At 71.1% G+C, this 51,036-nt stretch carries 43 protein-coding genes and 2 pseudogenes (1 of these 45 running past the window's edge); 30 read left to right on the forward strand and 15 right to left on the reverse strand.

Annotated features, from left to right (window positions below):
* The 3 genes from ACWCPI_RS26155 to ACWCPI_RS26165 all read right to left on the reverse strand — a co-directional run.
* Nucleotides 1–149, reverse strand: the beginning of a protein-coding gene (locus tag ACWCPI_RS26155; RefSeq protein ID WP_451040422.1) for a hypothetical protein. 502 nt of this gene lie to the left of the window's left edge; only the first 149 of its 651 coding nucleotides appear in the window; its start codon is at nt 147–149; its stop codon lies off the left edge, out of view.
* Between the two features lie 314 nt (nt 150–463).
* Nucleotides 464–1,165 (reverse strand): GntR family transcriptional regulator, encoded by a 702-nt coding sequence (locus tag ACWCPI_RS26160; RefSeq protein WP_451040423.1) that lies wholly within the window; start codon nt 1,163–1,165, stop codon nt 464–466.
* Nucleotides 1,166–1,290: 125 nt separating this feature from the next.
* The gene (locus ACWCPI_RS26165) at nt 1,291–2,646 is read right to left on the reverse strand and encodes an aminotransferase class III-fold pyridoxal phosphate-dependent enzyme (protein ID WP_451040424.1); all 1,356 of its coding nucleotides are present in this window, start codon (nt 2,644–2,646) and stop codon (nt 1,291–1,293) included.
* 168 nt (nt 2,647–2,814) lie between these two features.
* Between ACWCPI_RS26165 and ACWCPI_RS26170 the strand changes: the two genes are divergently transcribed.
* From ACWCPI_RS26170 to ACWCPI_RS26180, 3 genes are all read left to right on the forward strand, one after another.
* Entirely contained in the window at nt 2,815–3,438 is a 624-nt protein-coding gene (locus tag ACWCPI_RS26170; protein WP_451040425.1) for a type 1 glutamine amidotransferase family protein, read from the forward strand.
* Entirely contained in the window at nt 3,435–3,893 is a 459-nt protein-coding gene (locus ACWCPI_RS26175) for a MarR family winged helix-turn-helix transcriptional regulator (protein WP_451040426.1), read from the forward strand. Before ACWCPI_RS26170 ends, ACWCPI_RS26175 begins: the two co-directional genes overlap by 4 nt.
* 89 nt (nt 3,894–3,982) lie before the next feature.
* Nucleotides 3,983–5,908 (forward strand): protein kinase domain-containing protein, encoded by a 1,926-nt coding sequence (locus ACWCPI_RS26180; RefSeq protein ID WP_451040427.1) that lies wholly within the window; start codon nt 3,983–3,985, stop codon nt 5,906–5,908.
* 47 nt (nt 5,909–5,955) lie between these two features.
* Here ACWCPI_RS26180 and ACWCPI_RS26185 read toward each other — a convergent pair whose 3' ends face one another.
* On the reverse strand, nt 5,956–6,708 hold the full coding sequence (locus ACWCPI_RS26185) for an SLATT domain-containing protein (protein WP_451040428.1): 753 nt from the start codon (nt 6,706–6,708) through the stop codon (nt 5,956–5,958).
* A 322-nt stretch (nt 6,709–7,030) separates the two neighbouring features.
* Here ACWCPI_RS26185 and ACWCPI_RS26190 point away from each other — a divergent pair, with 322 nt between their 5' ends.
* From ACWCPI_RS26190 to ACWCPI_RS26200, 3 genes are all read left to right on the forward strand, one after another.
* Entirely contained in the window at nt 7,031–7,375 is a 345-nt protein-coding gene (locus tag ACWCPI_RS26190; protein WP_388804123.1) for a YbaB/EbfC family nucleoid-associated protein, read from the forward strand.
* Between the two features lie 92 nt (nt 7,376–7,467).
* Nucleotides 7,468–8,067: a recombination mediator RecR gene (recR, locus tag ACWCPI_RS26195; RefSeq protein ID WP_019753753.1), complete on the forward strand. Its 600-nt coding sequence runs from the start codon at nt 7,468–7,470 to the stop codon at nt 8,065–8,067.
* The gene (locus ACWCPI_RS26200) at nt 8,060–8,719 is read left to right on the forward strand and encodes a DUF5063 domain-containing protein (protein ID WP_451040429.1); all 660 of its coding nucleotides are present in this window, start codon (nt 8,060–8,062) and stop codon (nt 8,717–8,719) included. The genes recR and ACWCPI_RS26200 overlap by 8 nt, the downstream gene beginning before the upstream one ends.
* Nucleotides 8,720–8,770: 51 nt before the next feature.
* On the opposite strand, the gene ACWCPI_RS26205 is transcribed toward ACWCPI_RS26200, so the two are convergent.
* Together ACWCPI_RS26205 and ACWCPI_RS26210 are read right to left on the reverse strand one after the other, a co-directional pair.
* Entirely contained in the window at nt 8,771–9,958 is a 1,188-nt protein-coding gene (locus tag ACWCPI_RS26205) for a cytochrome P450 (protein ID WP_451040430.1), read from the reverse strand.
* Nucleotides 9,948–10,694 carry a tRNA-dependent cyclodipeptide synthase gene (locus ACWCPI_RS26210; protein ID WP_451040431.1) on the reverse strand — a complete coding sequence of 249 codons (747 nt, stop codon included), beginning with the start codon at nt 10,692–10,694 and terminating at the stop codon, nt 9,948–9,950. Before ACWCPI_RS26210 ends, ACWCPI_RS26205 begins: the two co-directional genes overlap by 11 nt.
* Nucleotides 10,695–10,972: 278 nt before the next feature.
* Between ACWCPI_RS26210 and ACWCPI_RS26215 the strand changes: the two genes are divergently transcribed.
* The 4 genes from ACWCPI_RS26215 to ACWCPI_RS26230 all read left to right on the forward strand — a co-directional run bounded on the left by ACWCPI_RS26215 (nt 10,973) and on the right by ACWCPI_RS26230 (nt 15,609).
* Nucleotides 10,973–12,250, forward strand: coding sequence for an aspartate kinase (locus ACWCPI_RS26215; protein ID WP_433044556.1), 1,278 nt, complete (start codon nt 10,973–10,975; stop codon nt 12,248–12,250).
* Nucleotides 12,250–13,314 carry an aspartate-semialdehyde dehydrogenase gene (locus tag ACWCPI_RS26220; RefSeq protein ID WP_451040432.1) on the forward strand — a complete coding sequence of 355 codons (1,065 nt, stop codon included), beginning with the start codon at nt 12,250–12,252 and terminating at the stop codon, nt 13,312–13,314. Before ACWCPI_RS26215 ends, ACWCPI_RS26220 begins: the two co-directional genes overlap by 1 nt.
* 409 nt (nt 13,315–13,723) lie before the next feature.
* A complete protein-coding gene (locus tag ACWCPI_RS26225) occupies nt 13,724–14,398 on the forward strand; it encodes a SigE family RNA polymerase sigma factor (RefSeq protein ID WP_388804151.1) in 675 nt (224 codons plus the stop codon).
* 158 nt (nt 14,399–14,556) lie between these two features.
* Nucleotides 14,557–15,609 (forward strand): hypothetical protein, encoded by a 1,053-nt coding sequence (locus ACWCPI_RS26230; RefSeq protein ID WP_451040433.1) that lies wholly within the window; start codon nt 14,557–14,559, stop codon nt 15,607–15,609.
* Between the two features lie 146 nt (nt 15,610–15,755).
* On the opposite strand, the gene ACWCPI_RS26235 is transcribed toward ACWCPI_RS26230, so the two are convergent.
* A complete protein-coding gene (locus ACWCPI_RS26235; RefSeq protein WP_451040434.1) occupies nt 15,756–16,571 on the reverse strand; it encodes an SURF1 family protein in 816 nt (271 codons plus the stop codon).
* Between the two features lie 177 nt (nt 16,572–16,748).
* Between ACWCPI_RS26235 and ACWCPI_RS26240 the strand changes: the two genes are divergently transcribed.
* Entirely contained in the window at nt 16,749–18,587 is a 1,839-nt protein-coding gene (locus ACWCPI_RS26240; protein WP_451040435.1) for a prolyl oligopeptidase family serine peptidase, read from the forward strand.
* A gap of 64 nt (nt 18,588–18,651) precedes the next feature.
* Here the strand turns inward: ACWCPI_RS26240 and ACWCPI_RS26245 are convergent, their stop codons facing one another.
* Nucleotides 18,652–20,562 carry an NAD-binding protein gene (locus tag ACWCPI_RS26245; RefSeq protein WP_451040436.1) on the reverse strand — a complete coding sequence of 637 codons (1,911 nt, stop codon included), beginning with the start codon at nt 20,560–20,562 and terminating at the stop codon, nt 18,652–18,654.
* Nucleotides 20,563–20,762: 200 nt separating this feature from the next.
* Here ACWCPI_RS26245 and ACWCPI_RS26250 point away from each other — a divergent pair, with 200 nt between their 5' ends.
* The 4 genes from ACWCPI_RS26250 (at nt 20,763) to ACWCPI_RS26265 (ending at nt 24,131) form a co-directional block, all read left to right on the forward strand.
* A complete protein-coding gene (locus ACWCPI_RS26250) occupies nt 20,763–21,782 on the forward strand; it encodes a permease (RefSeq protein WP_451040437.1) in 1,020 nt (339 codons plus the stop codon).
* Nucleotides 21,779–22,501, forward strand: coding sequence for a TIGR03943 family putative permease subunit (locus tag ACWCPI_RS26255; RefSeq protein WP_451040462.1), 723 nt, complete (start codon nt 21,779–21,781; stop codon nt 22,499–22,501). Before ACWCPI_RS26250 ends, ACWCPI_RS26255 begins: the two co-directional genes overlap by 4 nt.
* A 112-nt stretch (nt 22,502–22,613) precedes the next feature.
* The gene (locus ACWCPI_RS26260; RefSeq protein ID WP_451040438.1) at nt 22,614–23,873 is read left to right on the forward strand and encodes an amidohydrolase family protein; all 1,260 of its coding nucleotides are present in this window, start codon (nt 22,614–22,616) and stop codon (nt 23,871–23,873) included.
* Between the two features lie 69 nt (nt 23,874–23,942).
* Entirely contained in the window at nt 23,943–24,131 is a 189-nt protein-coding gene (locus ACWCPI_RS26265; protein ID WP_451040463.1) for a ferredoxin, read from the forward strand.
* Here the strand turns inward: ACWCPI_RS26265 and ACWCPI_RS26270 are convergent.
* The 3 genes from ACWCPI_RS26270 to ACWCPI_RS26280 form a co-directional block, all read right to left on the reverse strand.
* Nucleotides 24,121–24,882, reverse strand: coding sequence for a glycosyltransferase family 2 protein (locus ACWCPI_RS26270; RefSeq protein ID WP_451040439.1), 762 nt, complete (start codon nt 24,880–24,882; stop codon nt 24,121–24,123). The genes ACWCPI_RS26265 and ACWCPI_RS26270 overlap by 11 nt on opposite strands.
* 340 nt (nt 24,883–25,222) lie before the next feature.
* Nucleotides 25,223–29,293, reverse strand: a complete 4,071-nt coding sequence (locus ACWCPI_RS26275) for an nSTAND1 domain-containing NTPase (protein WP_451040440.1) — start codon at nt 29,291–29,293, stop codon at nt 25,223–25,225.
* A 577-nt stretch (nt 29,294–29,870) separates the two neighbouring features.
* The gene (locus ACWCPI_RS26280) at nt 29,871–30,506 is read right to left on the reverse strand and encodes a TetR/AcrR family transcriptional regulator (RefSeq protein WP_451040441.1); all 636 of its coding nucleotides are present in this window, start codon (nt 30,504–30,506) and stop codon (nt 29,871–29,873) included.
* 126 nt (nt 30,507–30,632) lie between these two features.
* Between ACWCPI_RS26280 and ACWCPI_RS26285 the strand changes: the two genes are divergently transcribed.
* Both ACWCPI_RS26285 and ACWCPI_RS26290 read left to right on the forward strand, forming a co-directional pair.
* The gene (locus tag ACWCPI_RS26285) at nt 30,633–31,022 is read left to right on the forward strand and encodes a VOC family protein (protein ID WP_451040442.1); all 390 of its coding nucleotides are present in this window, start codon (nt 30,633–30,635) and stop codon (nt 31,020–31,022) included.
* A gap of 44 nt (nt 31,023–31,066) precedes the next feature.
* Nucleotides 31,067–31,678, forward strand: coding sequence for a dihydrofolate reductase family protein (locus ACWCPI_RS26290; protein ID WP_451040443.1), 612 nt, complete (start codon nt 31,067–31,069; stop codon nt 31,676–31,678).
* Between the two features lie 246 nt (nt 31,679–31,924).
* Here ACWCPI_RS26290 and ACWCPI_RS26295 read toward each other — a convergent pair whose 3' ends face one another.
* Nucleotides 31,925–33,877, reverse strand: coding sequence for an amino acid transporter (locus ACWCPI_RS26295; protein ID WP_451040444.1), 1,953 nt, complete (start codon nt 33,875–33,877; stop codon nt 31,925–31,927).
* A gap of 650 nt (nt 33,878–34,527) precedes the next feature.
* Here ACWCPI_RS26295 and ACWCPI_RS26300 point away from each other — a divergent pair.
* The 13 genes and pseudogenes from ACWCPI_RS26300 to ACWCPI_RS26360 form a co-directional block, all read left to right on the forward strand.
* Nucleotides 34,528–36,360, forward strand: a complete 1,833-nt coding sequence (locus tag ACWCPI_RS26300) for an APC family permease (RefSeq protein WP_451040445.1) — start codon at nt 34,528–34,530, stop codon at nt 36,358–36,360.
* Between the two features lie 39 nt (nt 36,361–36,399).
* Nucleotides 36,400–36,606, forward strand: coding sequence for a hypothetical protein (locus ACWCPI_RS26305; RefSeq protein WP_451040446.1), 207 nt, complete (start codon nt 36,400–36,402; stop codon nt 36,604–36,606).
* Nucleotides 36,603–36,692, forward strand: coding sequence for a K(+)-transporting ATPase subunit F (kdpF, locus tag ACWCPI_RS26310; RefSeq protein WP_009326374.1), 90 nt, complete (start codon nt 36,603–36,605; stop codon nt 36,690–36,692). Before ACWCPI_RS26305 ends, kdpF begins: the two co-directional genes overlap by 4 nt.
* Nucleotides 36,693–36,701: 9 nt before the next feature.
* Nucleotides 36,702–38,363, forward strand: a complete 1,662-nt coding sequence (kdpA, locus tag ACWCPI_RS26315; protein WP_451040447.1) for a potassium-transporting ATPase subunit KdpA — start codon at nt 36,702–36,704, stop codon at nt 38,361–38,363.
* Nucleotides 38,363–40,498: a potassium-transporting ATPase subunit KdpB gene (gene kdpB / locus ACWCPI_RS26320; RefSeq protein WP_451040448.1), complete on the forward strand. Its 2,136-nt coding sequence runs from the start codon at nt 38,363–38,365 to the stop codon at nt 40,496–40,498. Before kdpA ends, kdpB begins: the two co-directional genes overlap by 1 nt.
* Before the next feature lie 5 nt (nt 40,499–40,503).
* Entirely contained in the window at nt 40,504–41,121 is a 618-nt protein-coding gene (kdpC, locus tag ACWCPI_RS26325) for a potassium-transporting ATPase subunit KdpC (protein WP_451040449.1), read from the forward strand.
* Between the two features lie 137 nt (nt 41,122–41,258).
* Entirely contained in the window at nt 41,259–41,942 is a 684-nt protein-coding gene (locus ACWCPI_RS26330) for a response regulator (RefSeq protein ID WP_451040450.1), read from the forward strand.
* Nucleotides 41,943–41,954: 12 nt separating this feature from the next.
* Nucleotides 41,955–44,501, forward strand: a complete 2,547-nt coding sequence (locus tag ACWCPI_RS26335) for a DUF4118 domain-containing protein (protein ID WP_451040451.1) — start codon at nt 41,955–41,957, stop codon at nt 44,499–44,501.
* Between the two features lie 248 nt (nt 44,502–44,749).
* Nucleotides 44,750–45,265 (forward strand): toxin-antitoxin system HicB family antitoxin, encoded by a 516-nt coding sequence (locus tag ACWCPI_RS26340; RefSeq protein ID WP_451040452.1) that lies wholly within the window; start codon nt 44,750–44,752, stop codon nt 45,263–45,265.
* An 81-nt stretch (nt 45,266–45,346) separates the two neighbouring features.
* Nucleotides 45,347–46,195 carry a DUF4097 family beta strand repeat-containing protein gene (locus tag ACWCPI_RS26345; RefSeq protein ID WP_451040453.1) on the forward strand — a complete coding sequence of 283 codons (849 nt, stop codon included), beginning with the start codon at nt 45,347–45,349 and terminating at the stop codon, nt 46,193–46,195.
* Nucleotides 46,196–46,258: 63 nt separating this feature from the next.
* Nucleotides 46,259–47,245, forward strand: coding sequence for an ATP-binding cassette domain-containing protein (locus tag ACWCPI_RS26350; RefSeq protein ID WP_451040464.1), 987 nt, complete (start codon nt 46,259–46,261; stop codon nt 47,243–47,245).
* Nucleotides 47,242–48,033 carry an ABC transporter permease gene (locus tag ACWCPI_RS26355; RefSeq protein ID WP_451040454.1) on the forward strand — a complete coding sequence of 264 codons (792 nt, stop codon included), beginning with the start codon at nt 47,242–47,244 and terminating at the stop codon, nt 48,031–48,033. Before ACWCPI_RS26350 ends, ACWCPI_RS26355 begins: the two co-directional genes overlap by 4 nt.
* Before the next feature lie 258 nt (nt 48,034–48,291).
* A pseudogene (locus tag ACWCPI_RS26360) lies at nt 48,292–48,522 on the forward strand (flavoprotein); the annotation flags it as partial.
* Between the two features lie 21 nt (nt 48,523–48,543).
* Here the strand turns inward: ACWCPI_RS26360 and ACWCPI_RS26365 are convergent.
* From ACWCPI_RS26365 to ACWCPI_RS26375, 3 genes and pseudogenes are all read right to left on the reverse strand, one after another.
* Complete coding sequence (locus ACWCPI_RS26365; RefSeq protein ID WP_451040455.1) at nt 48,544–49,329, reverse strand: hypothetical protein; 786 nt, start codon at nt 49,327–49,329, stop codon at nt 48,544–48,546.
* Between the two features lie 119 nt (nt 49,330–49,448).
* Nucleotides 49,449–50,129: a DUF488 family protein, N3 subclade gene (locus tag ACWCPI_RS26370; protein WP_451040456.1), complete on the reverse strand. Its 681-nt coding sequence runs from the start codon at nt 50,127–50,129 to the stop codon at nt 49,449–49,451.
* 345 nt (nt 50,130–50,474) lie between these two features.
* A pseudogene (locus ACWCPI_RS26375) lies at nt 50,475–50,799 on the reverse strand (recombinase family protein); the annotation flags it as partial.
* Nucleotides 50,800–51,036: the final 237 nt, after the last annotated feature.

The raw sequence follows: 51,036 nt of genomic DNA on the forward strand, positions 1-51,036 counted from the left end.
AGGCCGGGCATGTACTGGTACACCGGCACCGGCGGCAGCCCGGCCTCGGCGAGCACGTTGTTGTATTGCGCGAGTTCCTCGGCGAACGGGTTGTCGGGCGTGTGGCACAACACGTCGACGAGCGGTACCAGCCACAGGTCACAGGCCAAAAGAGGGCTCCTCACACAGCGGTCGCACGGCGTGGCTCAGGCGTAGCACAGTGGTCAGGGAAGGGTAGTCGGTGCGGCTCGGGGGCGGATCCCCTCGCGCGGGCTCGATGTGTGGGTCCTCGCGCGGACTCCACGCGGGTTTCTCATGCGGGTCCCCCTTCGTGCAGGTCCCATACCCAAACTCCGGTGGCCCGCCTACCGGGTCCGCCCGCCGGCTTTTCCGGGCCGTCCCGCGGGGTGCCGTCCTCCGGTCGAGGGACCGGCACCGGCACCGGCAGGTCCGCTCGCCGGTACGCCGGGTGCATCCGCCTGACTCACCCGGACGCCAGCCGCTCGATCAGCGCGAGGGAGTCCGCGTCGTACGCGGCGATGATCGAGCGGGCGGTGGCCAGGTCGCGCCGCATCAGGGCGTCGACCAGTTCGGTGTGCCGGGACCACAGCCGGCCGCGCAGGTCGTCCAGGCCGCGCAGGTGCTGGACCGCGCAGACCCAGGACTGCACGCGCAGCCGGTGCAGGAAGTCGGCGAGGTACGGGTTGCCGAAGAGGGCACCGAGCTCGCGCCAGAAACGCAGGTCGTAGCCGATCAGCACGGTCAGGTCGCCGGCGGTGGCGGCCCGCTGCGCCTCCTCTGCGCGGCGGCGTACGCCGGCGACGGCGGCGTGGACGCGCGGGTCGTCGGGGTCCCGGGTGCCGGCGGGGTCGGCGGACAGGACCTGGAAGATGCCGTCGACGACCAGTCCGCGGGCCTCGAGGATGCCGCGGTAGTCCTCGACGGAGTACTCGTGCACCCGGAACCCGCGGTGCTGGTCGGCCTCCAGCAGGCCCTGCGCGGAGAGGTCCACGAGCGCCTCGCGGACCGGTGTCGCGGAGACGCCGTACTGCTCGGCGATCTCCTTCACGGTGAACTCCCGCCCCGCCTGCAGCCGGCCGGCCAGCACCTCGTCCCGCAGCGCGTCCGCGATCTGCTGCCGCAGGGTGCTCCGCGTCACGGAGCCGTTGCTGCCGGTGCCGGGCATGGTCAGGACGTCTCCCGTCGTGGCGATGAGGTGGCGTGTGCGTACATGTCTACGAGCACGCCACCTTACGCGTTCGGCCTTCGCCGGACTTTTCACGGCGATGGACGCCCGAGCCGCCCCGGCGGCTACTCGGTGTACTCGTCGGCCACGGACAGCGCGGCGTCCAGCACGGCCAGGCCCTCCTTCAGCTCGGCCTCGCCCACGTTGCACGGCGGGACCACGTGCGTGCGGTTCATGTTCACGAACGGCCACACCCCGCCGGCCTTCATGGCGGAGCCGAACGCGGCCATGGGGGCGTTGGCCTCGCCGCTCGCGTTGTACGGCACGAGCGGCTCGCGGGTCTCCCGGTTCTTCACCAGCTCGACGGCCCAGAACATGCCGACGCCGCGCACCTCGCCGACGCTCGGGTGCCGCTCGGCCAGTTCGCGCAGGCCCGGCCCGACCACGTCGGCGCCCAGCCGGGCGGCGTTGTCGACGATGCCCTCCTCGGCCATCACGTTGATCGTGGCGACCGCGGCGGCACAGGCCAGCGGATGGCCCGAGTACGTCAGACCGCCGGGGTAGGGCCGCCTGCCGAACGTCTCGGCGATCGCGGCGGAGATGGCGACGCCGCCGAGCGGCACGTATCCGGAGTTCACGCCCTTGGCGAAGGTCATCAGGTCCGGCGTCACGTCGTACAGGTCCGCGGCGAACCACTCACCGGTGCGTCCGAACCCGGCCATGACCTCGTCCAGGACGAAGACGATCCCGTACTTGTCGCAGATCTCGCGCACACCCGCCAGGTAGCCGGGCGGCGGCAGCATGATCCCGGCCGTTCCGGGGATCGTCTCCAGGATGATCGCGGCGACGGTCGACGGGCCCTCGAAGGCGATCGTCGTCTCCAGGTGTTCGAGCGCCCGCGCGCACTCCTGCTCCTCGGTCTCCGCGTAGAAGCGGGAGCGGTAGGGGAAGGGTGCCCAGAAGTGCACGACACCGGCGGTGGCGCTGTCGGAGGCCCAGCGGCGGGGATCGCCGGTGATGTTGACGGCCTGCTGCGTACCGCCGTGGTACGAGCGGTACGCCGAGAGCACCTTCGGGCGCCCGGTGTGCAGCCGCGCCATCCGCACGGCGTGCTCCACGGCGTCCGCGCCGCCGTTGGTGAAGAAGATCTTGTCCAGGTCGCCCGGCGTCCGCTCGGCGATCAGCCGGGCCGCCTCGGAGCGGGCCTCGACGGCGAAGGCGGGCGCGAAGGTGGACAGGTGTGCGGCCTGCTCCTGTATCGCGGCGACGACCTTCGGGTGCTGGTAGCCGACGTTCGTGTAGACGAGGCCGCTGGTGAAGTCCAGGTAGCGGTTGCCGTCGTGGTCCCAGAAGTACGACCCCTCGGCGCCGGCGACGGCGAGCGGGTCGATGAGCTCCTGCGCGGACCAGGAGTGGAAGACATGCGCACGGTCCGCGGCCTTCACGGCGGCGCCGACCTCGGGATTCGGATGAGGGGTCATGCGGGCGAGCGTACGGAGCGCGGACCCGGCCGCGGTATCGGCGTCCTGTCTGCGGTCGCGGGGTTTTAGCGACAGGGTGTCGACGGCGGCGCCCGGCCCAATTGACAGCAGCCTGTCGAACTGACAGTATGTTGTCATATAGGGACGGCGAAGCCTCCAGGAGGAGTCATGGCCAGCAGCACCGGCACCATCCGTAAGCCCGTGTACCTCGCGGTCTACGAAACCCTGGCCGACTGGGAGCCCGGCCACGCCACCGCGCAGCTGGCCCGCGCCGGCTACGAGATCCGCACGGTCGGCCCGACCCGCGAGCCCGTCACCACCGTCGGCGGCCTGCGCATCCAGCCCGACCTGGCCCTGGCCGAGGTACGGCCGGCCGACGCGTGCCTGCTGATCCTGCCGGGCGCCGACCTGTGGGACGCGGGCGACGAGCTCGCGCCCTTCGCGCGCACGGCCCGCGCCTTCCTGGAGGCCGGAGTGCCGGTGGCCGCGATCTGCGGGGCGACGGCCGGCGTGGCGCGCGAGGGCCTGCTCGACGACCGGGACCACACCAGCGCGGTCTCCTTCTATCTGGCCGCGACCGGATACGGCGGCGGCGCGCGGTACGTGGAGGCCGACGCCGTCACCGACGGCGGGCTCGTCACCGCCGGTCCGACCGAGCCGGTCGCCTTCGCCAGGGAGATCCTGCGGCTTCTGAAGGTCTACGACGACGAGGCCGTCGACGCCTGGTACGGCCTGTTCCACGACTCCGACGCCGAGGCGTACGCGGTGCTGGAGAAGGCGGGCGTCCTGTGAACCGCGAACACCAGGACCTGCTCAGCCGCAGCGCGCTCGGCGTCTTCCGGCTGAACGGCCAGTTCCTCGGGGTCGCCGAGGAACTGGCCCGGCCCTCCGGACTGACCGCGGCGTGGTGGCAGGTCCTGGGCGCGGTGCTGGGCGAGCCCCTCCCCGTCTCCGGTATCGCCCGTGCCATGGGCATCACCCGGCAGAGCGTGCAGCGCATCGCCGACCTGCTGGTGGACAAGGGCCTCGCCGAGTACCGGCCCAACCCCGCCCACCGCCGTGCGAAGCTCCTCGCGCCCACGGACGAGGGCCGCGCGGCGATCTCCCGCATCGACCCCGGCCACGCGGCCTTCGCGGAGCGGCTGGCGAAGGAGTTCGGCGAGGCGGAACTCGCCGATGCCGTCCTGGTTCTGGAACGGTTGTCGGAGGTCCTCGACCAGATCGCCGTTCCTGTTACGGAACCGTAGACCCGGCCCCGTTCACCTCGCCGAAGGCCGCACTATCGTGGGGCCGTCGCGTGGGCGGGGGCTTGCGCAGGCGGGGTTGGGGGCGCGTGATGGAGAAGCTGGGGCCGGGGGATCCACCGCAGATCGGGGCGTACCGGCTGCTGGCGCGGCTGGGCGCGGGCGGCATGGGGGACGTCTATCTCGCCCGCTCCGACCGCGGCCGTACCGTCGCCGTCAAACTCGTCCGGCGGGAGCTGGCCGCGCAGGAGGAGTTCAGGGCCCGCTTCCGGCAGGAGGTGCAGGCCGCACGGCAGGTCGGCGGGTTCTGGACCGCGCCGGTGCTGGACGCGGACACCGAGGCCGAGGTGCCCTGGGTCGCCACCGGGTACGTGGCCGGGCCCAGCCTCCAACGGGTCGTCGGACACGACCACGGGGCGCTGCCCGAGCGGTCGGTGCGGATCCTGGCGGCCGGGCTGGCGCACGCGCTGGGGGACATCCATGCCGCGGGGATGGTGCACCGGGACCTGAAACCCTCGAACGTCCTGGTCACCATCGACGGACCGCGCGTCATCGACTTCGGGATCGCGCGGGCGCTGGAGACGGTCGGCGAGAGCGGGCTCACCCGCACCGGCGCGCTCATCGGCTCGCCCGGGTTCATGGCGCCCGAGCAGGTGCGCGGGGACCGGATCACGCCCGCGTGCGACGTGTTCTGCCTGGGCTCGGTCCTCGCGTACGCCGCGACCGGCAGGCTGCCCTTCGGCTCCGTCGACAGCGGCGCGCACGCCGTGATGTTCCGGATCGCCCAGGAGGAACCCGATCTGGAGGGGATGCCCGAGGGCATCGCCGAGCTGGTCCGCGACTGCCTGCGCAAGGACCCCAGGGCCCGGCCGGCGCTGGACCGCATTCTCGCGCGCACGGGCGCCGAGGACACCGTCGCCGACGGACGCTCCCGGGACCCGTGGCTGCCGAGCGCGCTGGTGGCCCAACTCGGGCGGCACGCGGTGCGGTTGCTGGACGCGGAGGACCCGGTGGGCCCGGCCGGGCCGGGTGGTGGCGGGGAGCCCATGGCGGGCCCGCCGGAGCCGACCCCGGCGGCCTCCCCCGAGCACGCGCCGGCCGCCGGCGGGACGCCGCCGGACCGGCTCCCCACGGTGTCCGCCCCGCAGAGCGGCCCGCCCGCACCCGCGCGGTCAGGGCCCCCGCCGCACCCGGCGTACGGCTCCGCGCAGCAGCACCCGCAGCAGCCGGCGTACGGCTACCCACCGGGGGACGTGAACCGGCCCCAGGGCTCGACGCCGCCTTACGGGCCGAACGAGCCGTTCGGCCCGAACCCGCCCCACGCCCGAGGTCCTTACGCCCAGGGCCCGGGACACGGCCAAGGGCCTTCCCGCCCCGCGGGTCCGCCGTACGGCCCCCTCCCGCCGCACGACGCGCCCCTGCCGTACCTCCTGCCCGCCGCCCCACCCGAACCACCCGCCCGCAGTGGCCGTTCCACGGTGGCGCTCGTCCTCGTCGCCCTGGTCGTCGCGCTCGCGGCCGGCGGCTCGGTGTACGCCCTGATGAGCGGCGGGGGAGAGAAACGAGCCGGTGACGGCCCGTCCCCCGCACCGTCCGCCACGGCCACCACCGGCTCCTCGCCCGCCGCCCCGACGCCGTCCCCGACCCGGTCGGCGCCGGCGGACGGCGTGATCCCCACGGGGTACCTGGGCACCTGGACGGCCTCGATCGACAACGCCTCCGGCGCGAACAAGCGTCGGCTGACGATCCGGCAGGGCGACGTCGGCGACACGGTCCTCAGCCTCGTCGCCGACGGCCCGGCCGGTACCGGCACCTACCACTGCGTGTTCGAGGCGCGTCTGGCCGGACGGCCGGGCGCGCAGGGCCCGTTGCAGATCGGCCCGTCCACCGTGTCCTCCGGTGCCCCGGCGACCGCCTGCTCACCCGGAGCCGCAACCGAGATCACCCTGCTCCCGGACGGCCGTCTGGAACGCGTGAACACGCGCACCGGGGAGAAGCTCACGTACACCCGCCGGTGACACGGGGCGCTTGTGCCGAGGAACGCCCGCGGGCGGGGCCCCCTCGGTCAGCGGGGCTCCGGTGGCCGCTGGCGAGGCATGTTGGGCCGCGTCCCGTTCGACGGCGGCACCGAGAACCGCCCCGTCCCCACACCCGCGTCCTGCCGGGGCCCGCCGGCCAGCGCCGACTGGATCCCCATGGGCGCGGACCCCGTCCGGAACTCCACCATCCAGTCGGCCGTCTCCCCCCGCACCAGCTCCGCCACGTCCTCCGAGAACCGCCGCAACACCCCCAGACACCGCTCAGCCGCCTCGCTCGCCGTGCCCTCGGTCGGCCCCAGGACCTCCCGCACGCTCTCCGTCGCCCAGTCGAACTGCAGTACCTGAAGCCGCCGCTGCACCGCCTGAGCCGTGGCGACGTCCCTTATCCACCCGGACGTCACCCCGAAGAACCGGTCGACCGCGACACACGCCACCGCCAGCAGCAACGCCAGATACCCCCACGGCGCCGCCCCGCTCACCACGCCCGTCACATCCAGCAGGGGCAACGCGGCCCCCACCACCGCCCCCGTCGCGGCCCCGCACCGCAGCGCCCGTGCCCCCCGCCGCTTCCACACCCGATCCGCGAGATACCACGTCGCCGTGTCCAGCGCTCCCCGCTCCACCCACCGGTACAGCTCGTGCAGCCGCACCGCGGGCTCCCCCCAGTCCCCGAGCGGAAACGCCCGCCCTCGAAGATCGCCCGGCCGCAGTCCGGCCGCCCCTTCGCCGCCCCGCCCGTCCCGAGGCGACCTGTCGGGCTGCATCTCCGGCTGACCCACCCGGCACTCCCTACTGATCACGGAGCGTGACCCCACGTACGAGCCGGGTACGACCCCCGCCACGTACACGACGTCACGCCACACCTGAGGCTGACGCGCCGGACCCTTCCTACCGCCCAATGGGTGGCGAAGAGATGCCTTTCGCCTCTTTTCCGCCCGGAAGTGGGGTCTTGGTCAGGTATAGGACTCCAGTTCCTCTCACTCGAAAGAGTGCTGCGGCGACGGCTGCCCGGACCACGTAGGCTCGTGCTGAACGGCAATCCGAGCGGGAAGACCCGTACAGAACCCCGTTGCAGACCCGTACAGAGGCAAGGAGCTGATCGTGATCCCCGGTGGTGGCCAGCCCAACATGCAGCAGCTGCTCCAGCAGGCCCAGAAGATGCAGCAGGACCTGGCGCGGGCGCAGGAGGAACTGGCGCAGACGGAGGTCGAGGGCCAGGCCGGCGGCGGTCTGGTGCAGGCGACCGTGACGGGCTCCGGCGAGCTCAGGGCGCTGCGGATCGACCCGAAGGCGGTGGACCCGGAGGACACCGAGACCCTCGCCGACCTGGTCGTCGCGGCCGTCCAGGCGGCCAACGAGAACGCGCAGAACCTCCAGCAGCAGAAGCTGGGCCCGCTGGCCCAGGGCCTGGGCGGCGGCAGCGGCATCCCCGGTCTGCCCTTCTGACGTTCCGGGCGTTCCCCGCCTTGTCTTTCTAAGAGGGGCCGCCGCCAACTACCGTACGTACCGTAAGGAACCCCAGGAAGGACGGCAGTCCGTTGTACGAAGGCGTGGTCCAGGACCTCATCGACGAGCTGGGGCGGCTGCCCGGCGTCGGTCCCAAGAGCGCGCAGCGGATCGCCTTCCACATCCTCCAGGCGGAACCGACGGACGTACGGCGCCTCGCCCATGCCCTGCTGGAGGTCAAGGCGAAGGTCCGCTTCTGCGCGACGTGCGGGAACGTCGCGCAGGAGGAGCTGTGCAACATCTGCCGGGACACACGTCGTGACCCGGCGGTCATCTGCGTGGTCGAGGAGCCGAAGGACGTCGTCGCGATCGAGCGGACCCGGGAGTTCCGCGGCCGTTACCACGTCCTCGGCGGCGCGATCAGCCCGATCGAGGGTGTCGGGCCGGACGACCTGCGTATCCGGGAACTTCTCGCGCGGTTGGCCGACGGGACGGTCACGGAGCTCATCCTGGCCACGGACCCGAATCTGGAAGGCGAGGCCACGGCCACGTACCTCGCACGCATGATCAAGCCCATGGGCCTGAAGGTCACCCGCCTGGCCAGCGGCCTCCCGGTGGGTGGCGACCTGGAATACGCGGACGAGGTGACCCTCGGCCGCGCCTTCGAGGGGAGACGACTCCTAGATGTCTGACGCCACGCTGCACGCGACCGGCCGGAATCCGGACGACTTCGCGGTCCAGATCGCCGACCAGATCGAGAGTTTCCTGGTCGCCGTGACGGAGGTCGCGAAGGGCGACGAGCCGGGCTCGACCGTCCCCTTCCTGCTCCTGGAGGTCTCCCAACTCCTCCTGGCCGGCGGCCGCCTGGGTGCGCACGAGGACATCGTTCCCGAGGAGCGCTACGAGCCCGACCTGGGCCCGGAGCCGGACGTCGACGAACTGCGCGAGCACCTCGCCCGGCTGCTGGACCCGGTGGACGTCTACTCGGAGGTCTTCGACCCCTACGAGCCCCGCAAGGCCCCGGTCCCGGCCCGTATCTCTGACGACCTGGCCGACGTCATCACCGACCTCCGCCACGGCATGGCCCACTACCGTGCCGGCCGCACCACGGAGGCCCTGTGGTGGTGGCAGTTCTCGTACTTCTCCAACTGGGGGAGCACCGCGTCGGCGACCCTGCGAGCCCTGCACTCGGTCCTGGCCCACGTCCGCCTGGACCAGCCGCTGGAGGAGCTGGACGGCCTCGACACCGACCAGGCGATGGGCGACGACACCCTGGAGTTCGAGGCCGGCCAGGTGATGGAACAGGAGATCGGCGGCCCTCTGGGCCTGCGCTCGGCGCAGTGAACTCGCCTCCTCGGGCGAGCGGTTGGTGGCAGCGGGCCCGGCGGCCCCCGATCACCACATCGTCGGCAGCCGTTCCGGGATCCGTTTCATGAACCCTGTCCGCCACACCAGCTGCTCGATCGGCACCGCGAGCCGCAGCCCCGGCATCCGCTCCAGCAGGACCTCCAGAGCGATCTCGGCGTGCTTGCGGCCGAGGGCTGTGGCGGGGCAGTAGTGGCGGCCGCCGCCGAAGGAGAGGTGGGCGGTGGGGTTCTCCCGGCCGAGGTCCACCGTGTGGGGGTCGGGGAAGGCGTCCGGGTCGAAGTTCGCGCCCTCGACCAGCACCAGGACGAGCTCGCCCGCCCTGACCCGTACGTCTCCCAGCCGCACGTCCTCGGTCGCCAGGCGCGGCAGGCCGTCGCCGATGGACAGGTTGATGCGCAGGAGCTCGTCCACGGCGGCCGGGACCAGGGTGCGCTCGGCCAGCAGACGGGCGTGCAGCTCGGGGTGCTGGATCAGGGACACCAGCGCCATGGTCAGGAAGCCCGAGGTGGAGACGACCCCGGCGCCGAACATCGTCACCCCGACCGTCGCGAGCATCTCGTCGGTGAGGTGGCCGTAGCCGGGATCCTCGCGCAGTGCGGCCAGTTCGGCCATCAGGCCCGTCGTCGACGGGTCGTCGAGCCGTTCGGTCATGTAGGCGATGTCGCGGTCCCAGTTCAGCCGGGCGCCCGCGACCGGGCAGGCCGAGTTCATGAACGCGATGTCCAGGCTGCGCATCAGCCGGGGCGCGTCCGCCGGCGGGATGCCGAGGATGCGGCAGTGCATGCCCGCCGAGTACGGGTCGGCGAAACCGCCGCGCAGGTCGGCCGGGGCGCCCTCGCGGATCAGCCCGTCGACGAGTTCCGCGGCGTACGCCCGCATCCACTCCACCAGGCCGGGGCTCTTCGGGTTCAGCGCCTTGAGGACGGCCGTGCGCAGCCCGGCCCCGGTGATGTTCCCCATGTTGTTGACGACCTCGGGCGGGATCGTCAGCGCGTACTGACGGGGCACCCCGGGGGCCGAGGTCTCCTTCAGGCTGAACCGCGGGTCCTCCAGGACCTGCCTGCACAGTTCGTACGACGACACCAGCCAGGCCTCGTCACCGGCGATCGTGCGGACGCGCCGTACGGGGGTGGCGGTACGCAACTCCTCCACCTCCCGCGGGAGTCGGTCGCCGCGCCAGGAGAACGGGAAGTCGATGAGGCCCTCAGTCGGCATCGGTGGCCCCCTTCGCCGGCGTCACGATGGCGTGGCCCTGGTTGCGGGAGGCGCGCAGGCCGGCGCCGCGGGAGTAGAGGAGCTCGGCCATCGGCAGCAGCTGGTGGTAGCAGTTGAGGGAGGAGGGGACACCGAGGATGGCGGGGGTGTCCAGGAAGAGGGGGGCCTCGGCGCAGACGTAGGCCAGGCAGACCTCGCGCCGGGCGTCGCTCGCGGTCCCCGCCTTGCCGGCCAGGAAGGAGTCCACGAGCTTCTCGCAGGTCGTGCGGAACTCGTCGTCGGTGGCGAGCCGGGCCTGCAGGTGGTCGTGGATCTCGCGGTACGCCGGGTTGCCGCGGAAGTCGGACATGGCGTGCGCGCGCAGCCGGGTCCCGTCGGGGTCGACGGCCCGGACGGCTCCGAGGACCTTGGCCCGTACGCCGCGCAGGTTCTTCACCGCCTTGCGGCGCGCGTCGTCCGGCGGATAGCCGGAGGCCGCGTACATCTCGGCCACGTACAGATCGGTGTGGACGAAGTCCACGCGCTCGAAGTGGGCGAGGCCCCAGCGGGCGAGGTCGTGGACGCGCCGGGCGGAGAAGTAGCTGTTGCCCGGGGAGACGCCGATCACGGCGTGGTCGGCGGCGGTGCGGATGACTTCGCAGTGGGGGGTGAAGGGCCGTATCCCGAAGAGGTCTGCCGCGGAGCCGGCCGTCGTGCCGGCCCGAGTGACGTGCTGAGAACTGATCGCAGTCGTCAAAGGAGGAGAGTCCTTCGCGTCGCTAGTCCCTGGGGAGCCTTGTGCTCCTGGTGTGGCGACGACGACGCAAAGTTAGCCGTCGACTACGGAGAGCGTCAACGGTCTTCCGGTGGCCGACGGGCACCGGTAGTGAGCTGCCCCACTTTCCGGAGTGCTCCGCCCTTCACCGGGCAGGGACCATGCCGGAGCGCCCGAATCTCACCATCTGGGAACCCCAAGGTCATTTTCGGACGCTCGATAGACTGAGCCGACACACACGGACTGAGCGAGGAGCGCACGTGGGCCTTGTCGTGCAGAAGTACGGAGGCTCCTCCGTAGCCGATGCCGAGGGCATCAAGCGCGTCGCCAAGCGGATCGTGGAAGCGAAGAAGAACGGCCACCAGGTGGTCGTCGTCGTTTCCGCGATGGGCGACACGACGGACGAGCTGATCGATCTCGCCGAGCAGGTATCGCCGATGCCTGCGGGGCGTGAGTTCGACATGCTGCTGACCGCCGGGGAGCGTATCTCCATGGCGCTGCTGGCCATGGCGATCAAAAACCTGGGCCACGAGGCCCAGTCCTTCACCGGCAGCCAGGCAGGCGTCATCACCGACTCGGTCCACAACAAAGCCCGGATCATCGACGTCACGCCGGGCCGGATCCGGGAGTCGATCGACCAGGGCAACATCGCCATCGTCGCCGGCTTCCAGGGCGTCAGCCAGGACAAGAAGGACATCACCACGCTGGGCCGTGGCGGTTCCGACACGACCGCGGTGGCGCTCGCGGCGGCGCTGGACGCCGAGGTGTGCGAGATCTACACCGACGTCGACGGTGTGTTCACCGCCGACCCGCGTGTGGTGAAGAAGGCGAAGAAGATCGACTGGATCTCCTTCGAGGACATGCTGGAGCTGGCCGCGTCCGGCTCGAAGGTGCTGCTCCACCGCTGTGTGGAGTACGCCCGCCGCTACAACATCCCGATCCACGTCCGGTCGTCCTTCAGCGGACTTCAGGGCACCTGGGTCAGCAGCGAGCCGATTGAGCAAGGGGACAAGAAGGTGGAGCAGGCCATCATCTCCGGTGTCGCGCACGACACCTCCGAGGCCAAGATCACGGTCGTCGGTGTGCCGGACAAGCCGGGCGAGGCTGCCGCGATCTTCCGCACGATCTCCGACGCCGAGATCAACATCGACATGATCGTGCAGAACGTGTCCGCCGCCTCCACGGGCCTCACGGACATCTCCTTCACCCTGCCCAAGGCCGAGGGCCGCAAGGCCATCGACGCCCTGGAGAAGAACAAGCACGGCATCGGCTTCGACTCGCTGCGCTACGACGACCAGATCGGGAAGATCTCGCTGGTCGGCGCTGGGATGAAGACCAACCCGGGCGTCACCGCCGACTTCTTCACCGCGCTGTCCGACGCCGGTGTGAACATCGAGCTGATCTCGACCTCCGAGATCCGTATCTCGGTCGTCACCCGCGCCGACGACGTCAACGAGGCCGTGCGCGCCGTGCACACCGCCTTCGGGCTCGACTCCGACAGCGACGAGGCTGTCGTGTACGGAGGCACCGGACGCTGATGGGCGGGCTCGGATCCCGTCGGCCGACGCTCGCGGTCGTGGGGGCGACCGGAGCCGTCGGCACGGTCATGCTCCAGATCCTGTCCCAGCGCGCGGACATCTGGGGTGAGATCCGCCTGATCGCCTCCCCGCGCTCGGCCGGCCGCAAGCTGGCCGTGCGCGGCGAGGAGGTCGAGGTGGTGGCGCTCACCGAGGAGGCCTTCGCCGGGGTCGACATCGCGATGTTCGACGTACCGGACGAGGTGGCCGCCCGCTGGGCGCCGGTCGCCGCCGCCGCCGGCGCGGTGGTGGTGGACAACTCGGGCGCCTTCCGGATGGACCCGGAGGTGCCCCTCGTCGTCCCCGAGGTCAATCCGCACACCGTGCGGATGCGCCCGCGCGGGATCGTCGCCAACCCCAACTGCACCACCCTCTCCATGATCGTGGCGCTGGGCGCGCTGCACGCCGAGTTCGGGCTGCGCTCCCTGGTGGTGTCGTCGTACCAGGCGGTGAGCGGGGCCGGGCGGGCCGGCGTGGACACGCTCCGGCAGCAGCTGTCGCTGGTCGCCGGGACGGAACTGGGGACCAGCCCCGGTGACGTGCGGCGGGCCGTCGGCGACAACACCGGGCCGTTCCCGGAGCCGGTCGCGCTGAACGTCGTGCCGTGGGCCGGGTCGCTGCGGGAGGACGGCTGGTCGTCGGAGGAGATGAAGGTGCGGGACGAGTCCCGCAAGATCCTCGGACTGCCGAAGCTTCCTGTCGCCGTGACCTGTGTGCGGGTGCCCGTGCTGACCGGGCACTCGCTGACCGTGCACGCCCGCTTCGAGGGCGAGGTCACGGTCGCCAAGGCGCGCGAGATCCTCGCCACGGCACCGGGGGTCGTGCTGTGCGACGACCCGGGGGCCGGGGAGTTTCCGACGCCCGCCGATGTGGTGGGGACGGATCCGACCTGGGTCGGCCGGGTGCGACGCGCCCTCGACGACCCCACCGCGCTCGAACTCTTCGTGTGCGGCGACAACTTGCGCAAGGGCGCCGCTCTCAACACCGCGCAGATCGCCGAGCTCGTGGCCGCGGAGTTTGCGTAAGACGGCCTTTGCTGCCGGAAAACCAGTGGGCCTCGGCTGAAACGTTTGTAGGATCTGTGTGAAGAGTGTGAGCCGAACGATGGCCCGGACCACTTGATCCAGACCTCGACGGCAGCAGAAGATTTCCTCCCCGCCCTGCAACCGCTTGCAGGGCGGGGAGCGTCTTTGCGGTCGCCCTTGTGGGGCGCGAGGCGCGTTTTCTGGCGTGGGGACGCCATGAGCAGGGCGTGGGGACGCCCGTTCATATGGACATAAGGGAAGAGCGGGTAGGCATGTGGGCGTTTGACGCACTGTCAGCTGTGCTGCCTGGCACGAGAGGGCCGGCCGCGAGAACCACGGCCGCGGGCGCGGACGCAAAAGTGACGTCCGGCACGTACAACCCTCACGGGGGGAAGCGTGTCCAACTGGCGTGGCAGAGGTACTCGACTTCAGCGCGGCGACCCGCGGTACGGCTCTACGGCCGCCCCGCCGGCCCCGTATGCCCGGGGCGCCCGGCGGCATGCCGGTGATCGCGCCCATGCCCGCAGCGCGGCCCGCCCGCATCCCCAGTCAGCGCGACGGCGCCGAGCATGCCGAGAACACCGCGGCCGCCGGTACGACCGTCGACCACCTCACCGAGACCTACCGGGCGCACTACCGCTCGCTGCTGGGACTCGCGGCGCTCCTCCTCGACGACACCGCCTCCTGCGAGGACGTCGTCCAGGAGGCCTTCATCCGCGTCCACTCCGCGCGCAAGCGCGTCCGGGACCCGGAGAAGACGCTGGCGTACCTGCGCCAGACCGTCGTCAATCTGTCCCGCTCCGCGCTGCGCCGCCGGATACTGGGCCTGAAGCTGCTCTCCAAGCCGATGCCCGACATGGCGAGCGCGGAGGAAGGGGCGTACGACCAGCTGGAGCGCGACTCGCTGATCCGGGCCATGAAGGGCCTGCAGCGGCGTCAGCGCGAGGTGCTGGTCCTGCGGTACTTCGCGGACATGACCGAGGCGCAGGTCGCCGAGACGCTCGGCATCTCGCTGGGTTCGGTCAAGGCGTACGGCTCGCGCGGCATCGCGGCGCTGCGGGTCGCCATGGAGGCGCCGGCATGAGCGGGGACCGCCACGAACACGAGGGGCGGCGTCATCTGCACGTCCCCCACGAGCCCTCCGGGGACCCCCCGACGCCGTTCGGGCAGCGGGGGATACGTGAGCCGACCGGTCGGCCGGACAAGCAAGAGCCGAAGCAATCGCACGCTGGGAACGGAACTGTGAACCACGGCCCCGACGACCAGGGCCCAGAAGGGCTCGACTCGGACGAGCTGGCACTGCGACGCCTGCTGCACACGGCGGTCGAGGAGATCGAACCGCGCGACGGCACCCTGGACCATCTGCGGCGGGCGGTGCCCGCGCGACGGGCGCGCAAGCGGCAGGCGCTCGTCGGCGCGGCGGCCGCGGTGCTCTTCGTCGGCACCGCCGTCCCGGCCCTGGTGCACGTGTCCAACGCCACCGGCGCCAGCGTGAACTCGTCGAACGCCGGACACGGTGAGCAGGCACAGGGTGGGGCCGGTCAGGGCAAGGAGACCCAGGGCGGCGAGAGCACCGCCGGCGGCTCCGCGGGCAAGAGCCAGGACAAGGGCAAGGGCAGCGAGAAGGAGAAGGACGAGGACACCGCCGGAACCGGTACGGGTACCGGCCCCGGAAGCTCCGACGACCCCTTGGCGACCAGCACGGCCGGCGTCCCGGTCTGCACCGCCGAGCAGGTCGGCACTTCCGGCGGGACCGCCGATGTCCCCGACTCGTCCGGCGCGGTGTACGGCACCTTCACCTTCAGCAACGTCTCCACCGCCGAATGCACGGTGGGCGGCCCGGGCACGCTCGGCTACGCCACGGCCGGCGCTGCGGACGCCACGAAGATCGGCGCGGTCAGGCATGTCGCCGGCGACCCGGCGGTCAACCTGCCCGACCCGTCCCAGGAACTCCCCTCGCTCGTCCTCAAGCCGGGCGACTCGTACCAGGTGAAGTTCGCCTGGGTCCCCGCGGACACCTGCCCCACGACGGGCGACAACTCCGGCGGCGGCACGGGCGGCCCCGGCGAGCCCACCTCCGACCCGACCCCGACCGAGACCGCCCCCACCGGGACCGAGGGCACCTCGACGGGCGGCGACACCGGCACGTCGACGCAGTTGCTCACCGCGGAGGGCACGGCGGACGGAAGCGTCACGATCTCCAACACGGCGGAGGCGGGCACGACGGCTTCGGTGACGGTGTCCAACGCGTGCGCGGGCACCATCTACTGGACGGGCCTGCTGGCGGGAGCGTAGGCAGCGGCGAGGCGCAGGGCAGCGGGGGCGCTCACGGAAGGTGCGGCGCCCCGCGGGCCGCGCGCTCGCGGGCCGAGGACGGCACACGGCCCTCCCGGGGCCCGAGCGGCCACGAGGGCCGTGTGCCGGGCCCGTCCGCACAGACCCTAGGCGTTCGCCCGCTCCTGCGGCTGGTCCCCGGCCGGCGTGCTCGGACGGTCCTCGTCCGCCACCAGACCCAGTTCCGCGTCCCGGGCGAACTCCAGGTCGCGGCGCAGCAGCCGGAACCACATGAAGATCACGAAGCCCGCGAAGACGAACCACTCGCCGGTGTAGCCGAGGTTCTGGAACGCCTTCAGATCGAGGCCGGTGTCGTTGGCGGCGGTCACCGGCACCGGCTTCATGCCGGAGTCGGCCTTGCCGAGTGTGATCCAGGCGTCGTAGACGTCGTACGACACCAGGTTCACGAGTGACGCCGCGCTGATCGCCGCCGTCTGGCCGGACGGCAGGCCACCGCGGGCCGGAACGCCGTTCTCACCCGGTACCTCGGACGCCTGGAGCGCGCCGGTGACCGTGACCTCGCCGGTGGGCGCGGCGGGGGCCTGCGCCCGCTCGGCGTCACCGGGCAGCCAGCCCCGCACGACCGGCAGTGCCTTGCCCCCGTCGGTGCGCAGCAGCGTCAGCACGTAGAAGCCCCGCCTGCCGTCGAGCTCCCGGTCCGGCACCAGCAGCTGTTCGCCGTACCGGCCGCTCGCGGTGGCCTGCCTGCCCACCGTCGCCTTGTCGACGGGCAGCAGCTCGGCGAGCGGACGGGCCGGCTCCTGCTTGTTCTGCGCGGCCTGCTCACCGGCGTTGCGATGGTCCTCCACGCGCGCCTCGAACCGGCTCAGCTGCCAGGACCCCATGAACACGCAGAAGGGGATGGCGAGCAGCACGAAGACGTTGATCCCCCACCAACGGGGCGTCAGCAGAAACCGGTACACACCCCCCACGGTACGGGGCTCCCGCGCGGGGACCGGCCGCGGGGTCGGTACCGCTCGCGGGGTCCGCGAGCCGGCCGTGCCCCCGCGCGCGGGGAGATGGGGAGGGCGGGGGGCGAGTTATCCACAGGCTGGGGGTCCGGCCAGCGGGTTGTCGGCCGGGCCGGGCACTATGGGGCCATGACTGAGAGCCACGTGTCCGATCCGCGGGATCACCTCAAGCACGACAAGGACATGCCGGACTGGGAGAGGCGCTTCAGGGCACCCCGGGTGTCGCTGCCGGACTGGGCGGAGGACGCCCCCGACCACGCCTTGTTCATCTCGAACGCGACCGGGACCTACGAGCTGTACGCCTGGGACCGTGCGACGGGCGAGCAGCGCCAGGTGACCGACCGGCCGAACGGCACGACGGACGGCGTGCTCTCCCCTGACGGCGCGTGGATCTGGTGGTTCGACGACAAGGACGGCGACGAGTTCGGCGTCTGGCGCCGTCAGCGCTTTGACGGCGGCGAGGACGAGCTCGCGGCGCCGGGCCTGGACCCGTCGTACCCGGCGGGCCTCGCCCTGGGCCGGGACGGCCGCACGGCGGTCGTGGGCCGCTCCACCGACGAGGACGGCACGACGATCCACCTGGTCCGCACCGGCGAGCCCCCGGTGGAGCTGTACCGCCACCGGGAGTCAGCGGGCGTCGGCGACCTCTCGCACGACGGCAGGCTCATCGCCGTCGAGCACACCGAGCACGGCGACGCGATGCACTCGGCCCTGCGCGTGCTTCGGCCCGACGGCTCGACGGTCGCCGAACTCGACGACACCAAGGGAGGCACCGAGGAGCTGGGTCTGGAGGTCCTGGGCTTCGCTCCGGTCGACGGTGACACGCGCCTGCTCATCGGTCACCAGCGGCGCGGCCGCTGGGAGCCGCTGGTGTGGGACGTGGCGACGGGCGAGCAGAACGTTCTCCCGCTGGAGCTGCCCGGCGACGTGAGCGCGGAGTGGTATCCCGACGGCACCGGTCTGCTGATCGTGCACAGCTTCGAGGCGCGCAGCGAGCTGTTCCGGTACGACCTGGCCGCGCGGGAGCTGGAGCGGATCCCGACCCCGGCGGGCTCGGTGTCGGGGGCGACGGCCCGTCCGGACGGCAGCGTGGAGTACCTGTGGTCGTCGGCGGCGGAGCCGTCGGTGGTGCGCTCGACGACGGGACGGGTGGTGCTGGACCCGCCCGGCATGAAGTGCCCCGGCTCCGTGCCGGTGCGGGACGTGTGGGTGCAGGGGCCGGGTGGCCGTGTCCACGCGCTGGTGCAGCGGCCGGAGGGCGTGGAGGGCCCGCTGCCGACGGTGTTCGACATCCACGGCGGCCCGACCTGGCACGACAGCGACGCCTTCGCGGCCGGGCCGGCGGCCTGGGTGGACCACGGGTACGCGGTGGTGCGGGTGAACTACCGCGGCTCCACGGGGTACGGGCGCGCGTGGACGGACGCGCTCAAGCACCGGGTCGGCCTGATCGAGCTGGAGGACATCGCGGCGGTGCGCGAGTGGGCGGTGACGTCCGGGCTGGCCGACCCCGAGCGGCTGATCCTGACCGGCGGTTCGTGGGGCGGTTACCTCACCCTCCTCGGCCTCGGCACCCAGCCGGACGCCTGGACGCTGGGCATCGCTGCGGTCCCGGTCGCCGACTACGTCACGGCCTACCACGACGAGATGGAGTCGCTGAAGGCCCTGGACCGCACGCTGCTGGGCGGCACCCCGCAGGAGGTGCCCGAGCGCTTCGAGGCGTCGTCGCCCCTGACGTACGTCGACCAGGTCAGAGCGCCGGTGTACATCTCGGCGGGGGTGAACGACCCGCGGTGTCCGATCCGGCAGATCGACAACTACGTGCAGCGGCTCCAGGCCCGCGGGGCGGTGCACGAGGTGTACCGGTACGACGCGGGGCACGGATCGCTGGTGGTGGACGAGCGGATCAAGCAGGTCCGGCTGGAACTGGACTTCGCCGCGCGGCACTTGGCGGGCGGGGCGCCGAAGTAGGACGGCTCGTCCGTGCGGTGACGCGCCCCGTGCGCGTCGCCGCACGCGGCGGCCCACGCGGCCGCTACGCCCCCGACCGTTGCCGTGACCGCCTGCCCAGCAGGTCCGCCAGCCCTCGCCGCGTCGCGGCCAGCACCACACGGTCCTCCTTCTGCAGGACGTACGTGTCGGGCAGGTCCCACACCCATCCCGACGCGCGGCCGGCCAGGGCGTCCTCGTACGCCTCCTCCACCGCGGTCTCCTCCCGGCGGTCGTCGCGAGCCGTCCGGTCCAGGGCCAGGACGCGCCAGGAGCCCGGCCGGAAGGCCTCGCCCACGGTCTTGTCCTCCAGTTGCGGATGGCCGGCCACCTCGACCGCCGCGAACAGCAGCACGCGCCGCTCGACGGGGATCGCCCCCAGGATCTGGCGGCCCATCATCGCTCCGGCGAAGGCGGGCGCGGCCAGATGGGTCACGCTGCGGCTGCGGGTCAGGGCGTGGGGGTGCGCGGCGCGCAGGGTCCGGTAGACGGCGGTGGCGAAGTCGTCGTCGTACAGGCGCAGGACCACGCGCAGGTCGGGGCGGACCGAGCGGGCGTACAGGGCGGCTTCGAGGTTCGTCGTGTCCGCGCTGGTCACCGCCAGGAGCGCGTGCGCCCGGTGGATCTTGGCGGACTCCAGCACGCCCTCCTGAGTGACGTCCCCGAGCACCACCGGCACCCGCAGCCGCCGTGCCGTCGCCATCCCGCGTGCCTCGGGGTCGGCCTCGACGCACACCACGGGGATGTGCAGTTCCCGCAGCCGGGTCAGCACCCGGGTGCCGATCTTGCCGAGGCCGAGCAGGACCACATGGCCGCCCAGCCCCCGGGGCGGTTTGCGCAGCGCGGACGCGGAACGGAAGGTGCCGAGGGCCTCCAGCACCGCCGCCAGCAGCACCGGAAGCAGCAGCAGGCCGATCAGCCCGGACAGCAGCTGGAGCACCTGACGGGCCGTGGACTGGTGGAGGGCGGGTTCGTTGATGGCGAAGAGGTCGAGGAGGGTCATGTACGTGGCGTACAGGGGGTGTTCGCCGGTCACCACCGTCAGCGCGACGGCCAGCGCCGCCACACAGCCCACGAGTCCCGCCAGCGACCACCTGAGCCGCCGCGAGAACAGCGAGGCGAACGACGGGACGGCGCCGCGCCCCGACGGCAGTGAGGGCCCCGCGTACGACACCTGCTCCAGGACGACCGTGCCACGGCCCCTCGCCGCTCGCACGGCCTGCGGGTCCGGCAGCAGGATCGGCCCCTGCTCGCCGCTGCCCTCAGAACCGTCCGCTCCGGCCGGATCGTTGCTGGTCGTGGAGAGCAGCGCGAGCGTGGCCAGCCCGGACGCGGGGGACTGCCCGGGGCGCAGGGGCGGACGCTCGACGGCGCGCAGCAGCAGGCCGTCCGTCTGCACGACCTTGGTGGTGCCGACGACGGCGGTCGCGGCCAGCGCGGGGGCCGCCGTGTCGGCGTCGGACAGCACCGTCGTGGAGGCGTCCAGGCCGAGGTCTCCGGTACCCGACGCCAACGCGGCGGCCTGGTCGAGGAGTTCCTCGATGTGCTGGCCCAATCGGCGGTTGTACAGGCGCAGCACGAGCCGCAGCCGGGGGTTGAGGCGGCGGGCGGTGAGGGCGGCGCGGATGTTGGTCTCGTCGTCGTCGTACACGAGGGCGAGTGCCGCGGCGCGTTCCACGCCCGCGTCGGCGAGGGCGGCCTCGGTGGCCTCGGCGGCCTCCACCACCCGGACGCTTCCGGCGGGTTCGCCGCCGCCCGACGCCGCGCCGTTCGCGCGGGCGACCGCCGCGGTCACCACCCCGAGCAACGCCGCCGACGCCGCCCGGGCCCGGCCCACGACCGGCGTGCGTACCGTGCGTTCGGAGGGCGGCACGAGGAGCGTGACCTGTTCGCCGTACACCCCGCGCAGCTCGGCGGCCAGCCGGTGCGCCAGCCCGTCGTCGCCGCACACCACCATGGGCGCGGCGGCGTCAGCGCCTAACCCCTGAGACCCCTGATTCGGAACGCTCCCCACGAGGGGACAGACTGCCTCATGGTGGCGGGTGGTTCCAGAAGGGGCCCCCGCAGCCCGTGCAGCACCTGAACGCCCGCGCCCCTGCGGCCGTACCGGAGGGGAGGGAAACCGCGCCCTTCCGCACCACCGGAGGTACCTGGCCCGTGGCGATCACCAAGAGCGTCCCGCAGCGGACCGACGACCGCGGGAAACCGGCGGGGGCCAAGGACGAGGGCCGGCACCTCAACTCGTCCCTCCTCCTCACCATGCTCATGCTGGTGCTGGTGCTCCTGCAGGGCCCGATCCGCGGCGCGCTGTCCGCGCCGGTCATGCAGAGCTGGACGACGGTCTTCGTCGCGGTGATGGTCCAGGCGCTGCCCTTCCTGGTGCTCGGGGTGCTGCTCTCGGCGGCGATCGCGGTGTTCGTGCCGCCGTCGTTCTTCGCCCGCGCCCTGCCCCACCGCCCCGTCCTCGCCGTACCGGTCGCCGGTGCGGCCGGCGCGGTGCTGCCCGGCTGCGAGTGCGCGTCCGTCCCGGTGGCCGGGGCGCTGGTCCGACGCGGGGTGACCCCGGCGGCGGCGCTGACGTTCCTGCTGTCCGCCCCCGCGATCAATCCGATCGTGCTGACCGCGACGGCCGTAGCCTTCCCGGGCGACCCGGAGATGGTCCTGGCCCGCCTCGTCGCCAGCCTCCTCGTGGCCTGCGTGATGGGCTGGCTGTGGTTGCGCCTGGGCCGTACCGACTGGCTGCGCCCGCCGTCCCGTACGTCCCACGAAGGCCAGAGCAAGGGCGAGGCGTTCTGGGACTCCGTCAGGCATGACGTGATGCACGCGGGCGGCTTCCTGGTCGTCGGCGCGATGGCGGCGGCGACCCTGAAGGCGGTGGCCCCGGAGAGCTGGCTGCGCGCGGCGGCCGACGACCCCGTGCTGTCGGTGCTCGCCCTCGCGGTGCTCGCCGTGGTGCTGTCGATCTGCTCGGAGGCGGACGCGTTCGTGGCGGCGTCGCTGTCGCAGTTCTCGCTCACGGCCCGGCTCACCTTCCTCGTCGTGGGCCCGATGATCGACCTGAAACTGTTCGCGATGCAGGCGGGAACCTTCGGCCGGGCCTTCGCCCTGCGCTTCGCCCCGGCCACCTTCGTGCTGGCCGTGTCCGTGTCCGTGCTCACCGGGTGGGTGATCCTGTGAACCGCCAGGCCCAGTCGGCGGTGCTGTTCCTGCTCGGCGCGTCCCTGCTGCACGCGGGGAGCACCGACCTCTACCTGCGGTACGTCAAGGCGGGCCTGCGCCCGTTGGTGCTGGTGTCCGGCGCGGTGCTGGTCGCGGCGGCGGTGGCGACGGTCTGGTACGAGCGCGAGCGGTCCCGGCGGCACGACCACCGCGCGGAGGACCATCCGCACCCCGAACCCCGGGTCGCCTGGCTCCTCGTCCTCCCCCTCCTCGCCCTGATCCTCGTCGCCCCACCGGCCCTCGGCTCCTACAGCGCCACCCGCACCGGAACCGCCCTCCAGGAGCCGCTCGCCTATCCCGGCCTCCCGGCCGCCGACCCGCTGCGCCTCAGCGTGGTCGACTACGCGGGCCGCGCCGTCTACGACCACGGCCGCACCCTGCGGGGCCGCCGCGTGCAGCTCACCGGCTTCGTCGCCCTGGACCGCGACGGCACCCCCTACCTCGTCCGCATGGCCCTCAACTGCTGCGCCGCCGACGCCCAGCCGGTCAAGGTCGCCCTCACCGGCGAGGTCCCGCCGGTCCTGCAGCCGGACACCTGGCTCCGGGTCACCGGCACCTACACCCCGCGCCGTGCGAAGGACCCGGTCAACGGCGGTCCCATCCCGTTCGTGGAGGTCACGGAGGCGAAACCGGTGGCGGCGCCGAAGGATCCGTATGACGAGAGCTGGAACGGCTGAGCCCTTGGCGTGACTCCGGCCCGAGCACTACCCTGACCCTAAATCTGATGACCCGTCAGATAAAGCGCTTCAAGGCACCGGCAGGCAGCAGCGCAGCAGCCAGGAGGTAGGCGTGGCCAGTACCGAGAGCGGCACCAGGGACCTGCCCAAGGTCATCAGCGTGGACGATCACGTGATCGAGCCCGCGCACCTCTTCGAGACCTGGCTCCCGGCCAAGTACCGGGACCGCGGCCCGAAGCCCCTCACCGCCGGGATCGGCGACCTCGCCTACGTGGGCGGGAAGTACCGGTTCACCACCGACCCCGAAGGCCAGATCACCGACTGGTGGGAGTACGAGGGCGACCTCTTCCCGTACAAGCGCATCATCGCGGCCGTCGGCTTCTCCCGGGACGAGATGACGCTCGACGGCATCACACGCGAGCAGATGCGGCGCGGCTGCTGGGACCCCAAGGCGCGCCTGGCGGACATGGACATCAACCATGTCGAGGCCTCGCTCTGCTTCCCCACCTTCCCCCGATTCTGCGGCCAGACGTTCGCCGAGGCCAAGGACAAGGAGGTCGGTCTGGCCTGTGTGCGCGCCTACAACGACTGGATGGTCGAGGAGTGGTGCGGCGACAGCGGCGGCCGGCTCATCCCGCTGTGCCTCATCCCGCTGTGGGACATCGACCTCGCGGTCGCCGAGATCCACCGCAACGCGGCGCGCGGGGTGCGCGCGGTGACGTTCAGCGAGATCCCCACGTACCTCGGGCTGCCGTCCATCCACTCCGGCTACTGGGACCCGTTCTTCGCGGCCTGCGAGGAGACCGGCACGGTGGTCAACATGCACATCGGCAGCAGCTCCCAGATGCCGGCCGCCTCCCCGGACGCCCCGCCCGCCGTCCAGGCGTCGCTGAGCTTCAACAACGCCATGGCGTCGATGATGGACTTCCTCTTCTCCGGGGTCCTGGTGAAGTTCCCCCGACTGAAACTGGCCTACAGCGAGGGGCAGATGGGCTGGATCCCGTACGCCCTGGAGCGCGCGGACGACGTGTGGGAGGAGCACCGGGCCTGGGGCGGGGTGAAGGACCTGATCCCGGAGCCGCCGTCGACGTACTACTACCGGCAGATCTTCTGCTGCTTCTTCCGCGACAAGCACGGCATCGAGGCGATCGAGACGGTCGGCGTCGACAACGCGACCTTCGAGACGGACTATCCGCACGTCGACTCCACCTGGCCGGAGACGAAGCGGGTGGCCGAGGAGCACGTCGGCGGGCTCCCCGACGAGGTCGCCTACAAGCTGCTGCGCGGAAACGCGATCCGGATGCTCGACCTCCCCTTCGACCGGGGCGACCGAGGCGACCGAGGCGCTCCGAGGACGACCGGGGAGGATTGAGGAGGGAGACCCGCGGGGCAGTCCAGTCATGGACGGCCCATGGCGGGAGTGCGTACGACGGGAGCGCGGATGAAGGTCTCCATCGACCCGGACCTCTGTTACGGCTCGGCCGAGTGCGTCCACCGCGCCCCGTCGGTCTTCGCGTTCGTGGACGAGTACGGCGTCGTACGCCCGGGACGGGAGCACAGCGGCGACGACCCGCAGGTGCGGGAAGCCGCCGAACGGTGCCCGTCCCAGGCCATCTCCGTCACCGAGTAGCGGGCGGATACCCCCAGGCGAAGGAGCCCAGCGCCCGCGCCCTGGCCTCCACCACGGCCATCCGCGCCGCCCGCTCGACCGGGTCGACATGCGCCGCCTGCCCCGTGGCCTGCCCCTCCCACTTGCGGTACAGCAGTCCCACCTCGGCCGAGAACCAGCCCCGGCTCACCGCGTCGAGCGCGAGCAGCAGACCCGTGTCCTCCGACGCGGGCAGCGCCATCCAGCCGCCGAGGCCGAGCAGCAGTTCCCGGCGTACGCACAGGGTGGCCGGATGGACCTGGGCGAGGTAGCCGTTCGCCTTCCAGAAGTCGAGCACGGACCCGCGCTCGATCGGCCCCTCCTCGGGGTCGCCGGGGAAACCGGCCGTCGAGCCGTCCGGCAGCAGGTCCAGGGCCCGGGAGGTCGTCCAGCCGACACTGCCGTCGGCCTCCAGGGCGGCCACGTCACGGGCCAGCGCCCCCGGGGTGAGCCGGTCGTCGGCGTCCAGGATCTTCACGTACTCGCCCTCGGCGTGCGCCAGCGCGATGGTGCGGGCCACGCCGGGGCCACCGGAGCGGCCCTGACGGAAGGTCACCCGCGCGTCGTCGGGGACGTACGGCCGGACCTCGTCCGTCCACCCGTCCTCCTGGATCACCCAGTGCCACTCCCACCCGGCCGGTAACTCCTGTTGCACCAGCGACGTGTGGGCCTCGGGCAGGAACCGTGCCGAGGGGCCATGGACGGCGGTGACGACGACGACGCGCCGGGTCACGGCGGCGTTCACCACCTTTCCAGGTGCCGGGTGAAGACCGTCTCCTCGGCCGTCCGGCGGCCGCCGGGCCGGACCGCCGGTCGGGCGGCGCGGCGCCGGTGGGCTCGCGGACATGCGAAGGCCCGATCGCTGGCGACGGGGGATGCACCAGCGATCGGGCTGTTCCCACAGTAACAAGGCTGCCTGCCCGGTGGGACCCGCCTGATCGGCTGCGATAAGGGGTTGTGAGCGGGATCACGGAAACCGCTGTCCGTCCGTGCGGTGTCGTACCACTTGCGTTCCCGCACCGTCACTGTGCGCTCGGAAGCGGCGCGGGCGCCGGCAGCCGGTGTGCTCCGCATCACCGTTCGCACGGCGGCTCGTACGACAGCCGAGGCAGGTACTCGTGCCACCTCTCCCGGGTCAGCACGCCCCGCGTGGTCGAGCAGATGCGCTGGACCGCGTGCTCGACGTCCAGGTCCCACAACCGGACGGTGTCGGTGCCGCTGGAGACGCCGAGCATGGGGCTCGTCGGGCTGAACGACAGGAAGCTGCCCGTCGTGGCGTTGGGGCTCATTGCCTGGCCGACGGGGGAGGCGTCGGAGGGGTCGGAGACGTTCCACAGCCGTACGGTGTTGTCGTTGCCGCCGCTCGCCAGATGGCGCCCGCCCCTGCTGAACGTCAGCGACACGACGGCCTCGGTGTGCCCGGTGAGGGGCGAGCCCAGCGGGGACGCGCGGCGGGGCTCGGTCACGTCCCACAGCCGTACGGTGTCGTCGTCGCCGCCGCTGGCCAGCGTACGGCCGTCCCGGCTGTAGGCGAGCGCGTTGACCGGCCCGGTGTGACCGGTGCGCGGGGCGCCGAGCAGGGTGGGACGGCGGGGGTCGGTCACCTTCCACAACCGGATGGTGGCGTCCGCGCTGCCGCTGGCGAGGGTGCTGCCGTCGGGGCTGAAGGCGAGCGCATTGATGTAGCCGGTGTGCCCGGTGAGGGGCGGGCCGAGCGGCACGACATGGGCGGGGTCGCCGACGTCCCACAGCCGGATGGTGCGTTCGTCGTAGGCGGTGGCCAGCGTGCGCCCGTCCGGGCTGTAGGCCAGCGCGTCGGGGCCCATGAACCGGGTGCGCAACATGATGGGGGAGCCGTGCGAGACCGGGCGTGCCGGGTCGCTGACGTCCCACAGGCGCACGCTCTGCTCGCCCGTCGTCACCGCGAGCGTGCGGCCGTCCGGGGAGAACACCTGGGAGCGCTGCCCGGAGTCCCCCGGGCGGAACGGCTTGCTCAGCGCCACCGGCCGGGCGGCGTCCCGTACGTCCCACAGCCGGATACGTCCGTCACGGGCGGCCGTGGCCAGCACCTTGCCGTCCGGGCGGAACGCCCCGTTGCCGCCGACCATGTCCGCCGTCGGGATCGACCACAACCGCACCTTGCTGTCGCCGCTGCCGGTGGCGAGCGTACGGCCGTCGGGGCTGAAGCCGAGCGCGTACATCTCCCCGCTGGCTCCCGCGAGGGGCTCGCCGACCTGGGAGGGATACGCCGGGTCGCTGACGTTCCACAGGCTCGCTGTGCTGTCCGCGCTGGCGGCGGCGAGCATGGTGCCCTGCGGGTTAAAGGCCACCGACCAGATGGGGCCGGTGTGTCCGGTGAGCGGGGCGCCGAGCCGGGTGCCGTGGGCTGGATCGGAGACGTCCCACAACCGGATCGTGTCGTCCGCGCCGCCACTGGCGAGGGTGCGGCCGTCCGGGCTGAAGGCCACGGAGTGCACCAGGTCGGTGTGCCCGGTCAGCTCGGAGAGTTGCCGCGGCCGACCCCGCTGCGCCACGTCCCACAGCCGTACGGTGTCGTCGTCGCCCCCGGCCGCCAACGTCCTGCCGTCCGGGCTGAACGCCACGGACCGCACGGCGGCGCGGGCACCGGTCAGCGTGGCGAGCGCCGTCGGCCGCCCGGGGTCGGCCACGTCCCACAGCCGCACGGTCCGGTCCTCGCTGACGGAGGCGAGCGTGCGGCCGTCCGGGCTGAAGGCGACCAGGTAGATCGTCCCCTCGTGCCCGGTCAGCGGCGCCGCGAGCGGACGCGGCCGGCCCGGGTCCGCCACGTCCCACAACCGGACGGTGCCGTCGTCGGAGGCGCTGGCGAGGACACGCCCGTCCGGGCTGAACACCGCGCTGCTCACCCAGCTCCGGTGCCCCGTGAGGGGGTGGCCCAGGGCCTTGGGGCGCCCCGGGTCCGCGACGTTCCACAGGCGGACGGTCCGGTCGTAGCTGGCGGTGGCCAGGAGCCGTCCGTTCGGGCTGAACGTGGTGAGGTAGACGGCGCCGGAGTGGCCGCGCAGCGGCGTGGCCAGCGGCGCGTTCACGATCGAGATCAGCCGGCTGTTGGTGTCCGCGTCGTCCGGGCGCAGCCGGTGCGCCACCAGGTCGAGTTGGGCGGACAGCGAGGGGTCCGTGAACTGGAAGCGGTCGGCCTCGGCGAGCACCTGCGCGAACACGGCGTCGTCCCGCTGCTGCCAGGCGACCACCGCCGCGCCGACCGCCAGCATCGCCAGCGCGACCAGCGCCGCCACCGCGCCGCGCAGGAACCACACCGTCCGCCTGCGCAGGCGGACCGAGGCGGCCAGGAACTCCACCGCCCCCCGGGTCAGGAAGGTGTCCCCGGCGGACCGCGCCCAGCCATGGGCCTGCTCCAGCCGTGACCCCCGGTACAGCAGCGACGAGTCCCGCCCGGACTCCTCCCAGGCCCGGCCGTCCTCCTCCAGCCGCTGGCGCAGCAGGTTGCCCTGACGGTCGTCGTCGATCCAGTCCCGCAGCCGGGGCCAGGCGTGCAGCAGCGCCTCATGGGTGATCTCCACGGTCTCGGCGTCCAGCGTCACCAGCCGGGCCTGGACCAGCGCCTCCAAAGACTCCTCCGTCTTGCCGGGGTCCGTCGACTCCGCGGCCAGCTGCCGCCGCGTCCCGCGCCGCCGGGTCGCCTGGGTGTCCTCGCCCAGCCGGACCAGCCTGAGCAGCAGCAGCCGGGCCGCCGTACGCGCCGCCGGATCCAGACCCGACCAGGCCCGTTCGGCGGTCGCCGCCACCGCGCCCTGGATCCCGCCGGCCGCCCGGTACCCGGCCACGGTCAGCCGCCCCGCCTTGCGGCGCTGCCAGGTGGCCAACAGCGCGTGCGACAGCAGCGGTAACGCCCCCGCGTCATGCGTCCCGCGCGGTCCGTCCGCGCTGACCTCCCGCACGATCAGCTCCGCCAGGCCCGGCTCCAGTTCCAGCCCCACGGCCTTCGCCGGCCCGGTCACCGCCTCCCGCAACTCCGATGCGGTGAGCGGTCCGAGCACCATGTGCCGGTGCTGGAGCGCGTCGGCCAGCTCCGGGTGGCCCAGGCACTGCTCGTAGAAATCGGCACGGACGCCGAGGACGACGAGGGCGGGGGCCGGGCCGCCGGGTTCGGCGGGCGTGCAGGCCGCGTGCAGGAGCTGGACGAAGGTACGGCGGACGGCCTCGTCGGCGCAGAGGGTGAAGGTCTCCTCGAACTGGTCGACGATCAGGACGGGAGGGCCGGGCCCCGTGGAGCCGCCTGCGCGCCGGGCCCAGGCGCGGACGGCGTCACGGGTGGCACGTACGACATCCTCACGGATCCCTTGGGCGCCGACCGCCGGCAGCCCTCGGGCACCGCCCGCCACCGCACCGCCCGAACCCGCGGCATCACCCGTCCCGGACGGCTCCTCCGGTTGCCCGCTTTCCGGCTGTTTCACCGCGGAGACGACGTCGGCCAGCTCGGGCACACGCCGGACCAGTTCGTCGAGCGGATCGCTGCCCGGCACGAGGTGCACGACCGGACTCGCCCGGCCGCCCTCGCCGTCCAGGGCGCCGTTCTCCAGCGCGGGCACGAGCCCGGCGTGCAGCAGGGAGGACTTCCCGGCCCCCGAGGCGCCGACCAGCATGACCAGACCCCCGGACCGCTCCACCGTGCGCAGCTGGGCGACCAGGACGTCCGTGCTGCGTTCGCGGCCGAAGAACCACCGCGCGTCCTGCTGCCGGTACGCGGCCAGCCCACGGTACGGACACACCCCGCCCGCCACCGCAGGCGCCTCGACCGGAGCGGGTTCCTCCTCGTCACCGGCCGTCGCCCGTTCCCACAGGCGCTGCCACTGGGCCAGGTCGTACAGTCCGGGCGAGACCGGCGTGGGACGGTCGCGCCGCGCCAGGGGGATCAGGACGTGCAGTACGGCGGACAGGGCGGCGAACTGGGCGGGCACGTTCTTGGCGCGACGCCAGTCACTGATCCGCTGGGCGGACACCCGCACGGGCCGTCCCCGCTCGTCGACCCGCTGCAGGCGGACGACCGCCTCGGCCACGCTCTTGAGAGGTGGGTTGCCGGCCTCCTTGTAGAGCAGCGCGAGCCGTTCCGCGAAGGCCGAGCGTGCCGCCGAGTCGGAACCCAAGCCTCCACTCCCTTGCTTCCGCCGCACCGGACAACCGGACCGGACCTTCGGACACCAGGTCCGGACATCCGGACCGGAAAACTCACTTTATATGGCTGACCTGCGGATAAGGCGGCGTCCGAAGACCGGAACCTCCTCGTGGGCACACGCGGCTGGCAGGATCACGACGCACGTGCGCATCACTCGCGCGTCACCCAGGCAGGCCACCAGCCAAGAGCTTGGAGAGACCACTCATGGCGCCGCATGTTCTCGGACACCTTCCATCGGATCTCCCCCCGCGGGAGCAACGGCTCCCGCAGAAGCCGGGGATGCCGTAGGAGCCACGGGCCCGGCCCGCACCGCAGCCATGGGCACCCCCCAGCTCTCCTCCCGCTCGATCCACGCCGGCCGACCGCGGCAGCCCCGCGACCGGCACGTCACGGATCGACATCGCCCCCGCCGTCCGGCACCGGTCCCCACGAGGGGAGGGACCGGTGCCGGACGACGCGGTCCTGCGAGCCGGGTGCGCCCGTCCGGTTCGTGAGCCAGGTGCACACGGGCACGCGGCAGCGCCGGCGGGCAGGTTCTGGAGCGGCGCTCATGCCACGGCGTAGTGACCCAGCGCCGGTTCGAGGAGACCGAAGGCATCGGCGGCCTCTTCCGCGACGACTGCGGCGATCTCGTCATCCGTACGGCCGGCGAGGGTCAGCTCCTGGATGCGGCGGAACATGACGCGGTGCACCGCAGCGAGGAGGGCCGCGGCGGTACGCACGGTGATGTCGTCGGGGGAGGAACCGGTGGCCTCGGCGAGGGCGGCGGCGAGTGCTTCCTCACGACGGTCGTGCAGGGTGCGCAGGCAGGTCGAGAGGGTCGGGCTCTCGTGGATCATCCGGGAGAAGTCCAGGCCGGCGAAGCCGATGACCGGGTCCTGGGCGGCGACGCCCGCTTCGAAGGTCCGGCGCAGCGCGCCGAGGGCCGACTCTCCGGCGGGTCGGGCGGCCACGGCCTCGGCCAGGCTCGCCACGAACGCGTCTTGGTGGTCGAGGGCCATGTCCTCCTTGCGCGGGAAGTAGTTGGTCACGGTCTTCTTGGCGACGCGGGCGGCGGTGGCGATCTCCGTGATGGTCGTCGTCTCGAAGCCCTGCGCCATGAAGAGGCGAGTGGCGTGGTCGGAGATCAACTGCCGGGTCTCGCGCTTCTTGGACTCGCGCAGTCCGGTGGTCTCGATACTCATGACGAAATCTTACCCCGATGGCAAAACTATGTTGACGCGTAACCTGCTCTCGCTATAACTTTACGTGCGACGTAAGTTTCTCCTCGCGTCACTTGCTCTCTCACGCCCCGAACCGAAGGAACCCGCGTGCAGATCACCGCTTCCACCGTGTCCCTCACCGTCGACGACGTGGCCGCGTCCCGCTCCTTCTTCACCACCCACCTCGGCTACGAGGAGCGCATGGCCGCCGACGGCTTCTCCTCGCTGAGCCGTCCCGACGCCGCCGCCGACATCGTCCTGTTGCGTCGCGGCACGGAGGTCCTGCCGACCGACCAGCGCGATCAGCGCGCCGGCGGGCTCATCCTCGCGTTCACCCTGGACAGCGGCATCGCTCAGGAAGAGGGCAGGCTCCGGGTCGCGGGCGTCGACATCACCATGCCGCTGCGTGAAGAGCCGTGGGGCGAACGCCTCTTCCAGATCACCGACCCCAACGGTGTGGTCGTCCAGTTCGTGGAGTGGGCCTCCCCCACGACCTGACCTCCGCCGCCGCAGACAAGACGACCACTCCACGAAGGGCACTCATGCGCAAGCTCGTGTACTACATCGCCTCCACCCTCGATGGCTTCATCGCCGGTCCGGACGGGACGGACCCCACCGGCCCCCACGGCTTCTGGCCGATCGCTCCGGACTACATCCAGCACCTGGCCACCACGTACCCCGAGACCCTGCCCGCAGCGGCCCGCGAACCGCTGGGGATCACGGGCGAGGGCACCCGTTTCGACACCGTCCTCGAGGGCCGCAAGAGCTACGAGATCGGCTTGGCGGCCGGTGTCCCGGACGCCTATCCGCACCTGCGTCACCTCGTCTTCTCGCGGACGCTCACCGAGGTTCCCGCCCCGGCCGTGGAGCTCGTCGCCGACGATCCCGCGGCAAAGGTCCGTGAGCTCAAGCAGGAGGGCGGCAAGGACATCTGGCTGCTCGGCGGAGCGGAGCTGGCGGGCGCCCTCTACCCGGAGATCGACCAGCTGATCGTCAAGCTCAGCCCCCTCACCATCGGCGACGGCATACCCCTGTTCTCCCGCAAAGCCGCCTTCGACCCCCGCCTCTGGCAACTCAGCGACCACACCGCACTGGACAGCGGCGCTCTCTTCCTCACCTACTGTCGCGCGCCCGGCTCCGAGACCCGGGGCTAGCCGGTACCGCAACGGTGCTTGCCGTGACACATGGCCAGGAGCTCATGACGCAAACGGCCAGCGCGCAGGTCACCGCGAACCGGGCGCTGCCGCGCCAGTGGCCATCTCCTGCTGCGCCGGCCGGTTCCCTTCGTCGCATGCCGCTGACGCCAGGCTCCCGCGCGGCAGCGCGCGAGCCCTCCTGACGAGGTCCTGGCGCTCAACGGGCGACTGCTGACGGAACCCTTGACGAGGCCGCAGCAGTCCTCAGCCGGTGTGCACGCGCGGGCGGCGTGCGCGGTCCGGTTCCGCCTCGCGCAGCACCTCACGGGTGACGGGGGCGACCTCGCCCTGGCCGAAGAGGAAGAAGCGCAGGAAGTTGGCGAACGGGTTGCCCTCGGTCCACTCGAAGTAGATGTGCGGGATGCGGCCGGTCGAGTCGCGGACATCGAGGAGGAGGGCGGCCAGGGCGTTGGGGATCGACGACGACTCCACGGTGAGTACCCGGTAGCGGCCGTGCATGACCTCGCCGCGCACCACCAGGCCCGCCTCGAACTCGGACGGGTCGGTGACGGTCACCTCGACGAAGACGAAGTCCTCCTGCTCGGGCAGGTCGTTGTCGTTGCGGATCTGCTCGATCTTGTCGCGGTATTCAGCCTTGTCCCGGTTGTCGGGCTCGTTGGCGATGAAGCGGATCTTGCGGCTGGCGATGTCCCGGACGAATCGTTCCGCCATGTCGTCCAGCTCGACGTGCGTGACACGCAGTTCGAAGGCCCGGGCCAGGCGGGACAGCAGGGAGATGAGGATGATGCCCGCGATGAAGCAGGCGCCGATCTTCACACCGTCGGGGCGTTCGATGACGTTCACGACGGTCGTGTAGAGGAAGACTGCCGATATGACCGCGAACGCGATGGTCCAGTTGCGCTGCCCGGCCTTGCGGGCGGCGATGGTGACGGCGATCGCCGCGGAGCTGATCAGGACCAGCACGCCGGTGGCGTACGCGCCGCCCTGGGCGTCGACGTCGGCGTCGAAGATCCAGGTGACCAGGAAGCCGACCAGGGTGAAGACGATGACCATCGGGCGCACTGCGCGTGCCCAGTGCGGGGCCATGCCGTAACGGGGGAGATAGCGCGGCATCAGGTTCAGCAGGCCTGCCATCGCGGAGGCGCCCGCGAACCACAGGATGGCGATCGTCGAGATGTCGTAGACGGTGCCGAAGGCGTTGCCGAGGTAGTCGTGCGCCAGGTAGGCCAGGGCGCGGCCGTTGGCCTCGCCGCCCTCCTCGAACTCCTTCTCCGGGATCAGCAGGGTGGTGATGAAACTGGTGGTGATCAGGAAGCAGCTCATGATCAGCGCGGCGGTGGTGAGCAGCTTCTTCGTACCGTGGATACGGCCCTTGGGCTGCTCCTCGGTGTCGCCGGGGTCGCCCTTGACGTGCGGCATCACCGCGACACCGGTCTCGAAGCCGGACATGCCGAGCGCGAGCTTGGGGAAGACGATCAGGGCCACGCCGATCATGACGAAGACGTTGCCGTGGTCTGCTGTCAGGGCGTTCGACCAGTCGGTGATGACATGGCCCTCGGTGACGACGTGGTACAGGCCGACGGTGACCACGACCGCGTTGAGCGCGAGGTAACTGGCCACCAGGGCGACGGCGACGCCGATCGCCTCCAGGAAGCCCTTGAGGAACACCGCGCCGAGCAGGGCGATCAGGATCATGGTGATCAGCACCTGCTTGTCGTGCAGGGCTTCTTCGAGGTGCGGGTTCTCGACGAGGTGCGTCGAGGCGTCCGCGGCCGACAGAGTGATGGTGATCAGGAAGTCGGTGGCGGCGAAGCCCAGCAGGGTCAGGACGAACAGCTTGCCCTTCCAGAAGGACAGCAGCCGCTCGAGCATCGCGATCGACCCCTCGCCGTGGGGGCTTTCCTCCGCCACCCTCCGGTAGACCGGCAGGGCGCCCGCCAGGGTGACGATCACCAGCACGATCGTTGCGATCGGTGACAGCAGGCCGGCCGCGAGGGCCGCGATGCCCGGCTGGTAGCCGAGGGTGGAGAAGTAGTCCACGCCGGTCAGGCACATCACCCGGTACCAGGGCTGACCCTTGTGCTCCAGGTTGGACTCAGGGCGAGGCCCTACCCGGCCCTGGTCCTTGCCCATGTCGGACAGGCCCTCCAGCATCCAGGCACGCAGCCGGTGCGGTCGGTGCTCGGTCGTGGCCATCGGCGTGCTCCTGGTGCGCTGCTCGGCGTGAGGTTTCGGCCATCACGCGGACGGCCGTACCAGCGTATGCAGAGAGTTATGCCTGGACCCACGGCTGCATGCGTCAACGCGTCAAGATCCCGTTAAGGGTTGCTGCGTGAATGGCCTGAGAAGTGCAGAGAGGCCGGCCCTGTGAGGTTGGCCTCAGGCGCTGAGCCGATCGTGCGACACCGGGCTCCCGGCCGCGTAGTGGGCGTACTCCCGGACCAGGCGGAATCCCGCGGTCGAGGCGAGAAGGCGGCCGGCACGGTTGTGGCTTGCGACCCTTCGGGCGGCGGACAGGAACGTAGCCGCCGGAGCTTGCCCGAACCTGCCTGATCCGCGCACCAGGCGGCCTCCCTCACGTCCCGGGCCCAGCGGCGGTCGTGCGCGGCCACGTCGAGGTGTCCCATGGCGCAGACGGTGGCCACCTACGCGGACCGTGTGGGCGGCCCTTGACGAGGCTCTGACGGAGACGACCGACAAGATTCCGTCAAGGGAACCCGGTCGGGCGCAAGGATGCCGCAAGGAACGGCCGGTTACGGCGGGGAACGGACGGAACCTGGGTGCATCCGCGCACCTGAGCCCTGGTGCGCGGCCGGAGAAGGCCGTAGAAGAAGGAGCACCCACCCATGTCCGTCCTGACCACCGAGCCCGGAGCGACCCCCACCGACGAGGAGCCGCCCGATACCGGAGAGCGCCACCGGCTGACGGCTGTCACCGGACTCGCCGCCCTGTCGCTGGACGCGATGGCGTCGGTGGCGTACGGCCCTGAGGCGATCGTGCTGGTGCTGGCCGCGGCCGGCGCGCACGGCCTGGGCTTCACGGTGCCGGTCACGCTGGCCATCGCCGCCCTGCTTGCGGTGCTGGTCGCCTCGTACCGGCAGGTCATCGCGGCTTTCCCGGACGGCGGCGGCTCCTACGCCGTGGCGAGGAGACACCTGGGCACGCGCACCAGCCTGGTGGCGGCCGCCTCCCTCGTCCTGGACTACGTCCTGAACGTCGCCGTCGCCGTCACGGCCGGCGTGGCGGCGCTGACCTCCGCCTTCCCCGGCCTCCACGACGAGCGGCTGTGGCTCTGCCTCGCCGTCCTGGCGCTGATCACCGGGGTGAACCTGCGGGGCATCCTGGAGTCGGCGAAGGTGTTCATCGTGCCGACCGTCGTCTTCGTCGGCTCGATTCTCGTCCTGATCGTGGTGGGCCTCTTCCGGTCCGGACCCGTGAGCACCGCCACGGCCGAAGGCCATGCCTCCGTGCTCGCCGACAACGCCACCACGGTCGGTGCGCTGCTCCTGCTGAAGGCTTTCGCCTCGGGCTGCTCCGCCCTCACCGGCGTCGAGGCCATCGCCAACGCCGTCCCCTCCTTCCGTACCCCGCGCGTTGCACGGGCCCAGCGCGCGGAAGTCGCCCTCGGGGCTGTCCTCGGCGTGATGCTGATCGGCCTGTCAGTGCTGATCGCCCGCTTCCACCTCCAGCCGGTCGAGGGTGTCACCGTCCTCGCCCAGCTCGCGGACGCCTCCCTCGGTCACAACGGGGCTTTCCACGTCATCCAGTTCGCGACGACGATCCTGCTGGCCCTGTCCGCCAACACCTCCTTCGGCGGGCTGCCGGTCCTGCTGAAGCTGCTGGCCCGCGACAACTACCTGCCGCATGTCTTCGCCCTCAAGGCCGACCGCCAGGTGCACCGGCACGGCGTGCTCGCCCTCGCCGCCGTCTCCGCCGGACTGCTGGTGTTCTCGGGCGGCGACACCAACACCCTCGTGCCGCTGTTCGCCATCGGTGTCTTCGTCGGCTTCACCATCGCCCAATTCGGCATGGTCCGGCACCGGCGTCACGCAGGCGCTCCCGGCAAGGCCGTGCTCAACGGCCTCGGCGCAGTCCTCACCGGCGTCTGTGCCCTCGTCGTCACCGCGACCAAGTTCACGGAAGGTGCCTGGCTGGTCGCGGTCGCCCTGCCCCTGTTGGTGCTCGCCTTCGAGGCCGTGCACCGCGCCTACGCCCGCATCGGCGAGGGACTCGCACTGGGCCGGACACCCGAGGCCCCGCACCGCGACCGCTCGATCGTGATCGTCCCGGTCTCCTCCCTGTCCCGCCTGACCTCCGAGGCGCTGACCGCCGCAACCTCCCTCGGAGACGAGGTCCGCGCGGTGACGGTGTGCCACCCCGACCTCGAGGACCGGGCGCACACACACGCCCTGGAGAGGGCCTGGGCCGAGTGGAACCCCGGGGTGCCTCTCGTACGGCTGTCCTGTGAGCGCCGGAGTCTGGGCCGTCCGATCGCGGCCTACGTCCGTGACGTGGCCGCCGACGCGCCGGGCGCCCGCGTCACCGTGCTGATCCCGGAGGCGGAGCCGGCGCGGCTCTGGGAGCGGCTGCTGCACAACCAGCGGGGTGCGGTCGTCGCGCACGCCGTGCGGCGGGAGACGGACGCGGTGATCTGCCGGCTCCGCTTCCGGCTGGTGTGACGCAGCTCCTGTTGCCGACCGTTATGGATCACCGCCCGTATGAGTTCCGTCAAGACCGGGCGGCAGGGCGTAAGAGAGTCGTCAACGGGCGGTCGAATCCGGCCGGAGAAGAGGTTTCCTCTATCCGTCCTTGTTTCACCGAACCTCATCCAGGAGTTTGCGATGGCCGATGTGGCCTTCGTCGTCGCCACGGTCGCGGTGTTCGCGCTGGTGGCTCTCATCGCCAAAGGGGTGGGCAGGCTGTGACTGCCGAGAACGTCGTCGGCCTGGTGGTGGCCGTCGCCCTGCTGGGCTATCTCGTCCTGGCCCTCATCTTTCCGGAGAGGTTCTGAGCCGCCGCCATGAGTTCCGTCCTTGCCGATGTGCTCGTGGTGATCGCGCTGATCGGCGCGCTCGCCCTCGTGCACCGTCCCCTCGGCGACTACATGGCCGCCGTCTTCCAGTCCCAAAAGCACCTGCGTGTCGAGCGCTGGATGTACCGCGCGGTCGGCGCGAACCCGGACGCCGAGATGCGCTGGCCCGCCTACCTGCGCGGTGTGCTGGCCTTCTCCGCGGTGGGCGTGCTGTTCCTGTACGTGATGCAGCGGGTGCAGGACAAGCTGCCGCTGTCGCTCGGCTTCGAGCCCATCACCGCGGACCAGGCGTTCAACACGGCGGCCTCCTTCGTGTCCAACACGAACTGGCAGTCGTACTCGGGTGAGGCGGCCATGAGCCACGTCACCCAGACGATGGGCCTGGCCGTGCAGAACTTCGTCTCCGCGGCCGTCGGCATCGCCGTCGCGGTGGCGCTGGTCCGGGGCTTCGCCCGCTCCCGCACCGGCGACCTGGGCAACTTCTGGGCGGACCTGGTGCGCGGCACCGTCCGCATCCTGATCCCGATCTCCGTCGTCGCGGCCGTGCTCCTGATCGCCTGCGGTGCGATCCAGAACTTCGGCGACATCCACACGGTCACCACGCTGACGGGTGACAAGCAGGCGATCAGCCCGGGTGCCGTGGCATCCCAGGAGGCCATCAAGGATGTCGGCACGAACGGCGGCGGCTTCTTCAACGCCAACTCCGCGCACCCGTTCGAGAACCCCGATGGGTTCACCAACCTGCTGGAGATCTTCCTGCTGCTGGTGATCCCGTTCTCACTGCCGCGCACCTTCGGCAAGATGGTGGGCAACGTCCGCCAGGGTTACGCGATCGTCGGCGCGATGGCCACCATCTGGTTCCTCGGCGTGATCGCCGTGACCTGGATCGAGTACGCCCACCCCGGCACCGCCTCACAGCTCGCGGGCGGCGCGATGGAGGGCAAGGAGACACGGTTCGGGGAGGGCAACTCCGCCCTTTTCGCCGTCTCCACGACGATGACCTCGACCGGGTCGGTCAATTCCTTCCACGACTCCTTCAGCGGTCTGTCGGGCGGTGTGCTGCTGCTCGGCATGATGCTGGGCGAGATCGCACCCGGCGGCGTCGGCTCCGGCCTCTACGGCATGCTGATCATGGCGATCATCGCGGTGTTCATCGCCGGCCTGATGGTCGGCCGCACCCCCGAGTACCTGGGCAAGAAGATCGGCAGCCGCGAGATCAAACTGGCCGCCTGCTACATCCTCATCACCCCGGCCCTGGTGCTGGTCGGCACCGCGCTCGCCATGGCGCTGGGCAAGGGCGAGTCGTCGATGACGAACATCGGCGCCCACGGCTTCTCCGAGGTGCTCTACGCCTACACCTCCGCGTCCAACAACAACGGATCCGCGTTCGCCGGCTTCGCGGCCAACACCGAGTACCACAACACGATGCTCGGCCTGTGCATGCTCTTCGGCCGCTTCCTGCCGATGGTGTTCGTCCTGGCGCTCGCCGGCTCGCTCGCCGAGCAGACTCCGGTCCCGGCCACCGCGGGCACCCTGCGCACGGAGAAGCCGCTGTTCACGGGCCTTCTCGTGGGCGCGATCCTGATCATCACCGGCCTGACGTTCTTCCCGGCTCTGGCGCTGGGCCCGCTGGCCGAGGGGTTGGCGTGATGACCACCAACACTCAGAAGACCGACGTACAGAAGCAGGACTCGATGTCCACTCCCACCCTCGCGCCGCACCAGGACGCGCCCACTGGGCACAAGCCCGAGGGGCGGGTCGGCGGCGGGCTGTTCGATCCCAAGCAGTTGGTCAAGTCGCTGCCGGACGCCTTCCGCAAGCTCGACCCTCGGGTGATGGTGAAATCGCCCGTGATGTTCGTGGTCCTCGTCGGCTCGGTCCTGACGACGGTCTTCTCCTTCAAGGACCCGGGCGACTGGTTCGGCTGGACCATCAGCGCCTGGCTGTGGCTGACGGTGATCTTCGCCAACCTGGCGGAGGCGGTGGCGGAGGGCCGGGGCAAGGCCCAGGCCGACACCCTGCGCAAGGCCAAGACCGACACCGTCGCGCGTCGTCTCGTGGGCGACCGTGAGGAGCGGGTCCCCGGTACCGAGCTGAGGGTCGGCGACCTGGTGGTCTGCGAGGCAGGTGACGTGATCCCCGGCGACGGTGACGTCGTCGAGGGCGTCGCCTCCGTGGACGAGTCGGCGATCACGGGTGAATCGGCGCCGGTCATCCGGGAGTCCGGCGGTGACCGCAGCGCTGTCACCGGCGGCACGAAGGTGCTGTCCGACCGCATCGTCGTCAGGATCACGACCAAGCCCGGCGAGACCTTCATCGACCGGATGATCAACCTGGTCGAGGGCGCGGCCCGGCAGAAGACGCCGAACGAGATCGCGCTGAACATCCTGCTCGCCTCACTGACCGTCGTCTTCCTGCTGGCGGTGGCCACCCTGCCGCCGTTCGCCGACTACGCCGGCTCCGACCTCGGCATGGTCGTGCTGGTCGCCCTGCTGGTGTGCCTGATCCCCACCACGATCGGGGCCCTGCTCTCCGCGATCGGCATCGCGGGCATGGACCGCCTCGTGCAGCGCAACGTGCTCGCGATGTCGGGCCGCGCGGTCGAGGCCGCCGGTGACGTCTCCACGCTGCTGCTCGACAAGACCGGCACCATCACCCTCGGCAACCGGCAGGCCGCCGAGTTCGTGCCGGTGCGCGGTACCACCGAGGCGGAGGTCGCCGACGCCGCCCAGCTCTCCTCCCTGTCCGACGAGACGCCCGAGGGCCGCTCGGTCGTCGTACTGGCGAAGGAGAAGTACGGCCTGCGCGAACGCCACCAGGGCGAGCTGCTCGGCGCGGAGTGGACCGAGTTCACCGCCCAGACCCGCATGTCCGGCGTCGACGTGAACGGCAAGAAGATCCGCAAGGGCGCCACCGCCTCGGTCATCGCGTGGGTCGAGGAGCAGGGCGGCACGGTCGCCGAGGACGCGGACGGCATCGCCAACCGCATCTCCGAGGCGGGCGGCACCCCGCTGCTGGTCGCCGTCCGGGACCACGCCGGGGCTCGGGTGCTCGGTGTCATCCACCTCAAGGACGTCGTCAAGGACGGCATGCGCGGGCGGTTCGAGGAGCTGCGCCGCATGGGCATCAAGACGATCATGATCACGGGTGACAACCCGCTGACCGCCAAGGCGATCGCACAGGAGGCGGGTGTCGACGACTTCCTCGCCGAGGCGACCCCCGAGGACAAGATGGCCCTCATCAAGCGGGAGCAGGCCGGCGGCAAGCTGGTCGCGATGACCGGTGACGGCACGAACGACGCCCCGGCCCTCGCACAGGCCGACGTCGGCGTCGCGATGAACACCGGTACGTCGGCCGCCAAGGAGGCCGGCAACATGGTCGACCTCGACTCCAACCCGACCAAGCTGATCGAGATCGTGGAGATCGGCAAGCAGTTGCTGATCACCCGGGGCGCCCTGACGACGTTCTCCATCGCCAACGACGTCGCGAAGTACTTCGCGATCATCCCGGCGCTGTTCGCGGCCGTGCACCCGGGGCTGGACAAGCTCAACATCATGAACCTGTCCTCGCCGGACTCCGCGATCCTGTCCGCGGTCGTCTTCAACGCGCTGATCATCATCGCGCTGGTGCCGCTCGCCCTGAAGGGCGTGCAGTACCGGCCCGTGAGCGCGGACAAGATGCTCCGGCGCAACCTCGGGATCTACGGTCTCGGCGGTCTGATCGCCCCGTTCATCGGCATCAAGCTCATCGACCTGCTCATCTCGCTCATCCCCGGGATCGGGTGAAGGACATGAACAACTCATCCTTTGTGAACCTGGGCCGCGTGACGTGGGCCGCCCTGCGCATGCTGCTCGTCCTCACCGTCGTCACCGGCGTCGTCTACCCCCTCGTCGTCACCGGCATCGGCCAGGCCGCCTTCCACGACGAGGCCAACGGCTCGATCGTGAAGGCCGACGGCAAGGAGGTCGGCTCCAGGCTGATCGGCCAGAGCTGGAACCTGCCCGGCACCGACGAGCCCGACCCGAAGTTCTTCCAGGGGCGACCGTCCAACAGCGGCTACGACCCGCTCGCCACCGGCTCCAGCCAGCTGGGAGCCGGCGATCCGACCCTGGTCAAGAATGTGAAGGCGGCCAAGAAGCAGGTCGCGGCCTTCAACGGCGTACCGGAGTCGAAGGTGCCCGCGGACGCGGTCACCGGCTCGGCCTCCGCCATCGACCCGCACATCTCCCCGGCGTACGCGGACATCCAGGTCGGACGGGTCGCCGAGGCCAACGGCCTGTCCGTCGCCCAGGTGCACGAACTCGTCGACAATCACACCGAGGGCCGCACGCTCGGTTTCATGGGCGAGCCGCACATCAACGTCCTGGAGCTCAACCTCGCGCTCAGGGACCTCGCAGCGAAGCAGTGATCGGAGTACATGACATGCACGGGAGCCGGCGGCCGGGAAACAGCACTGGGCCGGTCGGCTCCCGCCGTCATGACGTCGCCCGGCCGGCCGTCCCCGGCGAACCGGGCCCCGGCGTACGACAGGAAAGGCACACAGCCATGACCCGGGTCCTCGTCGTGGAGGACGACCCGCAACTCGTACGGGCCCTCGTGATCAACCTTCAGGCCCGCCAGTACGGCGTGGATGCCGCACCCGACGGAACCACCGCGCTGCGCCTGGCGGCGGCCCGCCAGCCCGACGTGGTGCTGCTCGACCTCGGCCTGCCCGACATGGACGGTGTCGACGTCATCCGGGCCCTGCGCGGCTGGACCCGCGTGCCCATCCTCGTGCTGTCCGCGCGGCAGGCGTCCGACGAGAAGGTCGACGCCCTCGACGCGGGTGCGGACGACTACGTCACCAAGCCGTTCAGCATGAACGAGCTCCTTGCGCGACTGCGGGCGGCCGTCCGCCGTACGGAGGCCGCGCCCCTGGCCCCTGAGACGACCGAGGTCACGACGGACGACTTCACCATCGACCTCGTCGCGAAGAAGCTCGTACGGCAGGGGCGGGACGTCCGCCTCACCCCGACCGAGTGGCACCTGCTGGAGATCCTGGTCACCAACCCCGGCCGGCTGATCACCCAGAAGCACCTGCTCCAGGAGGTCTGGGGCGTCACCCAGACCAGCAAGAGCAACTACCTGCGCGTCTACATGGCGCAGCTGCGACGCAAACTGGAAGCAGACCCGTCCCACCCCCGGTATCTCATCACCGAGCCCGGCATGGGCTACCGCTTCGAAGCCTGACCGAGGTACGACATGGCACGCGGCAAGCTCCGGATCTACCTCGGCGCGGCACCCGGCGTCGGCAAGACCTACGCGATGCTGTCCGAGGCGCACCGCCGCATCGAGCGGGGCACCGACTGCGCGGTCGCCTTCGTGGAGCACCACGACCGCCCGCGCACCGAGGTGATGCTGCACGGCCTGGAGCAGGTGCCGCGCAGGGAGCTGGAGTACCGGGACAGCACCTTCACCGAGATGGACGTCGACGCGGTGCTCGCCCGCCGCCCGCGGGTGGCGCTCGTCGACGAGCTCGCGCACACGAACATCCCCGGCTCCCGCAACGCCAAGCGCTGGCAGGACGTCGAGGAACTGCTGGCCGCCGGCATCGACGTGATATCGACCGTCAACATCCAGCATCTGGAGTCGCTGGGGGACGTCGTCGAGTCGATCACCGGCGTACGGCAGCGGGAGACCGTACCCGACGAGGTCGTACGGCGTGCCGACCAGATCGAGCTGGTGGACATGTCGCCCGAGGCGCTGCGCCGCCGCATGGCCCACGGCAACATCTACAAGCCGGACAAGGTCGACGCGGCCCTGTCCAACTACTTCCGCCCCGGCAACCTCACCGCCTTGCGCGAGCTGGCGCTGCTGTGGGTGGCCGACCGGGTCGACGCGTACCTGAACGAGTACCGCAGCGAACACCGTGTGTCCAGGATCTGGGGCTCGCGCGAGCGGATCGTGGTCGGCCTGACCGGCGGCCCGGAAGGGCGCACCCTCATCCGGCGCGCCGCGCGCCTGGCGGAGAAGGGCGCGGGCGGCGAGGTGCTGGCCGTGTACATCTCCCGCAGCGACGGCCTGACGTCGGCCTCACCGAAGGAGCTGGCCGTCCAGCGCACCCTGGTGGAGGACCTGGGCGGCACCTTCCACCATGTCGTCGGCGACGACATACCCGCCGCCCTGCTGGACTTCGCGCGCGGCGTCAACGCCACCCAGATCGTGCTCGGCGTCTCCCGCCGCAAGGGCTGGCAGTACGTCTTCGGACCTGGCGTCGGCGCCACGGTGGCCCGCGAGTCCGGCCCCGACCTGGACGTCCACCTCATCACCCACGACGAGGTGGGCAAGGGCCGTGGGCTGCCCGTCGCCCCGAGGGGCGCCCGGCTCGGCCGGACCAGGCTCGCCTGGGGTTGGCTGACCGGCGTAGGCGGACCAGTGCTGCTGACGTGGCTCCTGAGCACCGCCCTGCCAGACGTGGGGCTCGCCAACGGCATGCTGCTCTTCCTGACCCTGACGGTCGCCGCGGCACTGCTGGGCGGACTCTGGCCGGCGCTGGCCTCCGCGGTGGTGGGATCCAGCCTCCTGAACTGGTACTTCACCCCACCGGTCCACACCTGGACCATCGCCGACCCGAAGAACATCCTCGCGATCGCGGTGTTCTTCAGCGTCGCCGTCTCCGTCGCGTCCGTGGTGGATCTTGCCGCCCGCCGCACTCACCAGGCGGCCCGGCTGCGCGCCGAGTCGGAGATCCTCTCCTTCCTCGCCGGCAACGTCCTGCGCGGCGAGACCAGCCTCGACGCGCTCCTGGAACGGGTCCGCGAAACCTTCGGCATGGAGTCGGTGGCGCTGCTGGAACGCGAGAGCGACCTCGCACCCTGGACCTGCGTCGGCAGCATCGGCCCACGGTCCAGCGTCGTTCCCGACGAGGCGGACGTCGACGTCCCGGTCGGCGACCACATGGCACTGGCCCTGTCGGGCCGTGTCCTGCCGGCGGAGGACCGCCGGGTGCTGGCCGCGTTCGCCGCCCAGGCGGCCGTCGTCGTGGACCGACAGCGCCTGCAGCAGAAGGCCGACGAGGCGCAGAATCTCGCCGAGGGCAACCGCATCCGCACCGCTCTGCTCGCCGCCGTCAGCCACGACCTGCGCACCCCGCTCGCCGGCATCAAGGCGGCGGTCACCTCCCTGCGCTCGGACGACGTGGAGTGGTCGGAGGAGGATCAGGCGGAACTCCTGGAAGCGATCGAGGACGGTGCCGACCGCCTCGACCACCTCGTCGGCAACCTGCTCGACATGTCCCGCCTCCAGACCGGCACCCTCACCCCCCTCATCCGGGAGACCGACCTGGACGAGGTCATCCCGATGGCGCTGGGCGGCGTCCCCGAGGACAGCGTGGAGCTGGACGTCCCCGAGACCCTGCCCATGGTGGACGTCGACCGCGGCCTGCTGGAACGGTCGGTCGCCAACATCGTCGAGAACGCCGTGAAGTACAGCCCCCCGGGGCAGCGGGTCCTGGTCTCCGCGAGCGCCATAGCCGACCGCGTGGAGGTCCGGGTCATGGACCGCGGTCCCGGCGTCCCGGACGAGGCCAAGGCCCGCATCTTCGAACCCTTCCAGCGCCATGGCGACGCCCCGCGCGGCAACGGCGTCGGCCTCGGCCTCGCCGTTGCCCGCGGCTTCGCCCAGGCCATCGGCGGCAGCCTGCACGCCGAGGACACACCGGGTGGCGGCCTCACCATGGTGCTCGCCGTACGGACGGCGCCGGAACGACGGCCGCAGCAACCGGACGTGCCGGCGGCGACCACCTCTTGAGGAGGGGTGCTCAGGGGCGTCCGGGGTTCTACGTTGCACGTATGGCACCACATGGCACCACATGGCACCATCTGGCGCCACGTAGTGCCAAGTGGTGCCGCACCGGTTCTCCAAGCGCACATGCTGTGATGGTGGCCCGGGTCGCCTTTGTCACGTTTCCCCAGGCTGGGAGACGTCTCACCCGCTCGGCGGCCGCGAGGTGCCATCTAGGTTTGCGTGTGGCGCCATTGTGGTGCCATCATGGCGTAATGGACCTCACGCCGTATCTTGAAACTCTCCGCCGTGAACTCGCGGTGGCCGCTGAAGCCGGCGGTGAAGAAGCGCGCGAGCTGGCCGAGCGGCTCACGGCTCCTCTGGAGTCGGCGACCCGGCTGACCATGCTCAACGTGCTCTCCGCCGCGATGGACGAGATCACCCGCGAGCTCGCCCCCGGCTCGGTCGACGTACGGCTGCGCGGGCTGGACCCCGACTTCGTGGTGACGCCGCCGCCCACCTACGGCGCCGCCTCCGTGGAGCCGGCCGCGCCCGTCGAACCGCTCAAGGCCCCGGCCGAGGGTGACGAGGGTGGCACCGCCCGGGTCAACCTGCGTCTTCCAGCCCACCTCAAGGCCCGCGCCGAGGAAGCCGCGAGCCGCGAGGGCCTGTCGGTCAACGCGTGGCTGGTGCGTGCCGTGTCCGCCGCGGTCGAGGGCGGCGGCCACCGGCCCCGTACGACGGAGAAGAGCCAGAGCGTCGGCCAGAGCTTCACGGGGTGGGTGCGCTAGCCGCACCCGCACCACTTCACCCCCACGACTTCACGTCCCACCAGCGGGGACGCCCTGTAGACCCAAGAGGACGGGACAGCCATGCCTTCTTTCGACACCCCCGCACCGATCTCGGTCACCGCGCGCGTGGAGGCCGGTTCCATCCAGTTCACCGCGAGCGACCGCCCCGAGACCGTCGTCGAGGTGCGGCCCCGCAACCCGAAGAAGGACCTGGACGTGCGGACGGCCGACCAGACCGACGTCACGTACGCGAGCGGGGTCCTCACCGTCATGACGCCCAGGCCGAACCTGTTCGGACTCGGCCGCACCGGCGTCGTCGACGTGACGGTCGAACTGCCCGCGGGCTCGCGCATCGACATGACCGGCGCCTGGACCCAGGTGCTCGGCGAGGGCCGGCTCGGCGAGGTCCGTGTGAAGACCTCCTCCGGCGACGCCCGCCTCGATACGACGGGCCCGCTGAACCTGACCGCCTCGCACGGCTCGATCACCGTGGACCGGGTCGAGGGCGGGGCCGAGATCACCACCAGTTCCGGCAGCCTGCGCGTCGGCCACGTCGACGGCCCCGCCGTCCTGAAGAACTCCCATGGCACCACCACCATCGGCGCCGTGACCGGCGAGACGCGGGTGAGCGGCGCCCACGGCGACATCAGCATCGACCGCGCCGAGGACTCCGTCACCGCCACCACCGCCCACGGCACCGTGCGCGTGGCCGAAGTGGTCCGCGGCACCGTCCGGCTGGAGACGAACTACGGCGCCATCGAGGTCGGCGTCCGCGAGGGCACGGCCGCCTGGCTCGACGTCAACTCCGGCTCGGGCCAGGTGCGCAACACGCTCATCGCGTCCGACGCCCCCCAGGAGACCGAGGACACCGTCAAGATCCACGCCCGCACCAAGTACGGCAACATCGACGTCCGCCGCGCCCGAGTCTGAAGGCCGGTTTCACCCCCACCCGCCCCAGTCTTCGAAACGGAGGGTCCCATGCCTTCATCTGTCATGCCCACATCCAGCCTGTGTGGCGGCCCACCATCGCCCGCTGCCATCTCCACCACCGGTCTGCGCAAGTCCTACGGCGACAAGACCGTCCTCGACGGCATCGATCTCCGAATCCCGGCCGGGTCCGTGTTCGCGCTGCTCGGCCCGAACGGCGCGGGCAAGACCACCGCCGTGAAGATCCTTTCCACGCTCATCACCACGGACAGTGGGCAGGCACAGGTCGCGGGCCACGACCTCATCGCCGATCCGCAGGCGGTGCGTGCGGCGATCGGTGTCACGGGGCAGTTCTCCGCCGTCGACGGGCTCCTCACAGGTGAGGAGAACATGCTCCTCATGGCGGATCTGCACCACCTGTCCAAACGCGAGCGACGCCGCGTCGCCGCCGAACTGCTGGAGCGTTTCGACCTGGCGGAGGCCGCGAAGAAGCCCGCGGCCACCTACTCGGGCGGAATGAAGCGCCGCTTGGACATCGCCATGACGCTGGTCGGCTCCCCGCGGATCATCTTCCTCGACGAGCCGACCACCGGCCTCGACCCGCGCTCCAGGCACACCATGTGGCAGATCGTCCGCGAGCTGGTCTCCGACGGCGTCACCGTCTTCCTCACCACCCAGTACCTGGAGGAGGCCGACGAACTCGCCGACCGCATCGCGGTACTGAACGGCGGCAGGATCGCCGCCGAAGGCACCGCGGAGGAGCTGAAGCGACTGATCCCGGGAGGTCACGTCCGCCTCCGGTTCACCGACCCGACGGCATACGAGAACGCCGCGTCCGCCCTGAGTGAGATGCGGCGCGACGACACCGCACTCACGCTCCAGATCCCCAGCGACGGCAGCCAGCGCGAACTGCGCTCCCTGATCGACTGGCTCGACGCGGCCGGCATCGAGGCCGACGAACTGACCGTGCACACACCGGACCTGGACGACGTGTTCTTCGCCCTGACCGACGAAGAAGGCGTGCCCCACCAGCCCGAGGAGACCACCCGATGAGCTCCCTCGCCCTCGCCGTGCGTGACTCGTCCACGATGCTGCGGCGCAACCTTCTGCACGCCCGCCGCTATCCGTCGATGACGCTGAATCTGCTGCTCTCGCCGGTCGTGCTTCTGCTGCTCTTCGTCTACATCTTCGGCGACGTGATGAGCGCCGGGATCGGGGGTGGCGGGGCGGACCGCGCCGAGTACGTCGCCTATCTCGTCCCGGGCATCCTGCTGCTGACCATCGGTGGCACCACGATCGGCAGTGCCGTATCCGTCGCCATGGATATGACCGACGGCATCATCGCCCGCTTCCGTACGCTGGCGATCCACCGCGGGTCGGTGCTCATCGGGCACGTCGTGGGCAGCGTGCTGCAGTGCATGATGAGCGTGCTGCTCGTCGGGGCAGTCGCGGTGGCGATCGGCTTCCGGGCCACGGATGCCACACCCCTGGAGTGGCTGCTGGCGATCGGGCTGCTGACGCTCGTCTCCCTGGCGCTCACCTGGATCGCGGTCGGCATGGGCCTGTCGAGCCCGAATCCCGAGGCGGCCAGCAACAACGCCCTGCCGCTGATGATCCTGCCGCTCCTGTCCAGTGCTTTCGTCCCGGTCGACGCGATGCCGGGCTGGTTCCGGCCGGTCGCCGAGTACCAGCCCTTCACCCCGGCCATCGAGACCCTGCGCGGCCTGCTCCTCGGCAGCGAGATCGGCCACAACGGCTGGCTCGCCGTGGCCTGGTGCCTGGGCCTGGCGGTGATCGGCTACTTCTGGTCGAAGTCGTTGTTCGCCCGCGATCCGAAGTAGCGGGAGAAGGCGCAGGACTGAGGCCCTGCCTTCGTTGAGCCGTGTCTGAGCTTGCGGCGGCGCGCGGCGCCGCGGCACGGCGTTCGGGAGCTGTCTCGTGGACCTGCGCCCCCCGGTGCTGGTCCGTTCCCGCCAGCCCAGGGGCGGGCTGGGGCGAGGGCGCCTTCCCCGGCGGGGAAGAGTGTCTTGGCCGATAACTTGCTCCGGCTGAGGTCGAGTTGGCCGTCGGCTCATCCGGGGTGAGGGGAGGGTCAGTAGGAGGCATACGGCATGGGCGTCCCGGTTGCCGTCCTCCCGTACCTGAATGCGGCCCAGGCAGCCCACCCCGCCCACCGGCGAAGCCTGGACACCCTGCACGAGATGGGCGTCCTCCTCGGCTTCTACGAACCCCACCGCCCCAAGGCCGGCGGCGGCGCGGACCGGTTCCGCTGGGAGGAAGCCCTGGAACTCCTGGAGCCGGAGATCAGGCGTGGCCGGTTCACTCAATGAACGGCCCCCTCGGCCTGGCGGTCAGTCCCCGAAGAGACTGTCCTGGACGTACTGGACGACATTCGTCCTCGGATAGAACAGCCCCAGCAGCATGAACGTCTTGGGATGAGCCGCGATGTTGCCGACGAAGAAGTGGACGGCGCGGTCTCGGGTGAAGATCGAGTCGTGCCAGCGCTCCCGCAGCTTGTCGTGCACGCCGTGCTCGCCGTACTTGCGCAGGAACTTGCGGTACGACGCGCCGGCCTCCCAGTCCTTCAGCGCCATGTCGTGCGATGGGCAGGCGTCGTCCACGCAGCGAAACCGATAGCGGAATTCCAGCGGTACCCACTCAAGGGGAGCCAGGTCCTGCTCCAACAGATCGAGCTGGTCCGCCAATGCGGCCTTGGACGCGGACCAGGGCTCGGCTGCCGTGAGCCGGAAGGTGGCCTCGGCGGGCCGGAAGACACCGAGCGAAGTTCCCAGCCGCTCCTGATCCCTCTTGATCGCGCACAGCGACGGCGCGACGAGAGGCTCGACGTACTTGTACCGCTCCCTCCAATCGCCGCCCGGCGGTACCTCGCCCACGATCTGAAGAGTGTCGAGGTTGGGCCGCAGGCTCTCAGGCCGCGAGTCACGCGTGCCGTGCGGCTCGACGTCGACCTCGATGACCGAGTACTTCCGGAACTGGTCCTCCTCCCGTAAGAGCCGGAAGGGCACGGGAAACAGGCGCACGTGTCGAGGTGCATCCTCGTCCAGGCGTATGCCCGCCACGCAGCTCGTCTCGCGGTACTTGTTGGACAGCTCCGGATACGTCTTGACCGTGATCATGATTCTCGCGCGCTGTCGTCTCCCCGATCGCATGGCGCCCCCTCCACTGATCTCCCCGATCTGATTGGAGGAGAGGCATGCGCCTGTGGCAAGGGCGCGTGCGGGAGCGGGGGACGAAGTCAGGCCAGGGGGATCACGGGTACAGCGGCCCGCTTGCGGACCGTCTCCAGGACGACCTGCCGGTGGCACCGGCTCTCGTCCTTCTCGAAGCACAGCACCGCGACCCGTGACTGCCGGGCGTGCTCGGCGAGGCGGTCGAGATCCAACTGCGCCTCCTCGGACCGGAGCACGCTGCGGAAGTGCGCCCTGCCCACATCGAGGCGGCCCTCCCAAAACGGCTCCCGGTTGTCCTTGGGATTGCCCAGGCCACGCAGGTGCGTGTACTTGATGCCGGCTGCGGCCAGCGCCTCTCCGAGCCGGGTCTTGCTGAAGCCCTTCTTACGGCTGATCGGCGTGAGCCGGACGTCCGCCACGACATCGATGCGGCTGTCACGGAGCGAGGCGACGAACGACTCGATGTCACGCCCCTCGTACCCCGCGGACCAGAGCCCAGGCATGGCCCTGGTCTCCCGGAACAGATCGTCGAGGGAGACCTCCAGAGCCTCGGCGACGGCTCCGACCGTGAGGAAACCTGACTGGATCGCTCCCTCGCCCTCCAGCCGCGACAGCGTCCGGACGGCGATCCCCGCTTCCTTGGCGAGCCGTTCCCGCGACCACCCGCGGGCCTCCCGCAGCGTCCGTACCCGCCGGGCGAGGGCGCGGGCTTGATCGTGGGGACGCGCTGAGTGAGGGGCTGCCATGTGCCGTGATCCTAACGGCGGTTGCGGTGGGTGGGCATGTCGTTCTTGGCCGTCTGACGGGCTCGATTCGCGAACGCGCAGGTCCCGGTGCCCTGGGGTGCCGAACCGCACACCCGCCCAGCGGTCACCCCTGGGAGAAGCCGAGCAGGATCCTCTCCCAATTTCCTCCCGAACGATCTCCAGAAGCCACTCAGGGGCCTGATCCACTGAGTGGATCAGGCCCCTGACCTGGTCTGACTCTGTCGGGGTGGCGGGATTTGCCGGCGCCGGCGCGGCGCATCATCATTTTCTTGATCCACTCCCCGTTCACTCCCCGGTGGGTGTGGCCTCCGAGGAACGGTCATTGAACTTCACGGTGGACAGCAGTTCGCCGGTGCGCGGGTGGCGGGCGGTGAGGTCCATCGCGGAGAAGGCGCCGTCGTGGATGCGCAGCGCGATCTGGTCGCGGTGGAGGACGTCGAGACATCTCGGAGATGTGCACGGTGTCGCCCGGCCGTGCGTAGAGCAGTTTGCGGAACTTCGGGCGCTGGAGGGGGTGGAGGCGGCTTGAGGTGCCCGGGTCTTCCTCGAAGACGACCGGGGCGACGATGCCGGCCTCGTCCAGGACGAGGTTCTGCCGGGCGGTGGACAGCTGGTCGGTCGAGACCCGCTTGTAGACCAGGTTCGCCACCGAGGGGCCCCTTCCGTATGGAGGATCGGACCCTGTCTGTCGTCAAACCCTGTCAGCAATCACCGTCAGATCTGATTGGATTCGGGCCGCCGCGAACCCCTCGACTACACGCGTTCATTGGACGCGTCGAGACCTGTCGTCAAACGATCGTTTGCCGACAAGCAAGGCTGGCCCGGAGGTCATCACTTCCTGGGCGGCTGGTAGTTGTAGGACCTGATCGACGGGATACGGTTCCGC

It is taken from the genome of Streptomyces sp. NPDC001920, from assembly GCF_053594495.1.

Coding starts and splice junctions, on each gene's coding strand:
- ACWCPI_RS26300 (WP_451040445.1), top strand. CDS start 34,528: ATGTCCGTCCTGACCACCGAGCCCGGAGCGACCCCCACCGACGAGGAG.
- ACWCPI_RS26290 (WP_451040443.1), top strand. CDS start 31,067: ATGCGCAAGCTCGTGTACTACATCGCCTCCACCCTCGATGGCTTCATC.
- ACWCPI_RS26165 (WP_451040424.1), bottom strand. CDS start 2,646: ATGACCCCTCATCCGAATCCCGAGGTCGGCGCCGCCGTGAAGGCCGCG.
- ACWCPI_RS26365 (WP_451040455.1), bottom strand. CDS start 49,329: ATGATCACGGTCAAGACGTATCCGGAGCTGTCCAACAAGTACCGCGAG.
- ACWCPI_RS26370 (WP_451040456.1), bottom strand. CDS start 50,129: ATGGCAGCCCCTCACTCAGCGCGTCCCCACGATCAAGCCCGCGCCCTC.
- ACWCPI_RS26265 (WP_451040463.1), top strand. CDS start 23,943: ATGAAGGTCTCCATCGACCCGGACCTCTGTTACGGCTCGGCCGAGTGC.
- ACWCPI_RS26335 (WP_451040451.1), top strand. CDS start 41,955: ATGGCACGCGGCAAGCTCCGGATCTACCTCGGCGCGGCACCCGGCGTC.
- ACWCPI_RS26205 (WP_451040430.1), bottom strand. CDS start 9,958: ATGCCGACTGAGGGCCTCATCGACTTCCCGTTCTCCTGGCGCGGCGAC.
- ACWCPI_RS26345 (WP_451040453.1), top strand. CDS start 45,347: ATGCCTTCTTTCGACACCCCCGCACCGATCTCGGTCACCGCGCGCGTG.
- ACWCPI_RS26245 (WP_451040436.1), bottom strand. CDS start 20,562: ATGGTGGTGTGCGGCGACGACGGGCTGGCGCACCGGCTGGCCGCCGAG.
- ACWCPI_RS26180 (WP_451040427.1), top strand. CDS start 3,983: ATGGAGAAGCTGGGGCCGGGGGATCCACCGCAGATCGGGGCGTACCGG.
- ACWCPI_RS26295 (WP_451040444.1), bottom strand. CDS start 33,877: ATGGCCACGACCGAGCACCGACCGCACCGGCTGCGTGCCTGGATGCTG.
- ACWCPI_RS26350 (WP_451040464.1), top strand. CDS start 46,259: ATGCCCACATCCAGCCTGTGTGGCGGCCCACCATCGCCCGCTGCCATC.
- ACWCPI_RS26240 (WP_451040435.1), top strand. CDS start 16,749: ATGACTGAGAGCCACGTGTCCGATCCGCGGGATCACCTCAAGCACGAC.
- kdpA (WP_451040447.1), top strand. CDS start 36,702: ATGAGTTCCGTCCTTGCCGATGTGCTCGTGGTGATCGCGCTGATCGGC.
- kdpC (WP_451040449.1), top strand. CDS start 40,504: ATGAACAACTCATCCTTTGTGAACCTGGGCCGCGTGACGTGGGCCGCC.
- ACWCPI_RS26305 (WP_451040446.1), top strand. CDS start 36,400: ATGAGTTCCGTCAAGACCGGGCGGCAGGGCGTAAGAGAGTCGTCAACG.
- kdpB (WP_451040448.1), top strand. CDS start 38,363: ATGACCACCAACACTCAGAAGACCGACGTACAGAAGCAGGACTCGATG.
- ACWCPI_RS26160 (WP_451040423.1), bottom strand. CDS start 1,165: ATGCCCGGCACCGGCAGCAACGGCTCCGTGACGCGGAGCACCCTGCGG.
- ACWCPI_RS26280 (WP_451040441.1), bottom strand. CDS start 30,506: ATGAGTATCGAGACCACCGGACTGCGCGAGTCCAAGAAGCGCGAGACC.
- ACWCPI_RS26355 (WP_451040454.1), top strand. CDS start 47,242: ATGAGCTCCCTCGCCCTCGCCGTGCGTGACTCGTCCACGATGCTGCGG.
- ACWCPI_RS26340 (WP_451040452.1), top strand. CDS start 44,750: ATGGACCTCACGCCGTATCTTGAAACTCTCCGCCGTGAACTCGCGGTG.
- ACWCPI_RS26200 (WP_451040429.1), top strand. CDS start 8,060: ATGTCTGACGCCACGCTGCACGCGACCGGCCGGAATCCGGACGACTTC.
- ACWCPI_RS26330 (WP_451040450.1), top strand. CDS start 41,259: ATGACCCGGGTCCTCGTCGTGGAGGACGACCCGCAACTCGTACGGGCC.
- ACWCPI_RS26170 (WP_451040425.1), top strand. CDS start 2,815: ATGGCCAGCAGCACCGGCACCATCCGTAAGCCCGTGTACCTCGCGGTC.
- ACWCPI_RS26220 (WP_451040432.1), top strand. CDS start 12,250: ATGGGCGGGCTCGGATCCCGTCGGCCGACGCTCGCGGTCGTGGGGGCG.